This is a genomic window from Sphingomonas sp. DG1-23 (genome assembly GCF_030730875.1).
Classification (GTDB): domain Bacteria; phylum Pseudomonadota; class Alphaproteobacteria; order Sphingomonadales; family Sphingomonadaceae; genus Sphingomonas.
In genome coordinates, this window is record NZ_JAVAMA010000003.1 from 55,493 (window position 1) to 108,287 (window position 52,795).

The 52,795-nt window shown below is 67.9% G+C and carries 62 protein-coding genes (2 of these 62 cut by a window edge); 23 read left to right on the forward strand and 39 right to left on the reverse strand.

Going from position 1 to position 52,795, the window contains the following annotated elements; translation table 11 throughout:
• The 3 genes in view from Q9Q95_RS05775 to Q9Q95_RS05785 are tightly spaced (at most 41 nt apart) and all read left to right on the forward strand, a layout consistent with a single transcriptional unit that may run on beyond the window.
• Window positions 1-443 carry the final stretch of an acyl-CoA dehydrogenase C-terminal domain-containing protein gene (locus Q9Q95_RS05775; RefSeq protein WP_306094812.1) on the forward strand. The gene continues 1,360 nt to the left of window position 1, outside the view, so the window shows 443 of its 1,803 coding nt (coding positions 1,361-1,803); the start codon falls outside the window, past its left edge; its stop codon occupies window positions 441-443.
• Window positions 444-484: 41 nt separating this feature from the next.
• The gene (locus tag Q9Q95_RS05780) at window positions 485-961 is read left to right on the forward strand and encodes a PH domain-containing protein (RefSeq protein ID WP_306094815.1); all 477 of its coding nucleotides are present in this window, start codon (window positions 485-487) and stop codon (window positions 959-961) included.
• Entirely contained in the window at window positions 958-2,388 is a 1,431-nt protein-coding gene (locus tag Q9Q95_RS05785; RefSeq protein WP_306094817.1) for a PH domain-containing protein, read from the forward strand. Before Q9Q95_RS05780 ends, Q9Q95_RS05785 begins: the two co-directional genes overlap by 4 nt.
• Before the next feature lies 1 nt (window position 2,389).
• On the opposite strand, the gene Q9Q95_RS05790 is transcribed toward Q9Q95_RS05785, so the two are convergent.
• The 3 genes from Q9Q95_RS05790 to Q9Q95_RS05800 form a co-directional block, all read right to left on the reverse strand.
• Window positions 2,390-3,784: a cell wall hydrolase gene (locus Q9Q95_RS05790; RefSeq protein ID WP_306094819.1), complete on the reverse strand. Its 1,395-nt coding sequence runs from the start codon at window positions 3,782-3,784 to the stop codon at window positions 2,390-2,392.
• A gap of 182 nt (window positions 3,785-3,966) precedes the next feature.
• On the reverse strand, window positions 3,967-4,887 hold the full coding sequence (gene cysK / locus Q9Q95_RS05795; RefSeq protein WP_306094822.1) for a cysteine synthase A: 921 nt from the start codon (window positions 4,885-4,887) through the stop codon (window positions 3,967-3,969).
• Window positions 4,884-6,206 (reverse strand): MFS transporter, encoded by a 1,323-nt coding sequence (locus Q9Q95_RS05800; RefSeq protein ID WP_306094824.1) that lies wholly within the window; start codon window positions 6,204-6,206, stop codon window positions 4,884-4,886. Before Q9Q95_RS05800 ends, cysK begins: the two co-directional genes overlap by 4 nt.
• On the opposite strand from Q9Q95_RS05800, the gene Q9Q95_RS05805 reads away from it, so the two are divergent.
• Window positions 6,195-6,413, forward strand: coding sequence for a hypothetical protein (locus tag Q9Q95_RS05805; RefSeq protein ID WP_306094826.1), 219 nt, complete (start codon window positions 6,195-6,197; stop codon window positions 6,411-6,413). The two genes, Q9Q95_RS05800 and Q9Q95_RS05805, sit on opposite strands and share 12 nt — an antisense overlap.
• Before the next feature lie 4 nt (window positions 6,414-6,417).
• On the opposite strand, the gene Q9Q95_RS05810 is transcribed toward Q9Q95_RS05805, so the two are convergent.
• A complete protein-coding gene (locus Q9Q95_RS05810; RefSeq protein ID WP_306094828.1) occupies window positions 6,418-6,924 on the reverse strand; it encodes a hemerythrin domain-containing protein in 507 nt (168 codons plus the stop codon).
• A 179-nt stretch (window positions 6,925-7,103) separates the two neighbouring features.
• Between Q9Q95_RS05810 and Q9Q95_RS05815 the strand changes: the two genes are divergently transcribed.
• A complete protein-coding gene (locus Q9Q95_RS05815; RefSeq protein ID WP_306094831.1) occupies window positions 7,104-7,451 on the forward strand; it encodes a hypothetical protein in 348 nt (115 codons plus the stop codon).
• A 16-nt stretch (window positions 7,452-7,467) separates the two neighbouring features.
• Here the strand turns inward: Q9Q95_RS05815 and Q9Q95_RS05820 are convergent, their stop codons facing one another.
• From Q9Q95_RS05820 to Q9Q95_RS05855, 8 genes are all read right to left on the reverse strand, one after another.
• Window positions 7,468-8,001 (reverse strand): glycine zipper 2TM domain-containing protein, encoded by a 534-nt coding sequence (locus tag Q9Q95_RS05820; protein WP_306094832.1) that lies wholly within the window; start codon window positions 7,999-8,001, stop codon window positions 7,468-7,470.
• 143 nt (window positions 8,002-8,144) lie between these two features.
• Window positions 8,145-8,570, reverse strand: coding sequence for a hypothetical protein (locus Q9Q95_RS05825; RefSeq protein ID WP_306094835.1), 426 nt, complete (start codon window positions 8,568-8,570; stop codon window positions 8,145-8,147).
• Window positions 8,563-8,946 carry a hypothetical protein gene (locus tag Q9Q95_RS05830; protein ID WP_306094837.1) on the reverse strand — a complete coding sequence of 128 codons (384 nt, stop codon included), beginning with the start codon at window positions 8,944-8,946 and terminating at the stop codon, window positions 8,563-8,565. The genes Q9Q95_RS05825 and Q9Q95_RS05830 overlap by 8 nt, the downstream gene beginning before the upstream one ends.
• 41 nt (window positions 8,947-8,987) lie before the next feature.
• The gene (locus tag Q9Q95_RS05835; RefSeq protein WP_306094838.1) at window positions 8,988-9,440 is read right to left on the reverse strand and encodes a hypothetical protein; all 453 of its coding nucleotides are present in this window, start codon (window positions 9,438-9,440) and stop codon (window positions 8,988-8,990) included.
• 80 nt (window positions 9,441-9,520) lie between these two features.
• Complete coding sequence (locus tag Q9Q95_RS05840) at window positions 9,521-9,778, reverse strand: CcdB family protein (RefSeq protein ID WP_306094840.1); 258 nt, start codon at window positions 9,776-9,778, stop codon at window positions 9,521-9,523.
• A 47-nt stretch (window positions 9,779-9,825) separates the two neighbouring features.
• A complete protein-coding gene (locus tag Q9Q95_RS05845; protein ID WP_371876694.1) occupies window positions 9,826-9,930 on the reverse strand; it encodes a type II toxin-antitoxin system CcdA family antitoxin in 105 nt (34 codons plus the stop codon).
• Between the two features lie 18 nt (window positions 9,931-9,948).
• Entirely contained in the window at window positions 9,949-10,188 is a 240-nt protein-coding gene (locus Q9Q95_RS05850) for a DUF559 domain-containing protein (RefSeq protein ID WP_306094842.1), read from the reverse strand.
• 111 nt (window positions 10,189-10,299) lie between these two features.
• Complete coding sequence (locus tag Q9Q95_RS05855) at window positions 10,300-12,612, reverse strand: ATP-dependent helicase (protein WP_306094845.1); 2,313 nt, start codon at window positions 12,610-12,612, stop codon at window positions 10,300-10,302.
• 99 nt (window positions 12,613-12,711) lie between these two features.
• Between Q9Q95_RS05855 and Q9Q95_RS05860 the strand changes: the two genes are divergently transcribed.
• The 3 genes from Q9Q95_RS05860 to Q9Q95_RS05870 all read left to right on the forward strand — a co-directional run bounded on the left by Q9Q95_RS05860 (window position 12,712) and on the right by Q9Q95_RS05870 (window position 15,301).
• Window positions 12,712-13,389: a hypothetical protein gene (locus Q9Q95_RS05860; RefSeq protein WP_306094847.1), complete on the forward strand. Its 678-nt coding sequence runs from the start codon at window positions 12,712-12,714 to the stop codon at window positions 13,387-13,389.
• Window positions 13,390-13,418: 29 nt separating this feature from the next.
• Window positions 13,419-13,595, forward strand: coding sequence for a hypothetical protein (locus Q9Q95_RS05865; RefSeq protein WP_306094849.1), 177 nt, complete (start codon window positions 13,419-13,421; stop codon window positions 13,593-13,595).
• Window positions 13,596-13,663: 68 nt separating this feature from the next.
• Window positions 13,664-15,301, forward strand: coding sequence for an inorganic phosphate transporter (locus tag Q9Q95_RS05870; protein WP_306094851.1), 1,638 nt, complete (start codon window positions 13,664-13,666; stop codon window positions 15,299-15,301).
• Between the two features lie 71 nt (window positions 15,302-15,372).
• Here the strand turns inward: Q9Q95_RS05870 and Q9Q95_RS05875 are convergent, their stop codons facing one another.
• Window positions 15,373-15,558, reverse strand: coding sequence for a hypothetical protein (locus tag Q9Q95_RS05875; RefSeq protein ID WP_306094853.1), 186 nt, complete (start codon window positions 15,556-15,558; stop codon window positions 15,373-15,375).
• 135 nt (window positions 15,559-15,693) lie between these two features.
• Between Q9Q95_RS05875 and Q9Q95_RS05880 the strand changes: the two genes are divergently transcribed.
• Window positions 15,694-16,965 carry an MFS transporter gene (locus tag Q9Q95_RS05880; RefSeq protein WP_306094855.1) on the forward strand — a complete coding sequence of 424 codons (1,272 nt, stop codon included), beginning with the start codon at window positions 15,694-15,696 and terminating at the stop codon, window positions 16,963-16,965.
• 120 nt (window positions 16,966-17,085) lie between these two features.
• Here Q9Q95_RS05880 and rsmD read toward each other — a convergent pair whose 3' ends face one another.
• Together rsmD and Q9Q95_RS05890 are read right to left on the reverse strand one after the other, a co-directional pair.
• A complete protein-coding gene (rsmD, locus tag Q9Q95_RS05885; RefSeq protein ID WP_306094857.1) occupies window positions 17,086-17,625 on the reverse strand; it encodes a 16S rRNA (guanine(966)-N(2))-methyltransferase RsmD in 540 nt (179 codons plus the stop codon).
• The gene (locus Q9Q95_RS05890) at window positions 17,625-18,932 is read right to left on the reverse strand and encodes a pseudouridine synthase (protein ID WP_371876695.1); all 1,308 of its coding nucleotides are present in this window, start codon (window positions 18,930-18,932) and stop codon (window positions 17,625-17,627) included. The genes rsmD and Q9Q95_RS05890 overlap by 1 nt, the downstream gene beginning before the upstream one ends.
• Before the next feature lie 117 nt (window positions 18,933-19,049).
• Here Q9Q95_RS05890 and Q9Q95_RS05895 point away from each other — a divergent pair, with 117 nt between their 5' ends.
• Window positions 19,050-19,481 carry a response regulator gene (locus tag Q9Q95_RS05895; protein ID WP_306094859.1) on the forward strand — a complete coding sequence of 144 codons (432 nt, stop codon included), beginning with the start codon at window positions 19,050-19,052 and terminating at the stop codon, window positions 19,479-19,481.
• Between the two features lie 9 nt (window positions 19,482-19,490).
• Here Q9Q95_RS05895 and Q9Q95_RS05900 read toward each other — a convergent pair whose 3' ends face one another.
• The 3 genes from Q9Q95_RS05900 to Q9Q95_RS05910 all read right to left on the reverse strand — a co-directional run bounded on the left by Q9Q95_RS05900 (window position 19,491) and on the right by Q9Q95_RS05910 (window position 21,034).
• Window positions 19,491-19,628, reverse strand: coding sequence for a hypothetical protein (locus Q9Q95_RS05900; RefSeq protein WP_306094861.1), 138 nt, complete (start codon window positions 19,626-19,628; stop codon window positions 19,491-19,493).
• A gap of 70 nt (window positions 19,629-19,698) precedes the next feature.
• Window positions 19,699-19,833: a hypothetical protein gene (locus tag Q9Q95_RS05905; protein ID WP_306094863.1), complete on the reverse strand. Its 135-nt coding sequence runs from the start codon at window positions 19,831-19,833 to the stop codon at window positions 19,699-19,701.
• Between the two features lie 61 nt (window positions 19,834-19,894).
• Window positions 19,895-21,034: an aromatic ring-hydroxylating dioxygenase subunit alpha gene (locus Q9Q95_RS05910; protein ID WP_306094866.1), complete on the reverse strand. Its 1,140-nt coding sequence runs from the start codon at window positions 21,032-21,034 to the stop codon at window positions 19,895-19,897.
• Between the two features lie 57 nt (window positions 21,035-21,091).
• On the opposite strand from Q9Q95_RS05910, the gene Q9Q95_RS05915 reads away from it, so the two are divergent.
• The 4 genes from Q9Q95_RS05915 to rnk all read left to right on the forward strand — a co-directional run bounded on the left by Q9Q95_RS05915 (window position 21,092) and on the right by rnk (window position 24,483).
• Window positions 21,092-22,456 carry an MFS transporter gene (locus tag Q9Q95_RS05915; protein ID WP_306094867.1) on the forward strand — a complete coding sequence of 455 codons (1,365 nt, stop codon included), beginning with the start codon at window positions 21,092-21,094 and terminating at the stop codon, window positions 22,454-22,456.
• Window positions 22,456-23,214: a tetratricopeptide repeat protein gene (locus tag Q9Q95_RS05920; protein WP_306094870.1), complete on the forward strand. Its 759-nt coding sequence runs from the start codon at window positions 22,456-22,458 to the stop codon at window positions 23,212-23,214. Before Q9Q95_RS05915 ends, Q9Q95_RS05920 begins: the two co-directional genes overlap by 1 nt.
• Window positions 23,211-23,714: a DUF2939 domain-containing protein gene (locus Q9Q95_RS05925; protein ID WP_306094872.1), complete on the forward strand. Its 504-nt coding sequence runs from the start codon at window positions 23,211-23,213 to the stop codon at window positions 23,712-23,714. The genes Q9Q95_RS05920 and Q9Q95_RS05925 overlap by 4 nt, the downstream gene beginning before the upstream one ends.
• A gap of 364 nt (window positions 23,715-24,078) precedes the next feature.
• A complete protein-coding gene (rnk, locus tag Q9Q95_RS05930; protein WP_306094873.1) occupies window positions 24,079-24,483 on the forward strand; it encodes a nucleoside diphosphate kinase regulator in 405 nt (134 codons plus the stop codon).
• A gap of 17 nt (window positions 24,484-24,500) precedes the next feature.
• Here the strand turns inward: rnk and Q9Q95_RS05935 are convergent, their stop codons facing one another.
• The 16 genes from Q9Q95_RS05935 to purM form a co-directional block, all read right to left on the reverse strand.
• On the reverse strand, window positions 24,501-24,938 hold the full coding sequence (locus tag Q9Q95_RS05935) for a DUF6628 family protein (protein ID WP_306094875.1): 438 nt from the start codon (window positions 24,936-24,938) through the stop codon (window positions 24,501-24,503).
• 72 nt (window positions 24,939-25,010) lie between these two features.
• A complete protein-coding gene (locus tag Q9Q95_RS05940; RefSeq protein ID WP_306094877.1) occupies window positions 25,011-26,324 on the reverse strand; it encodes a folylpolyglutamate synthase/dihydrofolate synthase family protein in 1,314 nt (437 codons plus the stop codon).
• A 172-nt stretch (window positions 26,325-26,496) separates the two neighbouring features.
• Complete coding sequence (accD, locus tag Q9Q95_RS05945) at window positions 26,497-27,357, reverse strand: acetyl-CoA carboxylase, carboxyltransferase subunit beta (RefSeq protein WP_306094879.1); 861 nt, start codon at window positions 27,355-27,357, stop codon at window positions 26,497-26,499.
• Window positions 27,354-28,151: a tryptophan synthase subunit alpha gene (gene trpA / locus Q9Q95_RS05950; RefSeq protein WP_306094881.1), complete on the reverse strand. Its 798-nt coding sequence runs from the start codon at window positions 28,149-28,151 to the stop codon at window positions 27,354-27,356. The genes accD and trpA overlap by 4 nt, the downstream gene beginning before the upstream one ends.
• On the reverse strand, window positions 28,148-29,392 hold the full coding sequence (gene trpB / locus Q9Q95_RS05955) for a tryptophan synthase subunit beta (RefSeq protein WP_306094883.1): 1,245 nt from the start codon (window positions 29,390-29,392) through the stop codon (window positions 28,148-28,150). The genes trpA and trpB overlap by 4 nt, the downstream gene beginning before the upstream one ends.
• Window positions 29,393-29,480: 88 nt before the next feature.
• Complete coding sequence (locus Q9Q95_RS05960) at window positions 29,481-30,110, reverse strand: phosphoribosylanthranilate isomerase (RefSeq protein ID WP_306094885.1); 630 nt, start codon at window positions 30,108-30,110, stop codon at window positions 29,481-29,483.
• A 16-nt stretch (window positions 30,111-30,126) separates the two neighbouring features.
• The gene (locus tag Q9Q95_RS05965; RefSeq protein ID WP_306094887.1) at window positions 30,127-30,639 is read right to left on the reverse strand and encodes a GNAT family N-acetyltransferase; all 513 of its coding nucleotides are present in this window, start codon (window positions 30,637-30,639) and stop codon (window positions 30,127-30,129) included.
• Between the two features lie 42 nt (window positions 30,640-30,681).
• Window positions 30,682-31,377: a lysozyme inhibitor LprI family protein gene (locus Q9Q95_RS05970; RefSeq protein ID WP_306094889.1), complete on the reverse strand. Its 696-nt coding sequence runs from the start codon at window positions 31,375-31,377 to the stop codon at window positions 30,682-30,684.
• A gap of 10 nt (window positions 31,378-31,387) precedes the next feature.
• A complete protein-coding gene (pyrF, locus tag Q9Q95_RS05975; RefSeq protein ID WP_306094890.1) occupies window positions 31,388-32,062 on the reverse strand; it encodes an orotidine-5'-phosphate decarboxylase in 675 nt (224 codons plus the stop codon).
• Window positions 32,059-32,382: a LapA family protein gene (locus Q9Q95_RS05980; RefSeq protein ID WP_306094892.1), complete on the reverse strand. Its 324-nt coding sequence runs from the start codon at window positions 32,380-32,382 to the stop codon at window positions 32,059-32,061. Before Q9Q95_RS05980 ends, pyrF begins: the two co-directional genes overlap by 4 nt.
• A gap of 204 nt (window positions 32,383-32,586) precedes the next feature.
• Window positions 32,587-34,875 carry a patatin-like protein gene (locus tag Q9Q95_RS05985; protein WP_306094894.1) on the reverse strand — a complete coding sequence of 763 codons (2,289 nt, stop codon included), beginning with the start codon at window positions 34,873-34,875 and terminating at the stop codon, window positions 32,587-32,589.
• Window positions 34,875-35,570: an endonuclease/exonuclease/phosphatase family protein gene (locus tag Q9Q95_RS05990; protein ID WP_306094896.1), complete on the reverse strand. Its 696-nt coding sequence runs from the start codon at window positions 35,568-35,570 to the stop codon at window positions 34,875-34,877. Before Q9Q95_RS05990 ends, Q9Q95_RS05985 begins: the two co-directional genes overlap by 1 nt.
• Window positions 35,571-35,612: 42 nt before the next feature.
• Entirely contained in the window at window positions 35,613-35,804 is a 192-nt protein-coding gene (locus tag Q9Q95_RS05995) for a hypothetical protein (protein ID WP_306094897.1), read from the reverse strand.
• 79 nt (window positions 35,805-35,883) lie between these two features.
• On the reverse strand, window positions 35,884-36,261 hold the full coding sequence (locus Q9Q95_RS06000) for an MmcQ/YjbR family DNA-binding protein (RefSeq protein WP_306094899.1): 378 nt from the start codon (window positions 36,259-36,261) through the stop codon (window positions 35,884-35,886).
• Window positions 36,252-36,821, reverse strand: a complete 570-nt coding sequence (gene purN, locus Q9Q95_RS06005) for a phosphoribosylglycinamide formyltransferase (RefSeq protein ID WP_306094901.1) — start codon at window positions 36,819-36,821, stop codon at window positions 36,252-36,254. Before purN ends, Q9Q95_RS06000 begins: the two co-directional genes overlap by 10 nt.
• A gap of 93 nt (window positions 36,822-36,914) precedes the next feature.
• The gene (gene purM / locus Q9Q95_RS06010) at window positions 36,915-38,009 is read right to left on the reverse strand and encodes a phosphoribosylformylglycinamidine cyclo-ligase (protein WP_306094902.1); all 1,095 of its coding nucleotides are present in this window, start codon (window positions 38,007-38,009) and stop codon (window positions 36,915-36,917) included.
• 214 nt (window positions 38,010-38,223) lie between these two features.
• Between purM and Q9Q95_RS06015 the strand changes: the two genes are divergently transcribed.
• Genes Q9Q95_RS06015 through Q9Q95_RS06030 form a run of 4 tightly spaced genes read left to right on the forward strand, consistent with a single transcriptional unit; the run spans window position 38,224 to window position 43,798 of the window.
• On the forward strand, window positions 38,224-39,510 hold the full coding sequence (locus tag Q9Q95_RS06015; protein ID WP_306094904.1) for a heavy-metal-associated domain-containing protein: 1,287 nt from the start codon (window positions 38,224-38,226) through the stop codon (window positions 39,508-39,510).
• Window positions 39,507-40,112 carry a chromosomal replication initiator DnaA gene (locus tag Q9Q95_RS06020; RefSeq protein WP_306094906.1) on the forward strand — a complete coding sequence of 202 codons (606 nt, stop codon included), beginning with the start codon at window positions 39,507-39,509 and terminating at the stop codon, window positions 40,110-40,112. The genes Q9Q95_RS06015 and Q9Q95_RS06020 overlap by 4 nt, the downstream gene beginning before the upstream one ends.
• A 46-nt stretch (window positions 40,113-40,158) precedes the next feature.
• Window positions 40,159-42,300: an RNA degradosome polyphosphate kinase gene (locus Q9Q95_RS06025; RefSeq protein ID WP_306094908.1), complete on the forward strand. Its 2,142-nt coding sequence runs from the start codon at window positions 40,159-40,161 to the stop codon at window positions 42,298-42,300.
• A gap of 4 nt (window positions 42,301-42,304) precedes the next feature.
• Window positions 42,305-43,798 (forward strand): Ppx/GppA family phosphatase, encoded by a 1,494-nt coding sequence (locus tag Q9Q95_RS06030; RefSeq protein ID WP_306094910.1) that lies wholly within the window; start codon window positions 42,305-42,307, stop codon window positions 43,796-43,798.
• Between the two features lie 28 nt (window positions 43,799-43,826).
• On the opposite strand, the gene Q9Q95_RS06035 is transcribed toward Q9Q95_RS06030, so the two are convergent.
• On the reverse strand, window positions 43,827-44,123 hold the full coding sequence (locus Q9Q95_RS06035) for an I78 family peptidase inhibitor (protein ID WP_306094911.1): 297 nt from the start codon (window positions 44,121-44,123) through the stop codon (window positions 43,827-43,829).
• The gene (rnd, locus tag Q9Q95_RS06040; protein ID WP_306094914.1) at window positions 44,120-45,292 is read right to left on the reverse strand and encodes a ribonuclease D; all 1,173 of its coding nucleotides are present in this window, start codon (window positions 45,290-45,292) and stop codon (window positions 44,120-44,122) included. The genes Q9Q95_RS06035 and rnd overlap by 4 nt, the downstream gene beginning before the upstream one ends.
• 209 nt (window positions 45,293-45,501) lie before the next feature.
• Between rnd and aspS the strand changes: the two genes are divergently transcribed.
• Together aspS and Q9Q95_RS06050 are read left to right on the forward strand one after the other, a co-directional pair.
• Window positions 45,502-47,322, forward strand: coding sequence for an aspartate--tRNA ligase (gene aspS, locus Q9Q95_RS06045; protein WP_306094916.1), 1,821 nt, complete (start codon window positions 45,502-45,504; stop codon window positions 47,320-47,322).
• Between the two features lie 143 nt (window positions 47,323-47,465).
• Window positions 47,466-48,239, forward strand: a complete 774-nt coding sequence (locus Q9Q95_RS06050) for a polyphosphate kinase 2 family protein (protein ID WP_306094918.1) — start codon at window positions 47,466-47,468, stop codon at window positions 48,237-48,239.
• 31 nt (window positions 48,240-48,270) lie between these two features.
• On the opposite strand, the gene Q9Q95_RS06055 is transcribed toward Q9Q95_RS06050, so the two are convergent.
• A complete protein-coding gene (locus Q9Q95_RS06055; RefSeq protein ID WP_306094920.1) occupies window positions 48,271-48,900 on the reverse strand; it encodes a carbonic anhydrase in 630 nt (209 codons plus the stop codon).
• A 118-nt stretch (window positions 48,901-49,018) separates the two neighbouring features.
• Between Q9Q95_RS06055 and lipA the strand changes: the two genes are divergently transcribed.
• The gene (gene lipA, locus Q9Q95_RS06060; protein ID WP_306094922.1) at window positions 49,019-49,945 is read left to right on the forward strand and encodes a lipoyl synthase; all 927 of its coding nucleotides are present in this window, start codon (window positions 49,019-49,021) and stop codon (window positions 49,943-49,945) included.
• Window positions 49,946-50,126: 181 nt separating this feature from the next.
• Entirely contained in the window at window positions 50,127-50,621 is a 495-nt protein-coding gene (locus tag Q9Q95_RS06065; protein WP_306094923.1) for a type II toxin-antitoxin system RatA family toxin, read from the forward strand.
• Here the strand turns inward: Q9Q95_RS06065 and Q9Q95_RS06070 are convergent.
• Both Q9Q95_RS06070 and Q9Q95_RS06075 read right to left on the reverse strand, forming a co-directional pair.
• Window positions 50,549-51,082, reverse strand: a complete 534-nt coding sequence (locus tag Q9Q95_RS06070) for a CinA family protein (RefSeq protein ID WP_306094925.1) — start codon at window positions 51,080-51,082, stop codon at window positions 50,549-50,551. The genes Q9Q95_RS06065 and Q9Q95_RS06070 overlap by 73 nt on opposite strands.
• Window positions 51,083-51,120: 38 nt before the next feature.
• Window positions 51,121-52,272, reverse strand: a complete 1,152-nt coding sequence (locus tag Q9Q95_RS06075; protein ID WP_306094927.1) for a bifunctional 2-C-methyl-D-erythritol 4-phosphate cytidylyltransferase/2-C-methyl-D-erythritol 2,4-cyclodiphosphate synthase — start codon at window positions 52,270-52,272, stop codon at window positions 51,121-51,123.
• Between the two features lie 288 nt (window positions 52,273-52,560).
• On the opposite strand from Q9Q95_RS06075, the gene dusB reads away from it, so the two are divergent.
• Window positions 52,561-52,795: the start of a tRNA dihydrouridine synthase DusB gene (dusB, locus tag Q9Q95_RS06080; protein ID WP_306094929.1), read on the forward strand. 764 nt of this gene lie beyond the right edge of the window; the window shows 235 of its 999 coding nt (coding positions 1-235); the start codon lies at window positions 52,561-52,563; its stop codon lies beyond the right edge, outside the window.

A 52,795-nucleotide genomic window follows, 5' to 3' on the forward strand; every position in this document is an offset into this window, starting at 1 on the left:
GGAAACTCGCCCAGAATGGCGGCCGCGCGTTGCAGGCGTTCTTCAAGCTGGTGAGCGAGGAAATCGCCGCGGCGAAGGGCGACGAGAAGCTCAAGGGCTTTGCGGAGGCGCTGGAAAAAGCGCTCGGCCATCTCCAGGGCGCGACCATGTGGCTGGCGGCGAACGGCTTCCAGAACCCCAATCACGTCGGGGCGGGCGCCTATCCCTATATGCAGCTGACCGGCACGGTCGCGCTCGGCCTGATGTGGCTGCGCATGGCCAAAGCAGCGGCCGAGGCACTCGCTTCGGGAAGCGAGAACGCGAAGTTTCTCGAAGCGAAGCTGGTCACCGCGCGCTTCTATGCCGAGCGCTTCCTGCCCGATGCCGGCGCGCTGCGTCGCAAGGTCGAGAGCGGCAGCGACGCGGTAATGGCGCTCGACCCGGAGATGTTCCGCGCGGCGTGATCGCGCTTGAGCGGCGGCGGGGGACATAGCATGGTCGGGGCATGACCCTGACCATCGTTCCCCTGATGCCCATCGAACGCGGCCAATTGAACGTGATGTACGCGCGCGGCGCCGGGATGGCGCTGGCGCTGATCGTGCCGGCGGGTATCGCCGAATTCGCGATCGCGGACCGGCTGCCGGTGCACGGCGCGATCGCCGGGGTGGCTGTGCTCCTGGGCATCTGGCTGGCGATCATATCCCCGCCGCGGCGGTGGCGGCATTGGGGTTATGCCTTTACCGGCGGCGAGCTGCATGTCGCGCATGGCTGGTGGACGCAGGTCCACACCATCGTTCCGGTGGTGCGCGTCCAGCATATCGATGTGGCGCAAGGCCCGCTCGAACGCAGCTTCGGGGTGGCGCGGCTGATGCTCCATACTGCGGGGACCGACCAGACCGTAGTGACGCTGCCGGGCATCGCGCGCGCCACTGCCGAGGAGATCCGCGACGTCATTCGCACGCGGATAGGCAGCGCGGCGTGAACGACGAACCGACGCGCCGGGTCCATCCGGCCACGATCGCGATCGGACTGGTCAAATCGGCACCGTCGACGCTTCTCGTCCTGCCCGCATTGCTCGCATCCGGAAGCCAGTTCGGCATGGCCAAGGCGGCGCTGCTGCTTCTCGCCGGGGTCGCGGCGATGGCGCTGTTCACCTGGGCAGGGTGGTGGTTCTTCACCTATCGTCTGACCGACGACGCTTTCGTGATCGAGAGCGGGGTGCTGCATCGCAGCCGCCGGTCGATCCCGCTCGAGCGCGTGCAGGACGTGTCGATCGAGCAGAAGCCGCTCGCCCGGCTGTTCGGACTTGCCCTGGTGCGGATCGAGACCGGGGGCGGCGACAAAGACGAGGCGATGCTCGACAGCGTGTCGTTGCGCGAGGCGCATCGGCTTCGGCAAGCGCTGCGTCGGACGCCGGTGTCGACGCGCGTCGACGAGGCAATCGCGGAGGTTGCGGAAGATGCCGGGAGATCCTTGTTCGCGATGCCGCTGAAGCGGGTGCTGCTCTACGGGTTGTTCAACTTCTCGCTGGTGTGGCTGGCCGCGATCTTCGCCGCTCTCCAGACGCTCGACGGGGTGATCGAGTTCGACTGGAAGGAACTGGTCGGGATCGCCGGGCGCGAAGTGCGCAGCCATCTGACCGTGACCGCCGCGCTGACGGTGCTCGCGCTCGCCGGGGTGCTGGGGGTGGTCGCCGGGCTCGTCCGGACGCTGGCCAAGGAATATGGCTTCCGGCTGGACGAGCGGGGCGGCCGGCTACGGCGCATCCGCGGGCTGCTGACCCGCAGCGAAGTGGTCATCGTCAAGGCGCGGGTGCAGCTGGCATTGGTGCACCGTGCGCCGCTCAGCGGACGGCTCGGCTGGCTAAGCCTCGCTTTCCAGACCCTCGGCGGCAGCGACGACCCTTCGGGCCGGCAGGAGATGGCGCCCTTCGCGCGCGGCGAGGAAGTCGCGCGGGTGATCGCGGCGGCGGGACTGCCGACGTTCGAAGCCGACGCGCTGACGCCGGTTTCGCGCGGGCATGTGCTTCGCGTGGCGCTGCGCCAGGGCTTGCCGGTGCTGGCGATCTTCGCCGTCGCCGGGCTCTTCCTGCCGCCGCTGTGGATCGGACTTGCGCTGGTGCCGGTGCCCGTCGGGATCGCGCTGCTCCAGCGGCGCTTTCATCGCTACGGGCTGCGCGAGACCAGCGCGCAGGTGACGCGCGGCGTGCTGGCACAGCGCGACTGGATCGTGCCCTATGCCGCGGTGCAGACGGTTTCGGTGCGCCGGACCTGGCTCCAGCGGCGGCTCGGGCTCGCGACCGTCGCGATCGACACCGCGGGCGGGAAAGGCTGGCACCGGCCCGATATCGCCGATGTGTCCGCACCCACCGCCGCAGCGCTGGCGCGGGAACTGGTGGCACGCGTCTAAGCTAGTTGCCGGGCGTGGGCGCGGGTTTCGGCGGCGTCACCGTGAAGGTCACCGTCGGCCGCGCCGTGGCGGGGGGCGGGTCGGTCTTGCGGCGCACGCCGGAGAGCAAGGCGGGGCCCGCTGCCTTGGTCTCGGGAAGCGTCGCGGAAGCCGCGCCGGGCTGCGGCGCAGGCTGTGGCGTCAGGATCGGCGGCTGGACGCGCATGCACTGGATCGGGCTGGGCCGCTTATATTGCTGGCAGTTCCACAATGCCTTGGCATAGCCCTGCGCCTGATCGCGCAGATAGCTGAACGACAGCGCCGCGGTCTGGGCGGGCGTCGCGGGGAGTTTGGCCGGCTTCTGCTTCGGGTCGGTCCACGCCATGAACTTGCAATAGAGCCGCTCGCCGCAGGTCTTGATCGCCAGCGCCGCGAAGGCATCGGGGTTCATTTTCCTGTCGAGCACGACGAGGAAATGGTTCGCGTCGAGCCCGGCACCGACGGGATTGGGCACGGCGCTTTCGGGGATCGTCGCCGGGTCGACCAGCGAGCCGTCGCCCTGCAGCGCGGTTTCGAGCGGGTTGGTCTCGTCGCCGAGATGGACGGCCGACAGGCGCGCCATCCTGGCGATGTTGGGCTCGACGCCGGCATAGCCGCGGTTGAACGCCGGCGGGGTGCCCCACCAGCCGGCCCAGCGGAAGAACAAATGGGTGTCGACCGCAGTGATCTTTTCGAGGCTGGCGCTCCAGTAGGGGACGACCCAATTAGTGTGATAGTGGGTGGCATGGCCGACCGGGCGATAGACCGAGCCGTTGAGCGCCATGCGGGCGACGTCGCGCGCGCGTTGCCACGCCGCCGCGCTTGGCGTGTAGCGCAGCATCGCGCCGTCGCAGGTGAAGGTGAACTGGCAGCCGGTGCTGCGTTCGGATCCCTGGAAGACGACGCCGCAGATCGTCTTGGGAAAAGCGGGGTGGCGCATGCGGTTGATGATCACCTGGGCGACCGCGCGCTGGCCCTTGGCGTCGTCGCCGGCTTCGTAATAGCCCGCGGCGGCGAGGCAATCCACGGCGCGCGCCTGGCTGTCGGCCGCGCCCGTGAGGTTGAACGCACGCGCGGCGGGATTGGGAAGCGTCGAGAAGGGGATCGCCGCGTTGATCTCGCGGGCGTCGTCGGGCGCGACTTCCTGCAGTTTGATCGGATCGACCTCGGGCAGTTCCTGCTTCGGCACGACGCGCTTGGAGATCACCACGGGTGCGCGGTTGTGCACCACGACCCGCGGCGCCGTGGCGACGATCAGCACGGGAAGGGCGATCGCGGCGAGCGCAAGCACACCGAGCAGGCCGCGAAGCCAGAGCGAAACCGGAGGGCGCGGGGCCGGCGCGGGCGCAAGCGTCGCATCGTGGGATTGCATCAACATCGTGCGTGCCCGCTCAGCCCCGTTGCGCGCGGACGCGCCGGGTCGGAAGGTCGAGGCGAAGGCAAAAGGACAAAAGGCTGCTCCAGCGGGGTCGCCGCCCATAACGCAGCAAGCGCGATTTTGGAACCATTGCGCCGCCGAAACGCCGCAATGGTCCGTTCAGTCGCGTTTCCGGGAGGCGATCACCTCTCGGGAAGGAATTCGGGAACGCTGAGATAGCGCTCGCCGGTGTCGTAATTGAAGCCGAGCACGCGGGTGCCCTCGGGCAGATCGGGAAGCTTCTGAAGGATCGCGGCGAGCGTTCCGCCCGACGAGATGCCGACCAGCATGCCTTCCTCGCGCGCGGCGCGGCGAGCCATGTCCTTGGCAACGCCGGCATCGACCTTGATCACCCCGTCGATCGCGTCGCCGTGGAAATTCTTGGGGATGAAGCCCGCGCCGATGCCCTGGATCGGGTGCGGACCGGGCGTGCCGCCCGAGATCACCGGGGACAGCTCGGGCTCGACCGCGAAGACCTTGAGGTTGGGCCAGCTCTTCTTGAGCGTCTCGGCGACGCCGGTAATGTGGCCGCCGGTGCCGACGCCAGTGATGATCACGTCGATCGGGGAGTCGGCGAAGTCGTTCAGGATCTCCTGCGCGGTGGTGCGGGCATGGACCGCGACGTTCGCGGCGTTTTCGAACTGCTGCGGCATCCATGCGCCTTCGGTGCTGTCGACGATCTCCATCGCGCGCTCGATCGAGCCCTTCATGCCCTTTTCGCGCGGCGTGAGATCGAAGCTTGCGCCATAGGCCAGCATCAGGCGGCGGCGCTCGAGGCTCATGCTCTCGGGCATGACGAGGATGAGCTTGTAGCCTTTTACCGCGGCGACCATCGCGAGGCCGACGCCGGTATTGCCGCTGGTCGGCTCGACGATCGTGCCGCCGGGCTTGAGATCGCCCGAAGCCTCGGCCGCCTCGACCATCGCCAGCGCGATGCGGTCCTTGATCGAGCCGCCAGGATTGGAGCGCTCGGACTTGATCCAGACCTCGGCGTCGGGGAACAGCTTCTGCACACGGATGTGCGGCGTGTTGCCGATCGTCTCGAGGATCGTGTTCGCCTTCATGTCGTCATCTCCTTGGGAGGCACTTCGAGGTTGGCCGGAGGATCGAAGGTGCGAGCCCGCCTGAGTTCGGGGAATAGCCGCGCCCATAGCAGGGTGACAAGCACCGCGCCGAGGCCACCGCCGATCACTGCGGCGACCGGGCCGATCAACGCGGCGAGGAAACCGGACTCGGCCTCGCCGAGCTCGTTCGATCCCGAGATGAACAGAGTCGACACCGCGCCGACCCGGCCGCGCATCTGATCGGGGGTGTAGAGCTGGATCAGCGACTGGCGGACATAGACCGAGACCATGTCGGCGGCGCCGAGAACGAACAAAGCGACCAGCGAGAGCAAGACGGCGGGGGCGAAGTCGTGGCCGATCGCCGAAGGGCCGAGCAGGCCGACGAGGAACGGGGCGGAGGCGCCGAACAGGATGGTCGCCAGACCGAAAACAGCGACGGCGAGCAGCATCTTCTTGCCGACCTCGGTCTTGAGCGGGCGCCACGAGAAGAACAGGCCGACCAGCACCGCGCCCAGCGCCGGCGCGGCGCGGAGGTGGCCGAGGCCTTCGGAGCCGACCTGGAGGATGTCGCGCGCATAGACCGGCAGCATCGCCGTCGCCCCGCCGAGCAGCACCGCGAACAGATCGAGCGAGATCGCGCCGAGCACGAGCCGGTTGCGCCGGACATAATGGAGGCCGTCGACCATCTGCGCCCAGGGGCTGCCGGTCGACTTGATCGCGGTGCGCGGGACCGGCGAGATCAGCAGCAGCATGATCAAAGCGAGCGAAAACAGGCCGGCCGCGACGAAATAGGGCACCGAGGGCCCGGCGGCGTAGAGATAGCCGCCCATCGCCGGGCCGATCACGGTGCCGATCTGCCACGAGGTCGAACTCAGCGCGATCGCGGTGGGCAGGCTTTCCTTGGGGACGAGATTGGGCGCCAGCGCGCCGAGCGCGGGGCCGGCAAAGGCGCGCGCCACCCCGAGCAACGCGGCGATGCCGAACAATGCGGGGAGCGTGATGGTGTCGGTGTACGTAAGCCAGCCGAGTGCGAGGCCGCAGAGCACTTCGAGCCCGACGGCGGCGCGAGCGATCCAGCGGCGGTCGAGCCGGTCGGCGAGCCAGCCGGCGAACAGCGACAGTGCGAGCAGGGGCAGGAACTGCGCGACGCCGATCAGCCCGAGCTGGAACGCGGCCTGCTTGATCGTCATCGTCTCGCGGGCAATGTCGTAGACCTGCCAGCCGATCACGATCACCAGCGCCATCTGCCCCAAGGTCGCGGCGAAGCGGGCGATCCAGTAAGCGCGGAAATTGGCGACGGCGAAGGGATGGATCGGCATGGCCCCGCTCTTGGCGCGTCCGCCGCGGCATCGCAACGGCGGAATGCGCCGCGCGCCCGCCCTGCGGAACCGGGCTCGCGTCTCGGCGGTTCTTACGCCAGCGAAATCAACGAGTCAGGAGAAGCCGCGATGGGCAAGGGCATATTGTTGTGGCTGCTGGGCATCCCGCTTCCGATCATCATCCTGCTCCTGCTCTTCTGGCACTAGGCGTTCAGCTGTTCGGCAGCGGGACGCCGTCGAACAGCACCCCGCGAATTTCCCAGGCCTCGGCGGCATAGGTCTCGCGCGTCGGTCCGCTGCGGGGCCCGTCATGCTGGATCGGAAGCAGCGGCACGATCTCCGCGGCCTCGGCCTCGAGCCGCGTCCGGATCCGGCGCATCAGCCGGGCAATCGCACGACGATAGGTCTCCCATTGGTCGGCGGGATGCGGACCCTGCCAGCGCGCGACATGCTCGCGATATTCGGCCATCAGGGTCGCGGTCTCGACGCTCGCCAGCGCCGCGGTCTGCTGGGCATGCTCGCGGCGGTCGTTCATCATCGGGCCGTAGATCGTCGATTCCATCCTGGCGAAATGGAGCAGCAGATCGCGGGTGAAGGCCCAGCGCTTGTCGGCCATCTTGTCGGCGTGCGAGGGCGCCGCCCCCGCGGCGAATTGTTCCACCGCGTCCACATTGGCGAGGATGCGGCAATGTTGGGCAAGCAGACGATCGACGGGCATTCGCGGGGTGTTCTCCTTATTCCCCTGTGCCTCCATCTAGCTTCCCGCGGGTGAATCCGCGGCCCCGGTAAAGGCCGTATTGGGGTTGGTACGGAAGCGTTCCGCGCCGCCGATGCGCCCGAGCAATCCGTAGCCGCACTGATCTTGCTGCACTGCAATATGACCTCTATATCCCCCCGATGTCCCGTAGCGATCCCGATCCGGCGCCGACCCCGGCCGCCAATATGCCGACCCTGTTCGAAGCCATCGTCCGCACCCGCTGCGTCGAGGCGACCTATAATGGCGGCCGCGTGCTGCTGGCGCCGCATGTCGCCTTCACGCGCCACGGCGAGGTCTATGTCGGCGCCACCACGATCGAGCGCGACGGCCAGCCCCCGCGCGAGGAAAAGGTCGGGCTATTCAAGTTCGTCGGGCTGGGCGGCTTCGCGCTCACCGAACGCGAATTCCGGCCCAGCGCATTGTTCGACCCCAGGGACGAACGCTTCGCGGCCGAGACCCTGATCGCGGTGGAAATCCCCGCGACCTGAATCCCGGCCGCAAGCATCAGCGGCAGCGCACCTGCTGCTGGTTGCGATCGATCGACGCGCCCGCCGCCCCGCCGGCGATCGCGCCGAGCAACGTCCCCACTGTGCTCGAGCGGCGCCCGGCGATGATGTTGCCGAACAATCCGCCGGCCGCGGCGCCGACGATCAGCCCGGTCGTGCCGTCGCTGCGCTTGCAATAATAGCGCCCGTCATTGCCGCGATAGACCCGGTCGTCCTGCGACAGGGTGCGCTCCTGATAATTGCCCGAACGATAGTCGCGTGCCGGATCGTAATTGGGATCGTCGTCGTAGCGATTGTCGTCGTAGCGGGGGCGATCGTCATAGCTCGGGCGCGAGGCGCGGGCGCGGCGATAGCGGTCGAGCGCGGCCTGGAACTGCTCATATTCATTGTCGAAGCGGCGCTGCGCGGCATCGAAGCGCGCTTCCTCGTCCTGAGACGAGCCGGTGGCATAGCGCGTGCTGGTCTGGGCGGCGGCGGGGCTCGCGACGACGAGCGCCGCGGCGAGCGCCGCGAGGCCGGTGATGGTCTTCATGTGCAATTCTCCTCGATGCGTGCCCTGATAAGGCTGACGACGCCGAAACGTTCCGGCAATGCGGGTGAAGCGCGGCTGAATGGGGACGGGAAGCCCTTGGCCCCTCGGCTGCGCTAAGTTGACCAACTTCTCCGAAACGCGATTTATTTCGGCGCCTTCTTGCGGGGCGGCGGCGGCGGCGCGTTGATCACCGCTAGCGCGAGACGATAGTCGAATCGCTGGCGTGTGCCGATTTGCTTGCCCTTGTAGAAGCGCGGTGTGACGATGCCGTTGAGCGCGCGATCCATCGCGAGCCCGAACATGCGATCATAGCCCATCTGGAGCGCGCAATCCCACGCCGCAGCGAAGCGCTCCGCACCTGGGCGCTCGCGCAGCTTATAGGCCGATTGCTTGGTCATTCCCACGGCGCGGGCGGCGCGGAGCACCGTGCCCATCTCAGAAAGCGCCGTGATGAAGTCGCGCTGGCGGCGCGGCGTCCAGCCGTCGTGGCGGACGCGATCCAGCGCGACGGGGACGAAGGCGAGCGGGTCGGGGTCTTCGCCGGGAGGGGCGCAAGGGTCCTCAGCCATTGGCCGGACCGCGGGCGCGATGAAACAGGGCGAGCGCCAGCCGCACCTTTGTGCTCCCGTGGCAGACGGCGTCGACACGGGCCATCTGCGTGGCATCGAGACCGCGTTTGCGCAGGATGCGATCGGCGAGTGCGTCTGCCTCGGCTTCTTCCTTTGCCTCTCGCCACGCCTGCGAGAACACGCTGCGCCGGCCGAGGCCGCGTCGCAAGCGGGTGACGGCGTGCGCATTGGCGCCGACGCTGGCGGCCGCGGCGGCGACGTCACCGGTGCGGAGCAGCGCGTGGAGGAAAATGCGCTGGCGTTCGGCCGGCCAGTCTGGGCGCGGCACGAGCGTGAGCGCGGCGAACGGCGCGCGAGGGCAGGACGACTCGGGCATCGACGAGTCTATCCCAGATGAAATCCTATTTTGGAAGCCGGTCAGCCGGGGCAGTTCTGGCGCAGGAAGTCGATCGCCTGGGCGAATTGGGCCGCAGCCTCGCCGCTCGGGAAATCGAGCAGCGTCCGGACGCCGTCGGGCTTCTTCGCGACGAGCTCGAGCCGCGTCGTGTCCTCGCGGCGAACCTCGGCGATGCTGCCCCATGCGATGCGCCAGCTGCGCTCCGATTTGACGTTGGCGGCGATGGTCGCGACCGGCGTGGCGAATTCGGTCTCGCAGCGGCGGGGCGTCTTGCTGCCGGCGATCGGGCGGACGAGGAGCGAGGTCTTCTTCCGGTCGTCGCGGGCGTGGGTGACGGTGATCCCATGCGGCTGGGCGAGAACGGCGTCGATGCCTTGCTGCCAGGCTTCGACGGTGGGCGGGGGGTCGTTCTGCGCAGTGGCGGACGGCGCTGCCGCCAGGGCGGCGAGGATGAGAGGCGTGGCGCGGATCATGCTGGGGTCCCCCGGAGATTTTGCGGGGTGGTAGCACGGTGGGGCGGGGTTGCCAGTGGGTGAGAGGCTCGCAGCGTCGCTCAGATCCCGCTGATCAGCAGGTCGAGCGCGTTGAGAATCGCATAACGCTGTTCGGAGAGCGAACGGACGCACTTTCCGAATTCACGGGTTCGCACCGCGGCAGCGAATTGCGTGAACATCACGACTTCCTCGCCGGCTACGGTGAATATCGGGTTCAGGCGCTCGGCGGGCGGGGGCGCGCTACTACGCGGGAGGAGAGGAACGACGAAACGGGTGTTCAGGGTAGAGAGCAGATCGGCCTGGCAATCGAGCAGCAAGCCGGGCTGTCGCGCCGGGCATAGACGTCGAATTGCGCCATCGGGTCCTAAAAGAGCCGGGCGTCGGCGAGGGGCAGGCCGCGCCGCTCGACATGCGCTTTGGATGCCGCGAGCGCCTCGGCATTGTCCGCCTGCCAGCGCGGCATGGCCACACGCGCGATGGCTTCGAGCTAGCGGGTGCGAGTGGCGTCATAGTCCTGTTGGGTGGCGTGGGTGTCGCCGTCGACTTCGGTCGCCAGCATTGCCGTGCGGCTGGTGAAGTCGACGATGTAGCGGCCGAGGTCCGTCTGGTGGCGGAACTTGAGGGACTCGAAGCGGTGGGCGCGGAGGTGATACCAGAGGCGGGCTTCGGCGGACGTGGGGTTGGCGCGCATTTCCTTGGCGCGACGGATCAGTTCCGGGTCTCGCATGTCGTGACTTCCCCTCTCCCCCGACCCTCTCCCCTAAAAGGGGAGAGGGAGACTTTAGCCCGCTCCCTCTCCCCGTTTGCTGAAAGAGGATTGGGGAGAGGGTCGTGTCGCCTATTCCCCCACGCTCACGAAACTATCCATAACCCGCTTCCGCCCCGCCACCTCGAAGTCGATCTCGAGCTTGTTGCCTTCGATCTCGGCGATCAGGCCGTAGCCGAACTTCTGGTGGAACACGCGCAGCCCCACCGACAGATCCGCGCGGGGCTTGGCGCCGAAGCTCACCGCGGACGCATGGCTTTCCAGCACCCGCGCCGGTTCGCGCGAGAAGGTGCGTTGGGTGAAGCCGCCGCCGGGGTTCCTGGCATCGACGCCCGCGGCGCGTTGCCAGCCGGGGCCGCGGCCGGTGCCGCGGGCGACGTCGGCGAAGGGATCGGCGCGTTCGGACCAATTGGCGCGCCACAGGCTCTCGCCGCCCGACATGGTGCTTTCGCTGTCGACGTGCTCGGGCGGCAATTCGGCGACGAAGCGGCTGGGGAGGCTGCTGGTCCATTGGCCGTAGATGCGGCGATTGGCGGCGTGGAGAATCGTCGCGCGGCGGCGGGCGCGGGTGATCGCGACATAAGCGAGGCGGCGCTCCTCCTCGAGGGATGCGAGGCCGCCTTCGTCGAGCGCGCGCTGCGAGGGGAAGATGCCTTCCTCCCAGCCGGCGAGGAACACCGTGTCGAACTCGAGCCCCTTGGCGGCGTGGATCGTCATGATCGTCACCTTGGCCTCGTCGGCGCTCGCCTCATTGTCCATCACGAGGCTGACATGCTCGAGGAACGCGGTCAGGCTTTCATATTCTTCCATCGCGCGGACGAGCTCGGTGAGGTTCTCGAGCCGGCCGGCGGCTTCGGCGGTGCGATCGGCCTGCCACATCGCGGTGTAGCCGCTCTCGTCGAGGATGATCCGGGCGAGTTCGGGATGAGGGAGGGTGTCGCCCATGCCGCGCCAGCGGGCGATGTCGCCGATCAGGTTGCCGAGGGAGCGGCGGGCCTGCGGGGTGAGCTCGTCGGTGTCGAGGATGCGCGCGCCGGCGGTGGTGAGGGGGAGACCCTCAGCCCGGGCGAACTGGTGGACCTTGGCCAGCGCCTTGTCGCCGAGGCCGCGCTTGGGGACGTTGACGATGCGCTCGAAGGCGAGATCGTCGGCGGGCTGGGCGACGACGCGGAGATAAGCGAGCGCGTCGCGGATCTCCTGGCGTTCGTAGAAGCGGAAGCCGCCGATGATGCGATAGGGCAGGCCGATGCTGATGAAGCGCTCTTCGAACTCGCGGGTCTGGTGCTGCGCGCGGACGAGGATCGCAGTGTCGTCGAGGGAGAGGCCGCCGCGCTGGAGGCCCTCGATCTCCTCGCCGACGCGGCGGGCTTCCTCGGGGCCGTCCCAGATGCCGAGCACCTTGACCTTCTCGCCCTGGTCCTTCTCGGTCCACAGGGTCTTGCCGAGGCGGCCGCCATTATTGGCGATGACGCCCGAGGCGGCGGCGAGGATGTGCGGGGTGGAGCGGTAATTCTGCTCGAGCCGGATCACCCTCGCGCCGGGGAAGTCCTTCTCGAACTTGAGGATATTCTCGACCTGCGCGCCGCGCCAGCTGTAGATCGACTGGTCGTCGTCGCCGACGCAGCATATGTTCTTGCGCTCCTGCGCGAGCAGGCGGAGCCAGAGATATTGGACGCTGTTGGTGTCCTGATACTCGTCCACCATGATGTATCGGAAGCGATTCTGATATTGCGATAAAATCTCGCGATCTGTCTTCAGGATCACCAGCATGTGGAGCAGCAGGTCGCCGAAATCGCAGGCGTTGAGGGTGCGCAGACGATCCTGATAGGCGGCATAGAGCGCCTTGCCCTTGCCGTGCGCGAACGCCTCGGACTCGCCGGCGTCGATCTCGCCGGGGGTCAGGCCCTTGTTCTTCCAGCCGTCGATCAGCCCGGCGAGCTGGCGCGCCGGCCAGCGTTTCTCGTCGAGATCGGCGGCGCTGATCAGCTGTTTGAGCAGGCGGAGCTGGTCGTCGGTGTCGAGGATGGTGAAGTTGCTCTGCAGCCCGACCAGCTCGGCATGGCGGCGGAGCATCTTCGCGCCGATCGCGTGGAAGGTGCCGAGCCACGGCATGCCCTCGACCGCGTCGCCGACGAGCCGGCCGACCCGCTCGCGCATCTCGCGCGCGGCCTTGTTGGTGAAGGTGACCGAGAGGATCTCGCTGGGCCAGGCCTTCCGGGTGAACAGCAGGTGCGCGAGGCGCGCGGTGAGCGCGGCGGTCTTGCCGGTGCCGGCGCCGGCGAGGACGAGCACCGGGCCCTCGGTGGTGAGCACGGCATCGCGCTGGGGGGCGTTGAGCCCCTGCAGATAGGGGGCGTCGTCGGGGCTTGGCGCAGGGAGACTCATCGGTGAACAGGTAGGGAACGGCGGCTGCCGGGGCAAGCCGGAACCGGCGCGCACGGCACGCGTCTATAAGGTCGAGCGTCTGCGGGAGAATCATGTCAAATGCGCCACTTGCTGCTCCTGCCCCTGCTGTTCGGCGCGCTGCCCGCGCTGGCGCAGGTCGAGGAGCTCGATCAGGTCGAGCCGGGCAAGGGCGAATGGCAGGCCGAAACGCTCGGCAGCTATGGCGGAGCCGACGATCACCAGATCGAAGTGATCGCCGGGGTGACCGACCGCCTCGCGCTCGGCGTGCAGGCCGAGTTCGAGGGGCGGACGCTGGACGGGTGGGGGCCGGTGGCCTTGTACCGGTTCAGCGATCCCGAGGCGGATCTGGTCGGGCTGGGGCTGGAGACGCAGATCGAGATCGATCGCGGCGGGCGGCTGGGCGAGGCCGAGTTGCGCGGGATCGTCGACCGGCGTTCGCCGAACTGGTGGGTGCAGGCCAATCTGATGCTGCGCTACCAGCGCGACGAGGGCGCGCGCGGGACCAACGTGGCTTATGCCGGCTCGGTGCAGCATGCGCTGGGCGACAAGGCGTGGCTGGGGATCGAGGCGTCGGGGCGCGCGGTGCGGCTGGGCGGTGATCGGCAGGCGGCGGCGCAGGGCGAGCATTATGCCGGGCCGAGCCTGACGGTCGAGCTGGGCGACGACACGGTCGAACTCGGCGCGGCATGGCTGCAGCGGCTGGCGGGGAGCGGGCCGAGATCCGAGCCGCGGCTGTTCGTCCAGTTCACTTTCTGAAAGCGCGCGGCTAAGCCGCGGCGATGAATTTGAGGAACCGAAAGATCCGGCTGGCGATCGTGCTGGCGATCGCCGTTGTCGCGGCGGTCGTCGCGTGGCGGACGAGCCAGGCCGAGAAAAGCCGGCCGCCCTGCGAGCCCGGGCGGCACGAGGAGAAGGATTCCGCCGGCAAGGTGGTCAAGGTCACCCGGACGACCTGCATGTGAACCCGGTCGCAGGATTGTAACGCTGCCGTCATACGCCGGTCACGAAGCGCGGTCATTTCGCAGCCATCATGGCCACAATCGCACTGGATCAAGCCCCGACCGCCGACCCGCCGGGGCGTCCGCGATTCGATCACAAGACCCATCCCTACGCCTGGCTGCTCTTCGCCGGCCTGCTGGTCGGCGGGCTTGCCTATGCCGGGGTGAGCGTGCTCACCGATACCCGTGGCGTGGGCGAGGAACTGGCGCTGGGGGTGTTCGCCTTCCTCGTGCTCGCGCTGGTGATCGCGCTCGGCTTCGAGTTCGTGAACGGGTTCCACGACACCGCCAATGCCGTCGCGACGGTGATCTACACCAATTCGATGCCGGCGCATTTCGCGGTGGTCTGGTCGGGGGTGTTCAACTTTCTCGGGGTGATGTTCTCGAGCGGGGCGGTGGCCTATTCGATCATCACCTTGCTGCCGGTCGATCTGATCCTCAACGTGGGCAGCGCGGCCGGATTCGCGATGATCTTCGCCTTGCTGCTCGCGGCGGTGCTGTGGAACCTCGGGACCTGGTATGTCGGGCTGCCCAACAGCTCGTCGCACACGCTGATCGGATCGGTTCTCGGGGTCGGCTTCGCCAACCAGCTGATCGCGGCCGGATCGCGCGGCGGCACGGCGGGTGTCGACTGGAGCCAGGCGCAGAAAGTGCTCACCGGATTGTGGATGGCGCCGCTGATCGGCTTCGGCGCGGCGCTGCTGCTGCTCCTCGTGATGCGCGCCGTGGTGCGCCGCCCCGAATTGTACCGCGCGCCCGAAGGCGACAAGCCGCCGCCACGCGGCGTGCGCGCGCTGCTGATCTTCACCTGCACCGCAGTGTCGTTCAGCCACGGCTCGAACGACGGCCAGAAGGGCATGGGACTGATCATGCTGATCCTGATCGGCTGCGCCCCGACCGCCTATGCGCTCAACCGCACGCTGCCGACCAGCGCCACGCCCGCCTTCGTCCAGACCGCCAATGTCGCGACCGCGGCGTTCGAAGCGCGCGGCGGCGGGATCGTCCTGACCCCCGGGCAGGCGCGCGCGACGCTCACCGGGGCGCTCCAGCAGCGCAAGGTCGATGCCCGGGCCTATGCCGCGCTCGGCAGCCTCTCGACCGACCTGACGGCGCGCGTCGCCAGCTATGGCGCGCTGAGCAAGGTGCCCGCCGAGGCGACGTCGAACGTGCGCAACGACATGTATCTGGTGCTCGACACCACCAAGCTCGCGACCAAGAAGGCCGAGGGGTTCCAGCCTGCCGAGCTGAAGGCGATCAAGGACTATCAGGGCAATCTCGAGGCGGGGACGCGGTTCATCCCGCTCTGGGTGAAAGTGGTCGTCGCGATCGCGCTGGGTCTGGGCACGATGATCGGCTGGAAGCGGATCGTGATCACCGTGGGCGAGCGGATCGGCAAGCAGCACATGACCTATGGCATGGGTGCCGCCGCCGAACTGGTCGCGGCGGCGACGATCCTCAGCGCCGACCGGTTCGGTCTGCCGGTATCGACCACGCACATATTGTCCTCGGGCGTGGCCGGTGCCTCGGTGGCGAACGGGCAGGGCTTGCAGGGCCGGACGATCGCCCAGCTCGCCGCGGCGTGGCTGCTGACCCTGCCGGCGGCGATGGCGCTGTCGGGCGGCCTCTATTGGCTGATGCTCACCGTCGTGAAGGCCTATGCCCTCGGCTGAGGTGCTCGAAGCGAGAGGGTGACGCGATGCGGGCCACATGAAAGTGGCAGCGCGAACAACGGGACCCGCGACTAGACGCCCTGGCAGACCTTCTCGATCGCGCGCGCGGCGATCTCGAGGCTGAACTTGAAGCCGCCGGCATCGGCGCGCAGGTCGGCGCGGATATGGTCCACCGGATTGTAGAAATGGACCAGCACCCCCGCGGCGAGCGCGAAGAGGAATGCGAATCCAAGCCTGCGTCCTGTTGACTCGCGCATGGCCGACCTCCCTCGTTCCGGTGCTGCGATGGTGCAGGTTCGATACAGAAGCGAAACTGTCGGGCTCATGAACGGTGCGGGTTTCGATTTGCGGACGCCGCGCTTTTGGCTCTAGGTGGCCGGGAGGGAGAGACCATGGCCGCCGCACCGATCGCATCGCACCGCCGGATCCTGTTCGCGAGCCTAGTGGGCACTTCGGTCGAATTCTACGATTTCTACATCTACGCGACTGCCGCCGCGCTCGTATTCCCGGCATTGTTCTTTCCCGCCACCGATCCGGGGCTCGCGCAGCTCGCTTCCTATGCCAGCTTCAGCGTCGCCTTTTTCGCCCGGCCGCTGGGCGGGCTGGTGTTCGGACATTTCGGCGACCGGATGGGGCGCAAATCGACACTCGTCGCATCGCTGATGCTGATGGGCATCTCGACCGTGCTGATCGCCTTCCTGCCGACATACGCCATGATCGGATGGGTGGCGCCGGCCCTGCTGTGTCTGCTCCGCTTTGGACAGGGGCTCGGGCTGGGCGGCGAATGGGGCGGGGCGAGCCTGCTCGCGGTGGAGAATGCGCCGCGGGGCTGGGCCAATCGCTATGGCGCGTTCCCGCCGCTCGGCGCGCCCGTGGGGTTCATCTTCGCCAATGGCTTTTTCCTGATCCTCGGCGGGCTGCTCAGCGACGACCAGTTCCGCGAATGGGGCTGGCGATTGCCTTTCCTCGCCAGCGCCGCATTGGTCGCGCTCGGGCTTTGGGTGCGCGTCCGGCTGACCGAGACCCCGGCTTTCGTCGCGGCGCAGCATGCCGCGCCGCCGCCGCGCATTCCGGTCGGCGAATTGTTCCGCGACCATTGGCTGCCGACGCTGGCGGGGACGGTGGGCACGGTCGCCTGCTTCGCCTTGTTCTACATCTCGACGGTGTTCATCATCGGCTATGCGACCAAGGGGCTCGGCTATGACCGCGAGACCTTCCTCGCAGTCGAGCTCGTCGCGATCCTGTTCATGGCGGCGGGGATCTGGATCGCCTCGAGCTTCGCCGATCGCAGCAATGCCACCCGGGTGCTGGCGATCGGTTGCGTGGCGACGGTGGCGGCGGGGCTGACGATCGGATTGTTCGTCACCGCAGGGGCGCTGGCGAGCGTGTTCGCGTGGCTCGCGCTGGGGCTGTTCGTGATGGGCTTCGTCTACGGGCCGCTGGGCGGCTGGCTGCCGAGCCTGTTCCCCGCACGGGTGCGCTATACCGGGGTGTCGGTGACCTTCAATCTGGGCGGGATCATTGGCGGCGGCCTGACTCCGCTGATCGCCGCCGCGTTGGTCGAAAAAGGCGGGCTGGTGCTGGTTGGCTATTATCTCGCCGGGGCGGCGGTGCTGAGCCTGGTCGGGCTGGCGCTGGTGGGACGGAAAGCACACACAGCGTGACCGTCACCCCGGACTTATTCCGGGGTCCACGCATCCGCCCGCGAGAACCTCGCTCCTCCTGCTCGCCTCGCCGCCCGGTGGACCCCGGCACTTCGGCCGGGGTGACGAGGGAGGTGCAGGTCAGACCTTGCGCAGCAAGGTGATCCGGGCTTTGCCGTGGACGCGGCTGGTGTCGATTTCGAAGCCGGCAAGGTTGATTTCCTCGGCCTTCGCGGTCTCGATGCTGATCCACGTCGCGGGGCCGACCCAGCCGAGGCGGCCGAGCTTGTCGAGCGCGACCACGCCCGCGCCGGTGGCGTAAGGCGGATCCATCAGGATCAGGTCGAGCGGCTTGACCGCGGGGCCCAGCGCCAGCGCCGAGGTGGCGCGGACCTCGGCGCCCCTGGCGCCCAGCCTGGCGATGTTGGCCTTGAGCGCATCGAGCGCGGCCTGATCCTGCTCGACGAACAGGCACGAGACGGCGCCGCGCGACAGCGCCTCGATCCCCAGCGCGCCCGAGCCGGCGAACAGATCGGCGACCGCCAGCCCTTCGAAGCTGCCGAGGCGGCTGGCGAGCATCGAGAACAAGGCCTCGCGCGTGCGATCGGCAGTGGGGCGGGTGGCGTCGCCCTTCGGCGCGACCAAAGGGCGTCCGCGCCATTCGCCGGCGATGACTCGCATTACTTGCGCGTCCGTGGCGGGCGGGCGGGACGCGCGGGCTTGCCGCGACCGCCGGCCGGGCCCTTGGTGGGGCGCGGGTTGCGCGGCCGCTCGACGATGTCGCCGGGGCGGGGATCCTGCTGGTCGCGATGCGCCTTGGCACGGGCGGCACGCGCGGGCTTGCCGATCGATGTCGCCTCCTCGCGCGGCGGACGCCCGGACCGCGGCGCGGGGGTTCCACGCGGGCCGAAGCGGGCATCCTTCGCGGGCGCGCGGGTGTCGTCGCGCGCGGGACGTTCGTTGCGGCCGGGCGCTTTCGTACCGGGCTTGAACCGGGAGTCGCTGGCGGCCGGGCGACCTTCGCCGCGAACGGGGCGTTCGTTGCGGCTGGAAGGGCGATGCTCCTCGCGGGCGGGAGGCGTGGCGCGCGCGGTGAAGCGCGGACCGGCGGGTTCTACAGGCGTGGGTTTGGGCGGGGCGCGGCGAAGGCGGCGATCGGGCTCGACCACCGGCTGCGGCCTCGGCGCCGGCTCGGCGACGCGGGCGCGGACCGCGAATTGCAAATTGGACGCGGCCTTGCCGCCGCCGGGCTTCGCCAGCACGGTGCGGAAGGTGAGCAGATCGTTCTGACGGATCTCGTCGACATCACCGGGGGGCAAATCGCCGAGCCAGAACGGGCCGTAGCGGGTGCGGATCAGCCGGTTCACCTCGAGCCCGAGATATTCGAGCACGCGGCGGACCTCGCGATTCTTGCCCTCGGTCAAGGTCATCTCGATCCACACGTTCGCGCCGGTGCGGCGTTCGATATTGGCGTTGATCGGACCGTAGCGCACGCCTTCGATCTCGACCCCGAGCATCAGCGCCTCGAGCTGGGGCTGGCTGATCTGGCCATAAGCGCGGGCGCGATAGCTGCGCTCGACCCCGGTGGCGGGAAGCTCGAGCGCGCGCTTGAGCTCGCCGTCGGTGGTGAGAAGGAGGAGCCCCTCGGTGTTCAGATCGAGCCGGCCGACCGGCATCACCCGGGGCAGACCCCCGGGCAGGCGATCATAGATCGTCGGCCGGCCCGCCGGATCGTGCTCGGTGGTGAGCAGGCCGGCGGGCTTGTGATAGCGGAACAGCCGTGCCGGCGCGGGGGCGGCGACGGGATTGCCGTCGACCGTCACGCCGTGAAGCGAGGTCAGCAGGGTCGCAGGGGTATCGAGGACGATTCCGTCGAGCGCGATGCGCCCTTCGGCGATCATCCGTTCGACCTCGCGGCGCGACGCGATTCCGGCACGGGCCAGCAGCTTCGCGATGCGCTGGGTTTCGGGGGGCTTGGATGGGGACACCGCGGCGATATAGCGATTATGATCGCCTCGGCAAAAATTATTGCGGCGCCGGGAAGATTCCGGGCGTTAGGAGCGGCTTGCGGGGCATGGGGCCACGCCGCGAGAGAAAGCGGTGCGATGTTGTTCGCGAAGAAGAAGCGGCTGATCGAGCGGGTGCTGCTGGTCGAGGACGAGCCGCTGGTCGCCTTCGATACCGAGCATTTCCTCGGCAGCGAGGGGTTCGCGGTGGTGGCGACGATCGATTCGGTCGCCGATGCGCTGCAGGTGATCGCGGGCGACACGGCGATCGATCTGGTCCTGGTCGACGTGGACCTTGCCGACGGCAGCGGCGTGGAAGTGGCGCGGGGGGCGCGTGCGCGCGGCGTGCAGGTGCTGTTCGTGACCGGGAACTGCCCGGGCGAGGCGCGCAAGCTGGCGGCGGGTTGCCTCGCCAAGCCCTATCCGCAGCGCGACCTGCTGGCGGCCATCGAGGGGATCGAGGCAGTGATGCGCGGCCGCAAGCCGGGGAAACTTCCCGGCAGCTTCAGCCTGTTCCTCGACGCGGTCTGAAGCGGCCGGTCAGAAGCTCAGGACGCAGGCGGCGTAGATCGCGCCCCAGAGAAGGACCGAGCCGGCCATGGCGATCAGGATGCCGGCGGCGGGCGGCAAGCGGCGGTCATCACGGACCACGCGATCGGGGATGGGCGTGTGGAGCATGGCGAGACGAATATCCGATGCCGCGGCGGGGAGAGAGTCGGAGATTTCCCGGCGCGGGTTGTTCCGGAGGTCAATGGACGAACAACGCGACCAGGACGGTGAGCCACGACAGCAAGGACAGCGACACCGCGATGCGAGCGGCGGTATCGGCCGTGGACGGGTCGGTGTGCGGCGCGAAGGCGCGGCTGGCGGCGACTGCGGACATCTCAAATCCTGAAAGGGGCTCGGACTCATTATAGGCCGGTCGGCACCCGCGCGCGGCGCGCTCAGGAGTCTTGCGTAGGTTTCAGCCGCGTCTCGATCGCGTCGTGGAACTGGCGGATGCCGTGCTCGAGCGTGCCCAAAGTGAGCCGATCGAGCGCGCCCGAGGCAAGCCCCTGTTGACCGAGCTCGCAGGCGCGGAAGTCTTCGGCGGCAAACACGCCGCCGTCGAGCAATTCCCAGCTCTTCTCCCAATGCGCCAGCGCCTTTTCGGTCGCCGGCGCCTCGGGGATCAGCATGAAATCCTCGACCAGCACGCGATCGGGCGCCTGCGGCATCAGCACCATCAGGTTGATGTAATCGGGGCTGACCACGAGCACCGCGCCGGGGAACATCTGATAGGTGTAGGTGATCGCGCCGCGCAGCACGGCCCAGTCGCTCGACGCGAGCGCGGCGAGCGCGGCCTCGCGCCCCACGGCCGAGCGCTGGTGCGGGCCGATGGCGTCGGCGGTCGACACGCCGTCCCGAAAGAAGGGGGCAATCGTGCCGGCGTGAAGGCGCTGGATGTGATAGCCTTCGAGAAAGGCATCCATGATCAGCTTCCAATTGGCGCGAACGTCGTGGGTGCGGCGGCGAAAGAGATGCTGGTCGGCGAGATCGAACGCCTCGAAATCGCGCGCCAGCGTCCCGGCCTCGGCGAAATCGGCGGATTCGTCGAAGGCGAACCAGATCAGCCCGCCGGCCTCGAATGTCGGCAGGCGCCGGAGGCCGTGCGCCGCCTTGTCGAGACCCGGAAAGCTATCGGCGCGGGGCAGCCCGACAAGGCTGCCGTCGAGCGCGTAGCTCCATGCATGATAGGGGCAGACCAGCCGCGGCGACTGCACCGCCGCGCAGCCCTCGACCAGCCGGGTGCCGCGGTGGCGGCAGACGTTGAGGAAGACATGCGCCGCGCCGTGCCGGTCGCGGGTGATCAGCAGCGGCTTGCCGAAGCCGTCGTGCGGCACCGCCATGTTGGGCGCGGGCAGCAGTGCCGAGGGGGCGATGACCAGCGGCGCGCGGGCGAAGATACGGGCCTGCTCGGCGGCGAAGCGGTCTGCGCTGGTATAGACGTCGGCCTCGACATAGGCGATCGCGCCTTCGCCGCGTTGCCCGCCGTGGGCGAGCTGGGCCGCCAGCGCGAGCTGGCCGTGGGTCGGCGCGTTCATCCTTCCTCTCCGCAACTTTTCGGCTAGTGTCGCGCGGAAGGCGAGAGGGAGCAAGGGATGGCGGACGGGGCGACACTGGAACAGGGCACGCGCGGCGGATTCGTCGCGACCATGGCGCCCTATTTCCGCCCGCGGCCGATCGCGGCCTTGCTGCTCGGCATCTCGAGCGGGTTTCCGCTGGCGCTGCTGCTCGGCACGATGACGTTCTGGCTCGCCAAGGTGGGCATCGACAAGAAGACGATCGGCTTCGCGATCGGACTGACCACGCCCTATACGCTCAAATTTCTGTGGGCGCCCCTGGTCGACCGGCTCAAGCTGCCGTTGCTCACCGGCCTGTTCGGACAGAGACGGGCATGGCTGTTCTTCGTCCAGGCATTGCTGTTCGGATCGGTGTGGATGCTCGGCGCGAGCCGGCCCGAGCTGCATCTCGGCGTGTTCGCCTTCTGGGCGATCGCGACGGCCTTTCTCGGCGCGACGCAGGACATCATCATCGACGCTTACCGCATCGAGATATTGGCCGAGGACGAACTCGCCCACGGCACCGCCAACAACCAGTTCGGCTACCGGCTCGGCGCCTTCGCCGCGGGCGTCGGCACCATCGCGATGGCCTCTCCCGAAGGGCTCGGGCTGGGCTGGGGCCAGGCCTATGGGCTGACCGGGCTGTGCATCCTGCCGGGGCTGCTCGCGGCGCTCTGGGCAGGCCCGGGACTGCACGATCGCGTGCTCGGCGCGGAAGCCCGCCAATCGATCGGCCAATGGCTCCAGTCGACGCTGATCGGACCGTTCAGCGAGTTCCTGATGCGGCGCGGCGCAGTGCTGATCCTGCTGTTCGTGCTGGTCTACAAGCTCGGCGACGCGATGGGCCAGGCGATGCTCAATCCGATGATCGTCGAACTCGGCTTCAGCGACACCGAATTCATCGCGATCAACAAGGTGATCGGCTTCTGGGGGCTGATCCTGGGCACCGCGCTGTCGGCGCCGTTGCTCGCCTGGCTCGGAATGGGCCGCGCGCTGTTCGTATCGGGGGTGCTGATGATGGTCAGCAATCTGACCTTCGCGATCCTCGCCTCGCAGGGGCATTCGACGTTGTGGCTGACGATCGCCGTCGCCACCGAGCAAGTGACCAGCGGGCTCGGGCTGACGATCTTCGTGACCTATCTCTCGGGCCTGTCGAGCCTCGCTTACACCGCGACCCAGTTCGCCTTGCTCTCGTCGCTCGCCGGCGTCGGGCGGACATGGCTGTCGAGCCCTGCGGGGATCATCGCCGAGCAGCTCGGCTGGGTCGGCTTCTGGGTGATGACCACGGTGGTCGCGCTGCCGGGGATGCTGCTGCTGTGGATCCTGTGGCGCAAGGGCTTCGTGGTCGAAAGCGTGCGCAAGGCACGCGCCGGCGCCGAGGCTGCGGACGCGAAGCCAGTCTGATGCCGTTCCTTGTCGTGATCGGGCTGCAGGTGCTCTGCATCGTCCATCTGATGCGCACCGGCCGCAATCCGTTGTGGCTGACCGCGTTGATCTTCCTGCCGGTGGTGAGCGCGATCGCCTATCTGATCGTCGAGGTGCTGCCGGGGATGGGCAGCAACAGGCACGTGCGGACCGCGCGGGCCAAGGCGATCGACACGATCGATCCCGAACGCGCGCTGCGTGCGGCGCGCGATGCACTCGGCCTCGCCGATACCGCGGCCAACCGGCTCGGCGTCGCCGATGCGCTGGCCGCGCTCGGGCGGCACGCCGAGGCCGTCCCGCTCTACCGCGAGAGCATCGCGATGACGCCCGGCGAACCCGATATCCGCAGCCAGAACAAGCTCGCGCTGTCGCTGTTCGAGACCGGGCAGGCGGCCGAGGCGCTGATGCTGCTCGACGCGAGCCCGGCGCCGGCGGGACAGAGCGAACGCGACCGGCAGACATTGCTCCGCGCACGGGTGCTCGATCATCGCGGAAGCAAGCAGGAAGCGCTCGACCTCTATGCCGATCTGATCACGCGGATGCCCGGCGAGGAGGCGCGCTGCCGCTATGCCGCTTTGCTGATCGAACAGGGCTGGGAGCGCAAGGCGCTGGGCGTGCTCGAGGAAGTCGAGGGACGGATGAAGCGGCTGAGCCGGCATCAGCGCGCCATGGATGCCGGCATGTATCGCTGGGCGACCGAAGCGCTTGCCGGGTTGCGGGCGAAGGGAGTGGCATGATGCGGCGTTGGCCGATCGCTCTGATCGTGTTGCTGGCGCTGGCCGGCGGCCTATGGCTGTGGGGATCGCCCTATTTGACCTTGCTGCAGCTCAAAAAGGCCGCGGATGCGCGCGATCTCGCGGCGATCTCGGCGAAGATCGATTATCCGGCGATACGCGCGGACCTGAAGACGCAGTTGCAGGATCGGCTCGAGCACAAGGATGGCTCGGCGCTCGACCAACTGGGTGCGGCGCTGGCCGAACGCTTTGCCGATCCGTTGGTCGATGCGGCGATCACCCCCGAAGGCATGCGCGCGCTGTTCGCCAGCGCCGCCGTGGCCAACGCGGCCCGGCCGGGGCTGGCGAGCGCCGGGCCCGGCGAGATGCGGGTGCGGCGCGACGCGCTGGGCCGGTTCACGCTGACGTCGGCCAACGGGGGCGGCCCGGAACTGGTGTTCGAATTGCAGGGGCTGACGTGGCGGGTGACGGCGGTGCGCCTGCCCGCGCGGCGGCCGCTTTAGCCGAGATGCGACGACTGCTTTCGCCCGATTGCAGACGTGCGTTTTCTCCGGCGTCGCCCCGGCCTTGTGCGGGGTCCACCGTGCCACAAGGGCAATGCTTTCCACGCTTGCTCTTCCGACCTCCGGCTATTCGCTGCCGGGCCAATGCCGGGGCCGAGCCCGATTTGACAGGCTGGGCACAAAGGCACATCTCTTTGGCATGACGTATCGCCAATCCCTTCAGCGATACCGCGTCCACGCGGGACAACTCCTGGCGGGCAACTAGCCCCGGGCTTCCCCTGGCATGTCCCCGGAAGCCCGGGGAGCGAAAACGCGCCGATCGGCGCGTCGGCGAAAAGCCCGCATATGCCAGAGAGTCCATGCCATGAACGATATTTGCAAAGCCGCCAGTCGACCTCCGATCCATATGATCGATGTGGAGGCGGATACGCTCACCGACCTCGCGCTGAGCGTCGAGCGCCGCATGCCCGCGGTGAGCGCACTGCTTCTCCGCGAAGCGGAGCGTGCCCGGTTGCACCGCGCCGCCCATATTCCGGCCAATGTGATCACCATGGGATCGGAAGTCGCCTTTCTCGACGACAATGAAAATGGTCCACGCACGGTCACGCTCGTCTATCCCGGCGATGCGGACATATCCGCCGGGCGGATCTCGATCCTGACGCCGGTTGGCGCGGCGCTGATCGGCCTGCGTTCGGGGCAATCGATCCTGTGGCCGGATCGCTGCCTGACGGTGCTCGACGTCCGCCAGCACCCCCAGATGCGCCATTGATCCGAATCGGCGCCTGCCTAGCCCGTCACTTCATCCAGCGGCAGCGCCAGATCGGCGAAGGCGTTGGCCAGCGCATGCGCGGTGAAACCGATGCTGGTCGCGTCGCGGACGCCGAGCAGATCGGCGAGGAGCATATGCGCGCGGGCGGGATGGGTGCGGATCCCGGCGACCACTTCGAGCAGAGTTGCCTCGGGGCCGGTCATGCGGGCGCAGCACCACGGCGCGATCTGGATCGGACCGGCCGAGGCGGCGGACATCTCGGCCATCAAGGCGCGGAGCAGCACCAACGGGCGCTGAAAGCCCTTGCCGAACGCCGTGACGAAGGCGTGCGCGGTGCACGCGTCGTGGAGGCCGTGCGCACCCATTTGCCGGACCCCGAAGAGCAGCAGGCGGGCGCCGGCATCCTCGGGCTGGAGCATCGGCAAAGCAGCGGCAAGGGTCTTGGCAGCGGACATGAACGACTCCCGCGGGGTTGATGCAGGGATTGTCGTCAGTCAGCTATTGCAAGTCAATCGCAATAAACCGGGTCAGTCGGGCAGTTCGTCGTTCGCCTGGAGCGCCGTACCGGCGAGATAGAGCGATCCGAGGATCAGGACGACCGGTGCGTCCTGGCGCGGGACGGCCGAAAGCGCGGCGGGGAGGTCCGCCGCTGCGGCGCTCGCCAGCCCGGCCTGCTGCGCGCGTCTGACGAGATCGGCAGGGGAATGATGCGGGTGGCCAGGCACCGGCACCGCGGCCAGCGATGCGGCGATCGGCGCGAAGCGCGCAATCATCGCGTCGGCGTCCTTGTTCTCGAGCATGCCGAGCACGAGGTGGAGCGGGCGTTCTCCGGCGACTCGCGCCGCGGCGGCGCTGACCGCTTCGGCGGCGTTGGCATTATGGCCGCCGTCGAGCCAGAGTTCGGCGCCCGCGGGGAGCAAGGCAGTGAGGGGCCCTGGCGACAGGCGCTGCATCCGCGCCGGCCAGCGGGCAGCGCGTGCCGCGGCGGCGAAGGCGGCGTCAGGGATCCGCAGCGCGTGCTGGTGGCGCAGCGCGGCGATAGCGAGCGCGAGATTGGCGGGCTGGTGGGCGCCGGCGAGCATGGGGAGGGGGGTGATCACTTCGCCGGCGGCATCGCGATACGCCAGCGCGTCGTCGCGGACCGCATACGACCAGGCGTTGCCTTCGGCGAGGACGGGCGCGGCGACGGTCCCGGCATAGCGATCGATCACGTCGGCGATGTCGGGCGGATAGGCCATGGTGACCAGCGGCACGCCAGGCTTGGCGATGCCGGCCTTCTCCGCGGCGATCTGCGCGAGGGTGTCGCCGAGAAAGGACTGATGATCGATGCCGAGCTGGGCGATCGCCGTGACCGCGGACTGGGGGAGGACATTGGTCGCATCGAGCCGGCCGCCGAGCCCGACCTCGATCACGCAGGCGTCGGCGGGGGTGCGGGCGAAGGCGAGAAAGGCGGCCGCGGTGGTGACTTCGAAGAAGCTCGCGGCGATGTCGCCGCCCTTATCGAGCACTTCCTCGAGCAGGGGCGCAAGCGCGGCGTCGTCGATCAACGTGCCGGCGAGGCGGATGCGCTCGTTGAAGCGGACGAGATGCGGGCTCGAATAGACGTGCGCGGTGTGCCCGGCGGCCTCGATCGCGGCGCGGAGAAAGGCGCAGGTCGAACCCTTGCCGTTGGTGCCCGCGACATGGAGCACCGGCGGCAGGCGCAGATGCGGATCGCCGACGCGCGCGAGCAATCGGGTGATGCGCTCGAGCCCGAGAATGTCGGCACCGGGGGACAGCGCGGTGAGGCGGTTCAGCTGGCGCTGGACGGCGGGGTCGGCGGAGGTGGCGAAATCGGGCATCGGCAATCCAACCCCTCCCTTTCAAGGGAGGGGCAAGGGGTGGGTCAAGCGGCGGCCGGGGCTCGATGCCCCGGTCGCCGCTGTTCGGGTGCCGGAGATGAGTCTTTTTGAGCGCGCAGACGCGCGCACCCACCCCCAACCCCTCCCTTGAAAGGGAGGGGCTCAATTCATGTCATGCCGCCGCCTTCGCGTCGGTGAGCAGGCCGATCAGGCGGCCGAGCACGTCGCGTAGATCCTTGCGGTGCTCGACCCGGTCGACGAGGCCATGGTCGCGATAATATTCCGAGGTCTGGAAATCGTCGGGAAGCTTCTCGCGGATCGTGTTCTCGATCACCCGGCGGCCGGTAAAGGCCAAGGTCGCGCGCGGTTCGGCGATCTGGACGTCGCCGAGCATCGCATAGGCCGCCATCACGCCGCCCGAGGTGGGATCGGTGAGCACGACGATATAGGGCAGGCCGGCATCGTGGAGCATCTCGATCGCCACGGTGGTGCGCGGCATCTGCATCAGGCTGAGGATGCCTTCCTGCATGCGCGCGCCGCCCGAGGCAGTGAACACGATGTACGGCGCCCTCGCGGCGATCGCCGCCTCGACGCCATGGATGAACGCCTCGCCGACCGCCTGGCCCATCGATCCGCCCATGAAGGCGAAGTCCTGGACGCCGATCACCGCTTTCTGGCCGAAGATCGTGCCGCTGGCGTTCAGGAACGCATCGGGTTCGCCGGTCGCGGTGCGCGCGGCCTTGAGGCGCGCCGGATAGGGCTTCTGGTCGCGGAACTTCAGCGGGTCCTCGGCAACCCTGGGGCTGGCCAGCACGGTGTAGCTGCCCGCGTCGAACAGATATTCGAAGCGCCGCGCCGGCCCGATGCGCTCATGATGATCGCAGGTCGGGCAGACGTAGAGATTCTCCTCGAGCTCCTTGGAGAAGACCATCGTCCCGCAGCCCTTGCACTTGTGCCAGAGATTGTCGGGCGTGTCGCTCGCCTTGGTGGTGACATAAGCGAGGGCGTTGCGGACGCGGCTGATCCAGCTCATGCGACTTCCTTGGAGGCGGCGAGCGCCGCGGAGAGGGATTGGATATAGGCGCGGACCTGCGCCGGCGCATCCGCTCCGTGTTTGCCGACCAGATCGACGATCGCCGAGCCGATCACGACGCCGTCGGCGACGCGGCCGATTTGCGCCGCCTGTTCGGGGGTGCGGACGCCGAAGCCGACGACTACGGGCAAATCGGTGGTCGCCTTGAGCTTACCGACCGCCTCCTCGATCGAGGCCTGCGCGGCCTGTTGAAGCCCCGTGATCCCGGCGACCGAGACGTAATAGACGAAGCCGGAAGCGCCTTCGAGCACTGCGGGGAGGCGGGCCGCGTCGGTGGTCGGGGTGGCGAGGCGGATGACGTGAAGGCCATAATCGCCGAACGGGGCGAGCGTGTCGGCCTCTTCGGGCGGAATGTCGACGCAGATGATTCCGTCGACGCCGGCATTCTCGGCCATCGCCGCGAATTTGGCCGGATCGGGCCGGGTCATCGTATTGGCATAGCCCATCAGCACCAGCGGGACGCCGGGATGGCGGTTGCGGAATTCGCAGGCGATCGCGAGCACGTCGCTGGTGCGGGTGCCGGCGGCGAGGCTGCGCAGATTGGCGGCCTGGATCGCCGGGCCGTCGGCCATCGGATCGGTGAACGGCATGCCGAGCTCGATCACGTCGGCGCCGCCCTCGACCAAGGCGTCGAGGATATCGCCGGTCGGACCATCGCCGGCGGTGACGAAGGTCACCAGCGCGGTGCGGTCCTTGGCGAAGGCAGCGGAAAGGCGGGAGCGGACGGCGTTCACAGTTCGAACCCCAGCGCGTCGGCGACGGTGAAGATGTCCTTGTCGCCGCGGCCCGAGACGTTGACGACGATGATCTGATCCTGCCGCATTTCGCGTGCCTTGGCGGGCAGAGCTGCGAGTGCGTGCGAACTTTCCAGCGCGGGGATGATGCCTTCGAGGCGGCAGCAGAGCTGGAACGCGTCGAGCGCCTCCGCGTCGGTGATCGGCAGATATTCCACCCGGCCGCTCTCATGGAGCCAGCTATGCTCGGGGCCGATGCCGGGATAATCGAGCCCCGCCGAGATCGAATGCGCCTCGGTGATCTGGCCGTCCTCGTCCTGGAGCAGATAGGTGCGGTTGCCGTGGAGGATGCCGGGGCTGCCGCCGGTGAGGCTGGCGGCGTGCGCGCCGGTCTCGACGCCTTTGCCGGCGGCCTCGATGCCGAGCATCCTGACGTCGGGATCGTCGAGGAACGGATGGAACATCCCGATCGCGTTCGATCCGCCGCCGACCGCAGCGATCAGCAGATCGGGCAGGCGGCCTTCGCGATCGAGGATCTGGGCGCGGGTCTCGGTGCCGATCACGCTCTGGAAGTCGCGGACGAGCTCGGGATAGGGATGCGGACCCGCGGCAGTGCCGATGATGTAGAAGGTGTCCTGGACGTTGGCGACCCAATCGCGGAGCGCCTCGTTCATCGAATCCTTGAGCGATTGCGAGCCGCTCGTGACCGGCCGGACCTCGGCGCCGAGCAGCCGCATGCGGAAGACGTTGGGCTTTTGCCGCTCGATATCCTTGGCGCCCATGAAGATCGTGCAGGGCAGCCCGAAGCGCGCCGCGACGGTGGCGGTGGCGACCCCGTGCTGGCCGGCGCCGGTCTCGGCGATGATCCGGGTCTTGCCCATGCGGATCGCGAGCAGGATCTGGCCGATGCAATTGTTGATCTTGTGCGCGCCGGTGTGGTTGAGTTCCTCGCGCTTGAAATAGATTTTGGCGCCGTGGCCCGCGGGCGCGGACTCGCGCAGCGCCTCGGTCAGCCGCTCGGCATGATAAAGCGGGCTGGGGCGACCGACATAATGTTCGAGCAGATCGTCGAACTCGGCCCGGAAGTCGGGATCGGCCCTGGCGGCGCGATATTCGCGCTCGAGATCGAGGATCAGCGGCATCAGCGTCTCGGCGACGAAGCGGCCGCCGAACTGGCCGAAATGCCCGCGATCGTCGGGCTGGTTGCGCAGGGAATTGGGCAAGGTTGCGGTGTCGGTCATGTCACTCTCACGGGTCGGGATGGCGGTCGCTGGCTTGGGACGAGCGATCAGCGCCATCGAAATCCGATGCGGACAGGGGAGGACGGCCTCAACATTGCGCCACCGCTTGGAGGAATGCGCCGATCTTGTCCACATCCTTGACGCCCGGTGCCGTCTCGACTCCCGAGGAGACGTCGACCAGGCGTGCGCCGGTGACGCGGATCGCCTCGCGGACATTGGCGGGGTCGAGCCCGCCCGAGAGCGCCCAGGGCAGCGGCTGGGGAATGTTTTCGAGCAGCTTCCAGTCGAAGCGCAACCCCATGCCTCCCGGAAGTGCCGCGTCGTCCGGGGTCTTGGCATCGTAGAGGATGCGATCGGCGGCGCCTTCATAGGCTGCGGCCTGCGCGATGTCGGCGCGGGTCTTGACCGCCACTGCGGCCCATACCGACACGCGCGAGCGAATGGCGGCGGCGCGTTCGGGCCGGGTCTTGTGGAGTTGCGCGACGCGGATCCCGCTCGCCAGCGCTTCGGAAAGCAGCGCCTCGTCGGGGTCGACGAACACCCCGACCGGCACGACGTGCGACGGCAGGCGCGCGACTAGGCTGCGCGCCCGATCGAACCCGACATTGCGGGGCGAAGCGGAGAAGAACACGAAGCCGACATGACTCGCGCCGCCGGCGATCGCGGCGTCGAGCGTCTCGGGGGTGCTGAGCCCGCAAATCTTGGCTGTTACCGGCATGCCGCGCGCATAGCGCTCAGGCGAGCGATTTGACCAGCACCGTCATGAACAATGGCGGTTCGACCGGAAAGACGAAGTCGCGCCGCTCGCCGGTCTGGACATAGCCGCGGCGCTCATACCAGGCGATCAGCCGGTGCCGCACGTCGATGACGGTCATCTCGATGCGGTCGGCATGGAGCTCGTCGCGCGCCCAAGCCTCGGCGGCAGCGAGCAATTGCCGGCCCGCGCCAGCTGCCTGCAGCGCCGGATCGATGCAGAGCAGTCCGAGATAGGCGAGCCCATCGCCTTTGTCGGCGAGGTTGACGCAGCCGATGGTGGCGCCGTCCTGCTCGGCGATCAGCAGGCGTTGCGCCGGATCGGCGACGATCGCCTCCAGCGTCGCGAGATCGGTGCGCTGGCCCTGGATGAGATCGGCCTCGTGAGTCCAGCCCTGCCGCGCGCTCTCGCCGCGATAGGCGCGCTCGATCACGGGATGGAGGCGCGGCAGATCGGCGGACGTAGCGGTGCGAACAGTCACGATGTCGGGCATGATGCTCTGTCGAACGCACGGACCGCTTTGGCAAGAGGCCGGCTATTGGTTGCCCGCGACCCAGTTGTTGGCGGGGAGGAAATTGTCGCTCAACCCGTAATTGCCCCGGCAATAGCGTTTGCAGCCGGCCGAGGCGTTGGTGTCGAGCCGGGTGACATGGCCGGTTCTGTCGCGCGTGAAGCTGAAGTCGATCCGGCACGCGCCGGCGCTCCAGCTCGCTTTGGCGGGCGAGGCGCGCGTCGCGACGGCGCCCGCTTCACCGTCGTTCGCCGGCAATCTGCACAACGTCTCGCCGTCCCGGTCGCGGACCAGCGCGAAATCGAACGCATTGCCGTCGATATGGGTGATCGTGAGCGTGGCGACGTCGGCGGTCTTGTAGCTCGCTTCCCACGTCTCCCTGTCGAAGGCGTCGAGCAAGTCGCGTTGCTGCCGATAGTCGGTCTCGACGGCGCTTGCGTCACAGGACTTCGCGCAGCGGGCGCGCAGGATCTGCTGCCAGTCGCGCTGCTGGCTACGGAAACTCGCTTTGTCGAAGAGCTGCGCCAGCCGTGCCTTGTAGAGCGCGGCGACCTCGCCATCGAGTGCGGAGAGCTTCGGGCTCGCGCAGATCGTCTTTTCGAGCGGATGGCGTGCGCTGGCGCAATCGAAGCTGGCGGACTGGAGCGGCGTCGCGGCAGGGAGCCCGAACCATGCGAGCAACGAAGCAAGAAGTCCGAGACCCGCAATCCGCACCATCATCGTCCTCCCGCTATAGGGTCGCCTCTATCGCGCGCGCCGCCAGATCCGGATCCTCGGCCTGGGTGATCGGGCGCCCGACCACGAGGATCGATGCACCGGCATCGAGCGCGGCGCGCGGAGTCACCACGCGCTTCTGATCGCCGATCACGCCATTTGCGGGACGCACTCCCGGCACGACGAAGAAGCCGTGCGGCCATGCTTTTTTGGCCGCGGCGACCTCCTCGCCCGAGCAGACGATGCCGTCGACCCCTGCCGATCTGGCCAGTTCGGCGAGACGCACCACCTGTTCGTGCGGATCGGGGCCGAGACCGATCGAGCGCAGATCGGTGGCGTCGAGGCTGGTGAGCATCGTCACCGCGACCACCTTGGTGCCGGTGGGCGCGGCGGCCTTGGCGTCCTCGAGCATCGCGCGGCCGCCGGCGGCGTGGACGGTGAGGATCGCCGGCTCGAGCGGGCGCAGCGCCTGGATCGCCTTGGCAACGGTGTTGGGGATGTCGTGGAACTTGAGGTCGAGGAAGATCGGCAACCCGATCTCGGCCATCTCGCGCACGCCCTGGCGACCATTGGCCATGAAGAATTCGAGGCCGAGCTTGATCCCGCCGACATGGTTGCGGACCCGCTGCGCGATCGTCCGCGCGCGCTCGATGTCCGGGGTGTCGAGCGCGACGTAGAGCGGCGCGCTCATGGCTGCGGATCCGCCGTCAGCGGCAGGCCGGAAGTGGCGGCGATGCCGGGGACAGGTTCGGGCGCCACCGCGCGCAAATCGGCGATCGCGCGTTCGAGCCCGGCGAGCCGCTGCCGGGAGCGCCAGCGCAGGGTCTGATAGGCGACGAGCGCCGGCAGCAGCCCAAGCAGGAAGGTGATGATCAGCAGCAGCGGCAGGCTGAAATCGGCGACGAGACCGCCCCACAGGCGAATGTCGACGCGCTCGTCGCCATTATAGATCACAAAGGCCGCGACGAGGCCGCCCAGCAACAGCCAGAACAGCACCTTCAGAAACCGCATGCCTTTCCTTTCCTCGTGGCGACCGGGAAGACCTTAGGCCGGGTGCCCCCTGTTGCCAACTCTCCCTCTCCCATCGGGAGAGGGAGAGAGCCGATGAAATCGGCGGAAGGGTGAGGGGGCATGTGTCTTGATCAACGTCCCCCTCATCCTTCCCACACCTTCGGCGCGGGCCCCTTTCTTCTCCCACAAGGCGAGAAGGAGGTTTCAGCCGATCTCGTTGCGCAGCTCCGCGAACAGCCCGGGTATCGCCTGCAGCCGTTCCTCCTCCTCGTCGAGGATGGCGTGGAAGGCGTTGCGCTTGATCTCGGTGACGCGTTGTTCGGGCAGGCGATCCTCGAACGGCAGGGCCGACAGGACGATGTCGATCAGCCGGTCGGCGCCGTGGAGGCGGCCCCACAAATAGTCGTTCTCGCGATAGGCCCGGCTGAAGAATGCCCCGAAGCTGTTGAACTGGATGCCCTTGAGCGTCGCCGCGGCACCGCCGGTGCGAATCGCGATGGCGTCGTCCGGCGAGATGCGGTCGACGCGGATCGGATCGAACTCGTCCATGCCCTCGCCCTGGAGCAGCGGCAAGGTGGCGATGTCGAAGAACGGGAAGCCGAGATGCGCGAGCAGCATCGGCCGGCGCAATTCCTTCGAGAGCGCGCTGAATCCGTCGGAAAGCCGCGCGTCGGTCGCAGTGTCGAGCGCCTTCAACTGCATCCGCTCGGCGAGCAGATCGAGCACCGGTCCGGCATCGTCGGTCATGTCGCGGACCGCGCCGCGCAGATCGGCGAAGGTGTCCGAGCGCTTGAGCTCGAGATAGGCGGCGAGCGATTCGTAGATCGCCTCGCGCATCGGCAGCAATTCGACGTGCGAGCTGGGCAGGTCGATTTCGGTCAGCCGTCGCGCGAGCAGCCGGAGCCGTCGGATGCGGAAGCCGAGATCGTGCGCGCGCAGGAACTCGAGCGTCTGCGGGCTGGCGCCGTTGGAGAGCGTGGCGCCGAAGCGGTCGCCGCCGCGCGCCTGCACCGCGTGCGCGACGGCTTCGCGGATCTCGCGCAGCCGCTCCGGCTCGTGACGATCGCCGATCGTGTGGAGCAGCCGCGCAGTGCGGTCGATCGCGCCCTGGACCTTGAGCAGGCCATAAGCGGTATGGCCGTATCCGGCCTTGGCCGCGGCGGCGACCTGCGCGCGGCGGCGCCATGCCGAGAGCCGCTTGGGCGTCGGATAATCGAGCCACAAGGTATAGCCGAACAGCGCCTCGACCTGCATTTCGACTTCGGTGCGGATCTCGCCGATGATCGAGAGCATCCGCTCGATCTTGTCCGAACGCTCGGCGATGGCCTCCAGATTGTCGCGGATGGGCTGCTCGCGCGGCAGCTCGGACAGCGAGCCGATGATCGTCTGGAAGAAGCCCGGGGCCTCCTGCGACTCACCGTAAAAGTCGAAGCGGAAATTGGGATGGGGGTCGATATAGACGAAGCGCCGATCGACCTGGCGGCGTGCGGGGCGTTCGCGAAGCGCGTCGATCGCGGGGCGGAACGGCGCATTGGCGAGCACCGAGCCGTCGATCAGCACCGCCTTTTTCGCGCGGTTATCGGCCCATTGCTCGGGCATGACATGTTCGAGGAAGCGGTCGCGGCCGGACCAGTCGGTGCCGCGCTCCTCGATCAGCGTGTCCATTTCGGCGACCGTGAAGGGCGGAAAGGCGCCGGGAAAGCTGGAGGTCGCGCGGGCGGCGAAGGCGAGTTCGGGCACTTGCGCGAACGGCGCGTCCGAATCGCCGTGATCGGTGAACGAGAAGACGAGGCGATGTTCGGTCTCGACCACGCGCGGCGGCGAATTGAGCCGAAGTTCCTCGGCATGGCCGCGAAAATCGGTGACGGTGACGAACAGGTCGAGCGGCTGGCCCTGCGGCAACAGGCGGCGATAGGCCGGGCCCTTCGCCATCGCGTCGAACGCGTTCATCAGCGTGTTGAGCAGCCTTTTGCCGCCGAAAGGAGGTTCGAACCAGCGCGAGCGGACGAAGCTCTCGAGCTTGAGGCGGACTTCGTCGCGCGCGCCGGCCTCGACCGTTTCGTCGATCGTCTTGCTGCGATTGGCGACGAGCCACGCGATCGGGATCGCCCAGATCTTGGCGAAGCGATGCGACGGTGCCTGGCGCGGCTCGATCAGCGCCTCGACATCGGCATGGTCCATCCACATGTCGGTGAGCGGATCGAGCGACTGGCCGGTGGCGATCGCCTGGGCGAGGAACACCGCGTTGATCCCGCCGGCGCTGGCGCCCGACAATATGTCGACGAGCACGCGCAGATTGATTCCCGAGACCTCGCGGATCTCGTCGATCAGCTGGCGATAGACCCCGTTGCCTTCCTCGCCCTCGCGCGCGGCGCAGCTCGCTCTGGCGAGCCGCCAGACCTCCTTGGTGATGCCGTGCATGTAGACGGCGAGGCTGATCCCGCCATAGCAGACGAGCGCGAGCCGCAGCTCCTTGTCGCGGGTTGCGGTCATCAGGCGGTCCGGATCTCGGCCCAGATCGGCAGATGATCCGATGCGGTACGCGAATTCAGGCTTTCGTGCACCCCGGCGGCCTCGATCGTCAGATCGCGGCTGACCATGATCCGGTCGAGCCGGGCCATCGGGCGGCGGGCATGGAAGCTCTTGCCGGTCGCGGCGAACTGGAAATGCTGGGCGAAATCGCGCAGGCAGCCGCTCTGCGGAGTCCATTCGTTGAGATCGCCCATCAGCACCGTCGGATAGCGTTCGGCGCTCGATTCGACATGCGCGATGATCGCGTGCGCCTGGCGGCGGCGCCACAGCCCCGACAGATCGAGATGCATGCCGACCACGCGCAGGACCTGTCCGCGCACCCGGACTTCGGCCATCACCGCACCGCGCGGCTCGAGCGCGGGCAGATGGATCGCTTCGCAGCCGAGGATCTGCGCGTCCTTGCGCACCAGCAGCGCGTTGCCGTGCCAGCCCATCGAGCGCGCGCGCATCCCGAAGGTGATCGCCTTCCAGTCGCCATGCTCGGCGAGCAGGTGGCTGGTCAGCACCGCCTCGCGGGTGCCGAAGCGGCGATCGGCTTCCTGCAGCGCGATCACGTCGGCATTCACTTCGCAAAGGACCTGGAGCGTCCGCTCGGGCCGGCGCCGCCGATCGGTGCCGATCGACTTGCGCATATTGTAGCTGGCGACCTTGATCATGTGCGCCCCTTATCGCGGGGCCGATGGGGGATGGGCAAGGGCCTAGCTCGGATGCGCCTCGCTGCCTCGCTGTCCCGCGGCTTCCTCGGCGGCTGCGATCAGGCTGCGGCCGGTGGCGTCGGCAGCTTCGGGAGTCATCGCGACTGCAATACCGTCGGGACCGTCGAGCAGGACGAGACCTTGCTCGGCCGCGGCGACGCCGGGCTTGCTCTCGGGTTCTTGCGGTGAAGTCATTTTGCACTCTCCCTTTTCACGCTGTGCTGCGCTTGTTGCGGCCGTGGGGAGAAAACTCGGCGGCGCGACGGGCGTTCCTTTAGCGGCCGCCCGCCTCGAGCAGGCGGCGCGGCGCGGCGAGTTCCCAGCTGCGTGCGATGCGATCGCCGACATGCGCCCAGTCGGTATCGGCGGCATGGATCGCGAGGCCAACCCATTCGGCGCGGAAATAGGCGACGCGCGAATAACTTTCAGGCGCCGCCTCGATCAGCATCCGCGCCTCCTCGGCGTCGGCGGTCTTGACCGCGACCACGGTGCGGCCGTCGCCGTGATGATCGTGACGGAACTGGGCGTACATCTTCCCCGCGACGAAGAAGGTCGGCTGGCCGTGGCTGGGCCGTTCCTCGCTCTCCGGGAGATCGAGGGCGAGCGCGCGGACCTGGTGCAGCGCGGGATCGGGATCGGGGCTCAGCGGCATAGGAACTCGGCTATTACCCTCGCGTAGAGCCGATGTTCCGCCGCGAGCACCCGTTCGGCAAGCGTTTCGGGCGTGTCGCCGGGCAGGATCGCCACTTCGACCTGGCCGAGCACTTCGCCGCCGTCGAGCTCTTCGGTGACGATATGGACCGAGACCCCGCCATGGCTGTCGCCCGCCGCAATCGCGCGGGCATGGGTGTCGAGACCCTTATATTTCGGCAGCAGCGAGGGGTGGATGTTGACGATCCGGCCGCGCCAGCGCGCGACGAAATCGTCCGAGAGCAGGCGCATGTAACCGGCAAGCGCGATCAGCTCGACGCCGGCGTCGCGCATCGCGGCGTCGATCTTCGCCTCGTACTCGGGCTTGGGCATGCCTTTGGGCGATTGCGCGAAGGTCGGCACGCACTGCGCCTGCGCCCAGGCGAGGCCGGCGGCCTCGGGCCTGTCGCTGGCGACGAGGACGACTTCATAGGGGCAGCCCTCGGCGCGCGACGCCTCGACCAGCGCTGCCATGTTCGAACCGCGGCCGGAGATCAGGATGCCGAGCTTTTTGCGGGTCATTTCGCAGTGCTCCTGCGAAAGCAGGAGCCCGGGTGTCGCAGAGAATACCGCTTGTAACTCTGGGCTCCTGCCTTCGCAGGAGCACGGAGGCGCTCAGTCATTGTGCGTCGCGCTCCAGTCGGCCCGCGCGCTCCAGGTTTCGGCGGGACCGAATACGGTGCAGCCGCGCGGACCTTCCTCGACCATACCGATCCGGAATACGGTTTCGCCCGCGGCGGCCAGTTCGGCGGCCACCGTCCCGGCATCCTCCGCGGCGACCGCTGCGACCATGCCGATCCCGCAATTGAAGGTGCGCGCCATTTCCTCGGGCTCGATATTCCCCTGCGCCTGCAGGAACGCCATCAGCCGCGGCAGCGGCCAGGCGGCGGCGTCGATGCGGGCGTGGCAATTCCCGGGGAGCACGCGCGGGACATTTTCGAGCAGCCCGCCGCCGGTGATGTGGGCGAGCCCGCGGATCGTGCCCTTGCGCAGCTGCGGCAACAGGCTCGCGACATAGATCCGCGTCGGCGCCATCAGCGCGTCGAGCAGGATCACGTCCTGGTCGAACACCGCGGGGCGATCGAGCTTCCAGCCCTTGTCGGCGGCGAGTCGGCGGACGAGCGAGAAGCCGTTGGAATGGATGCCCGTAGAGGCGAGGCCGAGCAGCACGTCGCCGGGGCCGATCGCGCTGCCGTCGAGCAACTGATCGCGCTCGACCGCGCCGACGCAGAAGCCGGCAAGGTCGTAATCGCCCTCGGCATACATGCCCGGCATCTCGGCGGTCTCGCCGCCGATCAGCGCGCAGCCGGCTTGGCGGCAGCCCTCGGCGATCGACGCGACGACTCGCTCGGCGGTCTCGGGAACCAGCTTGCCGCTGGCATAATAATCGAGGAAGAACAGAGGCTCGGCGCCCTGGACGATCAGATCGTTGGCGCACATCGCGACGAGATCGACGCCGACCCCGTCATGCGCGTCATGCTCGATCGCGAGCTTCAATTTGGTGCCGACGCCGTCGTTCGCGGCGACGAGCAGCGGATCGGTGAACCCCGCCGCCTTGAGGTCGAACACCCCGCCAAAGCCGCCCAACGCGGCATCCGCGCCGGGGCGACGGGTGGATTTGGCCAGCGGGCCGATGGCGCGGACCAGCGCATTGCCGGCCGCGATCGAGACGCCCGCCTGGGCGTAGGTATAGGCTTTGGGTTCGCTCATGCGGCAAGCGCTTAGCGGGGAGTTGGCTTTCCGTCACCCCAGAGCGATCACCCTCACCCTTCCGGCGCCTTCGGCGCCTCCCTCCCTCTCCCGACGGGAGAGGGAAGGGGCCCGCCGCCGAAGGCGGTGGGAAGGGTGAGGGTGAGTGTAATGGAAGCGCATTCGCCAGAAGTCCCTTGGATTTCCGCGCCCGCTTCGCCAAAAGGGCGCCCGCATGCAATTGTCCCGCATTTCGCTCACCATCGGTATCGCCGGCGCGCTCGCTCTTGCGGGGGCGGGGGTCGTGAAGGCGCAAGGCGAGGCCGGCGGCGCCAGCGCAGTGCCGATCGACGCGTCGGGAAGCTTCGAGGTCGCCGGCGTCCAGGTGGACGTCAAGGGCAAGGATGCCGATACGGCGCGGCAAGGCGGTTGGCGGATCGCCCAGCGCAAGGGCTGGGAGATGCTGTCCGAACGGCTGACCGGCAAGAAATCCACCCTCGGCGATTCGGCGCTCGACGCTCTGGTCACCGGAATCGTCGTCGAGCGCGAGCAGATCGGGCCGTCGCGCTACGTCGCCCGATTGGGCGTATTGTTCGATCGCGGCAAGGCGGGCGCGATTCTCGGCGTGTCGACGGCGGTGTCGCGTTCGGCGCCGATGCTGCTGGTGCCGCTCGAATTCTCCGGCGGAGTCGGGCGCGTGTTCGAGCGCGAGACGGCATGGTCGCGCGCGTGGAATCGCTTCCGCAGCGGCGGCAGCACGGTCGACTATGTCCGGCTGCGCGGCTCGGGCCCCGATGCGATGCTGATCAACGCCGGGCAGACGCTGCGGCGCGGGCGCAACTGGTGGCGCACGGTGCTCGACCAATATGGCGCGTCCGACGTGCTGGTCGCCGAAGTGCAGCTGCGCCGCGAATATCCGGGCGGGCCGATCGTCGGAATCTTCGCCGCCAATCACGGTCCCGACCGTCGCCCGATCACCAGTTTCGCGCTGCGCGTCGACAATGGCGATTCGCTCGACGCCTTGCTCGACGCAGGCATCCAGCGGCTCGACCAGGCCTATCAAAAAGCGCTCGCCTCTGGCCTACTGCGCCCCGACGCGCTGCTGGCGGTACGTCCGCCGCGGGTCAAGACTGCCGAGGAGCTTGCGGCCGAGGCTGCAGCGGCGGCGGCAGCCGCCGAAGCGACGCCGACCCCGACTCCCGGCGCGAGCAGCGCCGCGACCGCAACCTTCACCGTGCAGGTCGATACGCCGAGCGCGGCGGCGCTCACTGCATCCGAATCGGCAGTGCGCGGCGTGCCCGGCGTACGTTCGGCGGCGACCACCAGCCTCGCGCTCGGCGGGATTTCGGTGATGCGGGTCGGCTATGACGGCTCGATCGGCAATTTGCGCGCCGCGCTCGAGGCGCGCGGCTGGCAGGTGCAGGAGGGGCCGGGCGTGCTCCTCATCCGCCGCGGCGGCGGAGCCCGGACGCCCGCCGCCTCGCCTTCGCCCACGGCGTCGAGCACGCCTGCGACCAAATGAGCCAGATGCGCCTGCCGCTCGGACTTCCCGAGGCGCGCGAGACGGAATTCCTTGTCGGCGAATCGAATAGTCGCGCGGTCCACCAGCTCGAACATTGGGCGACCTGGCCGGTGATGTCGGCGCTGCTGGTCGGTCCGCGCAAATCGGGGCGCAGCCTGCTCGCGCGCATCTTCGCGGCGAAAAGCGGCGGGCGAATCTTCGACGATGCCGATCGGGCCAGCGAGGCCGAGGTCTTCCACGCGTGGAACGCGGCGCAGCAGGAGCGACGCCCGCTGCTGATCGTCGCCGAGGCCCCGCCGCCGATCTGGCAGGTCAAGCTGCCCGATCTGCGCTCGCGGCTTGCCGCCTCGCCGTTGCTCGAACTCGGCCCGCCTGACGATTTGCTCGTGCCGCAGCTGATCGAGCGCGCCTTCGAACGACATCTGCTCCATGCGAAGCCCGATCTGATCGCGTGGTTGTCGAAACGGATCGAGCGCAGCCACGTCGCGATCCTGCGCGTTGCCGATGCACTGGAGAGCGAATCGGACAATCGGCTGTCGATCCCCGCCGTACGCGCCGCGCTCGCGCAAAACGGTCTCATAACCGAAACGGACGAACCCTAGTGCGATGACCAAGGCAGCAAACAAGCAGGCCGCAGGGGGCGTTTCGATGACCGATCAACCGGCCGAGCCGGGCAAGCGTTACTTCAACCGCGAGCTGAGCTGGCTCGCTTTCAATCGCCGGGTGATGGAGGAAGCGTGCAATCCCGCGCATCCGCTGCTCGAGCGGCTGCGCTTCCTGTCGATCTCGGGCTCGAACTTCGACGAATTCTTCATGGTCCGCGTCGCCGGGCTGATGGGACAGCAGCTCCAGCGGGTCGAGGCGCGTTCGGCCGACGGGATGACTCCCGGACAGCAGCTCGCGGCGATCTCGGCCGAGGCCGAGATCCTTGCCGACAGCCAGCAGAGCGTGTGGCACGACATCCGCACCCAGCTCGCCGAAGTCGGCATCCATGTGCTCGAGCCCGAGGAGATCGAGGGCGAGACCGAGGAATGGCTGCAAAACCATTTCCGCGAGCAGATCTTCCCGATCCTGACGCCGCAGGCGCTCGATCCGGCGCATCCGTTCCCGTTCATCCCCAATCAGGGATCGAGCGTGATCTTCGATCTTGTCCGGCGTTCGGATCAGGAGCCGATCCGCGAACTGGTGCTGCTGCCCACCACGATGCCGCGTTTCGCGCGGTTGCCCGGCGAGCCGGCACGCTACGTCGCGGTCGAGGTCTTGCTCAAGCGCTTCACCCATCTGCTCTTCCCCGGTTACGACGTGCTCGGATCGGCGGCGTTCCGGGTGCTGCGCGACAGCGATATCGAGATCGAGGAAGAGGCCGAAGACCTCGTCATGACCTTCCGCTCGGCGATCAAGCGCCGGCGACGGGGCAGGGTGATCCGTCTCGAAATGGAAGACGGCATCGCCCCCGGGCTCGAGGCGGTGCTCAAGGAGGAACTCGGCGGCAGCGAGGCCTTGCTCACCGAGACCGGCGGCTTCATCGGCATCGGCGACCTGTCGATGCTGGTCGACGAGGACCGGCCCGACCTCAAATTCACGCCCTATTCGGCGCGCTTCCCCGAGCGGGTGCGCGAATATGGCGGCGATTGCTTCGCCGCGATCCGGGCGAAGGACATCGTCGTCCATCACCCTTATGAGACTTTCGACGTCGTGCTGTCGTTTCTCGGACAGGCGGCGAGCGACCCTGACGTGGTGGCGATCAAGCAGACGCTGTACCGCGCCGGCAAGCAGCCGGCGGTGATCAACGCGCTGATCGCGGCGGCCGAAGCGGGCAAGTCGGTCACCGCGGTGGTCGAACTGAAAGCGCGGTTCGACGAGGAGCAGAATCTCTATTGGGCGACCGCGCTCGAACGCGCCGGCGTCCAGGTGGTCTATGGCTTCATCGACTGGAAGACCCATGCCAAGGTCTCGATGGTGGTGCGGCGCGAGGGCGGGCAATTCCGCACCTATTGCCACTTCGGCACCGGCAATTATCACCCGATCACCGCGCGCATCTATACCGATCTGAGCTTCTTCACCGCCGATCCGAAGGTCGGCCGCGATGCCGCGCAATTGTTCAACTACGTCACCGGCTATGTCGAGCCCGAGTCGCTCGAGCTGCTCAGCCTGAGCCCGCGCGATCTGCGCAACCAATTGGTCGCATTGATCGACGCCGAGATCGGCCATGCCCGTGCCGGCCGGCCGGGGGCGATCTGGGCGAAGATGAATTCGGTGGTCGATCCGGCGGTGATCGAGAAGCTCTACGAAGCGAGCGCGGCGGGGGTCGAGGTGGATCTGATCATCCGCGGCATCTGCTGCCTGCGCCCCGGCGTGCCCGGGCTTTCCGAGAACATCCGGGTCAAGTCGATCGTCGGACGCTTTCTCGAGCATAGCCGGATCTGGGCGTTCGGCAACGGCAAGGGGCTGCCAGGGGACGCCGCCAAATTGTACATCTCCTCGGCCGACTGGATGCCGCGCAACTTCGATCGCCGCGTCGAGTTCATGCTCCCGATCCTCAACAAGACGGTGCACGATCAGGTGATGGACCAGGTCATGGTCGCCAATCTGCTCGACGACGAGCAGAGCTGGCAGCTCCAGCCCGACGGTCGCTATGTCCGCGCCGAGCCGGGTGCCGAGCCGTTCAACCTGCACCGCTATTTCATGACCAATCCCTCGCTGTCGGGACGCGGCGCCGCGCTCGAGAAGCGCAAGCCCGTGCCCAAATTGTCGCTGAAGCGACGGCGCGCGGCCAAAAAGGAAGTTTGACGCCATGGCGACGCTCCTCCGCAAGCCGGAGCAACGGGTTGCGCCTGCCAAGGCTCGCACCGGCATCATCGATATCGGCTCGAACTCGGTCCGCCTCGTCGTCTATGAAGGCGCGGCGCGGCTGCCGGCGGTGTTGTTCAACGAAAAGGTGATGGCCGGACTCGGCCGGGCGCTGAGCGACACCGGGGCGATCGATGCGGACGGGCTGAAGCGCGCGCAATCCGCGCTGGCGCGATTCGCCGCGCTGGCCCGCGAGATGCAGGTCGGCGAATTACGCACCGTCGCGACCGCAGCGGTGCGCGACGCTTCCAACGGCGGCGAGCTGATCCGCGCGGCCGAGGCGCTCGGGCTCGAGGTCGAATTGCTGTCGGGCGTCGAGGAAGCCATGGCCTCGGGGATGGGCGTGCTGTCCGGCATCCCCGACGCCGACGGCGTGGTGGGCGATCTCGGCGGCGGCAGCCTCGAGCTGGTGCGGGTGGTCGCGGGCACGGTCACCGATCGCGTCTCCTTCCCGCTCGGGGTGCTGCGGCTCGGCGTGATTCGCGCCGAAGGGAAAGGCGCACTCGATCGCCGCGTGGCGACGCTGATCGCCGAGGCGGGCTGGACCGGACGCGGCAAGGGGCTGCCTTTCTATCTGGTCGGCGGATCGTGGCGCGCGCTCGCCCGGCTCGACATGCATCGGACCGATTACCGGCTGCCGGTGGTCCATCAATATCCGATCGGTCTCGATCGCGTCGGCGAGCTCCAGCAGATCCTCGCCGAGATCCCCAAGGCCGAACTCAAGGCAATTCCCGACATTTCGGGCGCGCGCATCCCGACGCTGGGCGACGCGACGGCACTGCTGCTCAGCGTGCTCAGGCATCTCGGCAGCAGCGGCAGCGTGGTTTCGGCCTATGGGCTGCGCGAAGGGCTGCTCTATCAGCGGCTCAGCCCTGCCCAGCGGCTCGAGGATCCGCTGATCGCCGCGGCGCGCGACGAAGGCGACCGTTCGGGGCGGTTTCCCGAGCATGGTGACCTGCTGGATGCATGGATCGCGCCTTTGTTCGACGATTCGCCCGAGCTCGGCCGAATCCGCCACGCCGCGTGCCTGCTCGCCGATGTCGGCTGGCGCGCCAATCCCGAGTTCCGCGCCGAGCGCGGCATGGAGATCGCGCTCCACGGCAATTGGGTGGCGATCGACTCGGCGGGGCGCGCGGTGCTCGCCCAGGCGCTTTACACGGCTCTGGGCGGCGGGCTCGGTTGCCCCGAACCGCTCGATCGGCTCGCCGACGAAGAGTCGCTCGCGCATGCGCGGCTCTGGGGCCTCGCGATCCGGCTCGGCCAGCGGCTGAGCGGGGGCGTCGCGGCGCCGCTCAGGCGCTCGCATGTCGCGCTGGAGGACGGCACCCTGGCGCTCAGCCTCGAGCATGACGACGAAGCGCTGTACGGCGAAGCAGTCGAGAAGCGCCACAAGGCGCTGGCGGCGGCGTTCGCGCGCGAGCCGGTGCTGGAAGTCTAGGGCTCCTGCTTTCGCAGGAGCACGCGGGTCAACCGCAATGCGCGCGAATGATCTTTCCCTGCTCGTCGGTGTTCAGGTTCAGCCGGTCCTCGCGATAATCCATCGTCACGGCCATTCCCGGCGCGATCCAGCGGATCGTCTTCGCGCCCGACAGGCGCAGCGCCTCTTTCGCGACGGCCTCGCTCTGCTTCTTGCCGTTCAGGCCGGCGAGCCCGTCGGCGACGCATTTGCCGGCGAGCGCGGGCGGCGCTTCGGCTTGCGGGCGCTCGCCATAGGTGCAGGCGCCGGCGGCCAGCGCGATGAGCGGGAAGGCAAGGCGGATCATGACGGCTCCTCGGTACGGGTCATCTTGAGCTTTCCGTTGCGGACGGTGAACCCGAGCTGACCCTCTACCAGTTCGAGCGCGTCGCGGCCGAATTGCTCGAAGCGCCAGCCCTGGAGGATCGACAGATCCTCGCGCACGCCGGCCGCGAGCGCCTCAAGATCGTCCGAGCGCGCGAGCAGCCTCGCCGCGACGTTGATCTCCTTGGCGCGGATCTTGAGCAGCAATTTGAGCAGATCGGCGACGAGCGCGCCGTCCTTGCCCAATGCGGGCTTGCGATCGTCGCGCGCCGGCAATTCGTCGCCCGACATCGGCCGCGCGCTCTCCAGCGCCGCCATCAGCCGGCCGCCGATATCGTTGCCGCCCCATGCCGGGGAGAGCCCGCGGACCTTGGCGAGATCGCCCTGCTTGCGCGGCGGGGTACCGGCGAGATCGGCGAGGGTCTCGTCCTTGATGATGCGGCCGCGCGGCAGATCCTTGCCCTGCGCCTCGATCTCGCGCCAGCGGGCGAGCGCCTTCAGCCGGCCGAGCACTTCGGGCTTGCGGCTCGAGACGCGGACGCGCTGCCACGCCTGATCGGGGTCGTTGCGGTAATTTTCGGGGTCGGCGAGCCGCTCCATCTCCTGATCGAGCCACGCGCCGCGGCCGGTTTTCCGAAGCTTCTCGAGCATCCTCGGGAAGATTTCGGAGAGATAGGTGACGTCGCAGATCGCATAGTCGATCTGGCGCTTGTCGAGCGGGCGGCGGCTCCAGTCGGTGAAGCGCGCGCCCTTGTCGACGGTGATGCCGAGATAGGTGTCGACGAGGTTCGAATAGCCGATCTGCTCGCCCTGGCCGAGCGCCATCGCCGCGACCTGGGTGTCGAACAGCGGGTGCGGGGTCTTGCCAGTGAGATTGTAGACGATCTCGATGTCCTGCCCGCCGGCATGGAAGACCTTGAGCACGTCCTCGTTGTTGACCAGCAGATCGAGCAAGGGCTGCATGTCGATCCCGCCCATCGGATCGATCGCGGCCGCCTCTTCGTCATCGGCGATCTGGATCAGGCAGAGCTCGGGCCAATAGCTGTTTTCGCGCATGAACTCGGTGTCCACGCAGATATACGGCTTGGCGGCGAAACGGGTACAGAGATTGGCGAGGGCGGCGCTGTCCTCGATCAGACCATGAATATGCATCGGGGGCCCATATACTGGTCTTCGGGTTGACAAAAGAGGGTGGGAGGGGAAAGCGCGCAGCATGTCATTCCGTCCAAGTCCCCCTCCCGCTTGCGGGAGGGGCTAGGGGAGGGGAGTATCGCGGGCCAACCGGCATGTGGTCAGTCCCTCCCCCGACTCCTCCCGCAAGCGGGAGGGGAGATGTCGGGCAAAGCCAAGAGAAGAGAACGATGCACGCCTATCGCACGCATACCTGCGCCCAGCTCCGCGCCGCCGATGTCGGGCAGGAAGTCCGGCTTTCGGGCTGGGTTCATCGCACGCGCGAGCACGCCAACGTGCTGTTCGTCGATCTGCGCGACCATTATGGCGTCACCCAGATCGTCGTCGAGACGGGCTCCGATCTCTATCCGATCGTCGATGGCTGCGGCGCCGAATCGGTGCTGACCTTCACCGGCAAGGTCGCGGCGCGCGCGCCCGAGACGCTCAACCCGAAGCTCGCGACCGGCGAGATCGAAATCTATCCGAGCGACGTGAAGGTCCAGTCGGCCGCAGAGCGGCTGCCGCTGCCGGTGTTCGGCGATGCCGAATATCCCGAGGAGATCCGCCTCAAGAACCGCTTCCTCGATCTGCGCCGCGAACGGCTTCACAAGAACATCATGCTGCGCTCGAACGTGATCTCGTCGCTGCGCCAGCGGATGATCGGCCAGGGCTTCACCGAGTTCCAGACGCCGATCCTGACCGCGTCGTCGCCCGAAGGCGCGCGCGACTATCTCGTCCCGTCGCGCGTCCATCCGGGCAAGTTCTACGCGCTGCCGCAGGCGCCGCAGATGTTCAAGCAGCTGCTGATGGTGGCCGGCTTCGACCGCTATTTCCAGATCGCGCCGTGCTTCCGCGACGAGGACGCCCGCGCCGATCGCTCGCCCGGCGAATTCTACCAGCTCGATTTCGAAATGAGCTTCGTCACCCAGGACGATGTTTTCGCGGCGATCGAGCCGGTCCTGCACGGCGTGTTCGAGGAATTCGCCGATTTCGACGGCAAGGGCCGTAGCGTCAGCCCGCTGCCGTTCAAGCGCATCCCCTATCGCGAATCCATGCTCAAATATGGCAGCGACAAGCCCGATCTGCGCAACCCGCTGCTCGTCCACGACGTCGGCGACTTCTTCGAGGGATCGGGTTTCGGCCGCTTCGCCACGATGGTCGAGGCAGGCGACGTCGTCCGCGCCATCGCCGCGCCGAACACCCATGAGAAGAGCCGCAAATTCTTCGACGAGATGAACAGCTGGGCGCAGTCCGAAGGCTTCCCCGGCCTCGGCTATGCCACGCAGAAGGACGGCGTGTTCGGCGGTCCGATCGCCAACAATCATGGCCAGGAAGGCATGCAGGCGATCGCCGACGCGATGGGCCTCGGCCCCAATGACGGCATCTTCTTCGCCGCGGGCAAGGAAGCGCAGGCCGCGAAGCTCGCCGGGCTCGCGCGCACCCGCGTCGGCGAGCAGCTCGAGCTGATCGACAAGTCGCGCTTCGAGTTCTGCTGGATCGTCGATTTTCCGATGTTCGAGGCCGACGAGGAGACCGGCAAGATCGATTTCAGCCACAACCCGTTCAGCATGCCGCAGGGCGAGCTCGAGGCGCTTGAGACCAAGGACCCGCTCGACATCCTCGCCTTCCAGTACGACATCGTCTGCAACGGGGTGGAATTGAGCTCGGGCGCGATCCGGAACCACCGTCCGGACATCATGTACAAGGCGTTCGAGATCGCCGGCTACAGCCAGGCCGAGGTCGACACCAATTTCGCGGGGATGATCAACGCCTTCAAGTTCGGCGCGCCCCCGCATGGCGGTTCGGCCCCGGGGGTCGACCGCATCGTGATGCTGCTCGCCGACGAGCCCAATATCCGCGAGGTGATCGTCTTCCCGATGACCCAGAAGGCCGAGGATCTGATGATGCAGGCCCCGGCGTTCGTCAGCGAGAAGCAGCTCAAGGAACTCGGCATCCGCCTGTCGCCGCAGGTGGCGGCGGACCTGGCGAAGAAGGGCACCGACGGCAGCTGAAGCCCTCTCCCATCGGGAGAGGGAAGGGCCCCGCTTGCGCAGCAAGGGGGAAGGGTGAGGGCGACCAACCGCTCACCCTCACCCTTGCGCGCCTTTGGCGCTCCCTCTCCCAAAGGGAGGGGGATTGGGGTACGCCTTGAGATATGACCATCGATCTCGGCGACTACGAAGCTGGCCACCCCTTTGACGGGCACTACAAAAAGGCGCTGAAGAAGCTCCAGAAGCGGCTCAGCCACATCCATTACGCGCATATCGTCCACAAAAGCCGCGCGATCATCGTGTTCGAGGGCTGGGACGCGGCGGGGAAGGGCGGGATCATCCAGCGGCTCACCGCCGAATGGGACCCGCGCTATTTCGAGGTCTGGCCGATCTCGGCGCCGACTCCCGAGGAACGGGCGCACCATTTCCTGTGGCGCTTCTGGCGGCGATTGCCCGCCCAGCACAATATCGCGATCTTCGACCGCAGTTGGTACGGTCGCGTGCTGGTCGAACGAGTCGAGGGCTTCGCCAGCGAAGCCGAGTGGCAGCGCGGCTATGACGAGATCAACGATTTCGAAGCGCAGCAGGTCGAGACCGGCGCGACCCTCGTCAAGGTGTTCGTCCATGTGACGCAGAAGACCCAGGACCGGCGCCTGCGCGACCGGTTCGAGCATCCGTGGAAGCGCTGGAAGACCGGTCTCGACGATTATCGCAACCGCGCGAGGCGGGCGGATTATCTCGAGGCGATGGCCGAGATGTTCGAACGCACCGACACGAAGCACGCCCGCTGGATCCTGGTCGACGGCAACGACAAGAAGGCGGCGCGGATCGCCGCGCTGACCGCGATCGCCGATGCGCTGGAGGCCAAGGTGCCGATGGAACCGCCCGCGCTCGATCCCGAGGTGGAGAAGGTCGCGCGCAAGGCGCTTGGGCTCTAGCCGTCATCGCGGCGAAAGCCGGGATGACGGTCTATGCCGGCGCGAAATTTCCGTCCTCGCCCATCACGTGCAGCACGCCCTCCGCAATCGCGAAATAGGTGCCGTGGAGCGCGAGCGTCCCCGCCGCGACACGATCGGCGACGAAGGGGAAGGTCATCAAATTGACCAGCGACACCCGCACCGTCTCGAGCTCGAGCGCGTGCACTGCCTCAGGGCCGTTGCCGTGCCGTGCCACTACCCGGTCGCGTGCCTCGTCGAGCATGTCGACCCAATGCGCGATGAACCCGCCCTCGCCATTGGGCGCGCCCTTGAACCGCTGCGACAGCGAGGCGGATACCCCGCCGCACGCGCCATGTCCCATCACCACGATCTCGGGAACTTCGAGCTGCGTCACTGCGAACTCGAGCGCCGCCGACACGCCGTGGCGGCTCGCATCGTCCTCGAACGGGGGCACGAGGTTGGCGACGTTGCGCACCACGAAGATCTCGCCGGGAACGGTATCGAAGATCTGCGCCGGGTCGACCCGGCTGTCGGAGCAGGCGATCACCATCACGCGCGGGCTCTGCCCCTCGCGCAGTTCCTCCCAGCGTTCGCGGTGACGGCGATATTCGCTGGTGCGGAAGCGCTGATAGCCGTCGAGCAGGTCGGTAAAGTCGGTCATGGCCGCCTCTTTAGCGAAACCCTCGCGGTTGCGAAGCCGCTATGACAGTCGGAAACTGCAATCAGATGTGCAAGCACGGTTGTTGTGCCTGCAAGCGCGCATCGCTATCTGGCCTTCCATGAACGAAATGTCCCCGCTGCCGCGTCCCGAGCGCGTGCGGAAGCCCGACTGGATCCGCGTCAAGGCGCCGACTTCGGAAGGCTTCGCCGCGACTCGCGCGCTGATGCGCTCGAAGAGCCTCACCACGGTGTGCGAGGAGGCCGCCTGTCCGAACATCGGCGAGTGCTGGTCGAAGAAGCACGCGACGGTGATGATCCTCGGCGACACCTGCACGCGCGCCTGCGCCTTTTGCAACGTCAAGACCGGCATGCCGCGCGCCGTCGATCCGATGGAGCCCGAGAATGTCGCCGATGCCGCGGCCCAGATGGGGCTCGAGCATATCGTCGTGACCTCGGTCGATCGCGACGATCTTCCCGATGGCGGCGCGAAGCAGTTCGTCAAGGTGATCGAGGCGATCCGCCGGTCGAACCCGAAGACGACGATCGAGATCCTCACCCCCGATTTCCGCAACAAGCACGAGCAGGCCGTCGAGATGATCGTCGCGGCACGGCCCGACGTCTACAACCACAATCTCGAAACCGTCCCGCGGCTCTATCCGACGATCCGCCCGGGCGCGCGCTATTACGCTTCGCTGCGGCTGCTCGAGATGGTCAAGCGGCTCGATCCGTCGATCTTCACCAAATCGGGCGTGATGCTCGGGCTCGGCGAGGAACGGCTCGAAATCCATCAGGTGATGGACGACATGCGCAGCGCCGACGTGGATTTCCTGACGATGGGCCAATATCTCCAGCCGACGCCGCGCCATGCCAAGGTGCAGGAGTTCGTCACGCCGCAGGCGTTCGGCTCGTACGGCGCGATCGCCCGCGCCAAGGGCTTCCTGCTGGTCGCCTCGTCGCCGCTGACCCGGTCGAGCTATCACGCCGGCGACGATTTCGCGAAGATGCGCGATGCGCGGGCGGCGAAGCTTGCCAAGGTGAGCGCATGAAATTCCTCCCCGAGCTTGCTCGGGGAGGGGAACCGCGCCCGCAGGGCGTGGTGGAGGGGCGCCGCGCAGCGGCATCGTTCCTCGGTCTGCCCGAATCACCGCGCCTGCAGCGCGGCCCCTCCACCATGCTTCGCATGGTCCCCCTCCCCAAGCGGAGCTCGGGGAGGATCTAAGAGCGAATATGCCCAAGCATTCCGAAACCCGCGCGCTGCCCTATTCCCCCGAGCAGATGTTCGATCTGGTCGCCGATGTCGGGCGCTATGGCGAATTCCTCCCCTGGGTTTCGGCGGTGCGGGTGCGGTCGAACAGCGACACCCAGATGGTCGCGGATCTGATCGTCGGGTTCAAGGGGCTGCGCGAGAGCTTCACGTCGCGGGTCGAGAAGCAGCGGCCCGGCCATATCCGGGTCGATTATCTCGAAGGCCCGCTCAAGCATCTCAACAATGACTGGAAGTTCCGCAGCGACGGCAAAGGCGGCTGCCTCGTCGATTTCTGCGTCGATTTCGCGTTCAAGAACCGCGTGTTCGAGATGCTGGCGGGGCAGGTGTTCGATCGCGCGCTGCGCAAGATGATCAACGCGTTCGAGGAACGCGCGGCGCGGCTCTACGGCGACTCGACGGGCTCGGGGGCGGCCGCGTCGGGCATCAGCAGTTCGAGCGCGCAAAGCGCCGCCTGAAGCCGGACCCCGGCGCGGCCGTTATTCTCGAAATGCCGGGCATCGGCGACGATGTGCTGCGGATCGGCGCCGCGCTCGGCCTGGGCGAACACCACGGTGCCCACCGGCTTCTTCTCGCTGCCGCCATCGGGGCCGGCGATCCCGGTGATCGCCACGGCGACATCGGCGGTGCTGCGCTTGAGCGCGCCCTGCGCCATGCTCCACGCCACTGCGATCGACACCGAGCCGAAGGTTTCGAGCACGTCGCCGCTGACCTTGAGCACTTCGGTCTTGGCCTCGTTGGAATAAGTGACGAAGCCGGCGTCGAACACGTCCGACGAGCCCGGAATTTCGGTGAGCGCGGCGCTGACGAGGCCGCCGGTGCAGCTTTCCGCCACGGCGATGCGGCGACCCGCGGCGCGGTTCGCCTCGAGGACTTTGCGCGCGGCCTCGACCAGCTGGGCAGGGAGAATCGTATCCATGGAGAGGCCCTGTGCCACCGGGATGTTTCGATAGCGAGTCAGGCGTTGCCCGCAGGTACTCGGACGGTCGCAATCGCCTGTGCGGCCATGCCCTCGCCGCGTCCGGTGAAGCCGAGCCGCTCGGTGGTCGTCGCCTTCACGCTGACGCACGACTCGGGCAAAGCGAGGATCGCGGCGATGCTGGCGCGGATTGCTTCGCGATGCGGTCCGATCTTGGGCGCCTCGCAGACGATCGTCACGTCGACGAAATCCACGACCCCGCCCTGCGCGACGATCAGCCCGGCGGCATGTTCGAGGAACCGTGCCGAGGCGGCGCCACGCCACTTCGGGTCGCTCGGCGGGAAATGCATGCCGATATCGCCGGCGCCGATCGCCCCGAGCAAGGCATCGGTGATCGCGTGGAGCACGACGTCGGCGTCGCTGTGACCCGACAGGCCCTTGTCATGGGCTATGCGGATGCCGCCGAGCCAGAGTTCCTCGCCCTCGGCGAAGCGGTGGACGTCATAGCCCGTCGCGGTACGGACGCGCATCGCCGCGGCATGGCGCGCCTCGGCGGCGGCGAAGTCGGCGGGGTGGGTGATCTTTTCCAGCGTCATGTCTCCGGGAACCAACGCGACTGCGTGGCCTAGCGCGCGAACCATCTGCGCGTCGTCGGTCGCGTCGCGGCCTTCGGGCCAGGCCTGGTGCGCGGCACGGATCGTGGCGGTGCGGAAGGCCTGCGGGGTCTGGACGCGGACCACGCCGTCGCGGGGGACGGTCTCGCCCAGCTTCTCGCCCCCCTGCGCAAGCGTATCGGCGACGGGCAAGGCGGGAAGGGCGCCTTCATGGCTGTCGAGCGCCGCTAGCAGCGCGTCGATCACCGCGTGCGACAGAAAGGGCCGCGCGGCATCGTGGATCAGCACGCGGTCGGCGGCGATCGCCGCGAGGCCGTTTGCCGCCGACTCGCGCCGCGTCGCGCCGCCGATGAGATATCTCACCGGCATGCCCAGCGCCGCATGCAGCGCCGCTTCCTGGCCCGCGCCGATCACCACCAGCACTTCGTCGACCGCCGGATGCGACGTCAGCGCGGCATAGGCATGCGCAATCAGCGGCTTGCCGGCCAGCGGTACGAATTGCTTGGGCACGCTCCCGCCGATGCGGGTCCCCTGGCCCGCGGCAACGAGGATGGCGGCTGTCGAGACGTGCTTCATCGTCGCGGGCCTAGAACAAGTTCAGGCAAGGTTGAACCGCAATCGGGGCGCGGTGCCGGTTGCAAAATAGGATTTCGTCTGCTTGCCTGAAGGCCGCACCGATGCTCCGCTCTTTGATTTCGTCGATCGACCACACTTTCCTTCGTTTCCTGCGCAAGAAAGTTGCGCATTGCATCGCGTTTCCGGCAGTTTAGTCAATTTAGCCGCGAAACCTTCCGGCGTCGGCGGCCCGTCTTGCCAATCCGGGCTTGTGCGGCTAGGCGTCGCTGCCTATTTTTCAGGCAGATCATGCGCGAACTCGCTCCCATCCAGATCGGCCCCGTCCGGGTCGAAGCCCCGGTGCTGCTCGCGCCGATGACCGGCGTGACCGATTTGCCGTTCCGCCGCGTCGTGCGCCGTTATGGCTCTGGGCTCAACGTCACCGAAATGGTCGCCAGCCAGGCTGCGATCCGCGAGACCCGCCAGTCGCTCCAGAAATTCGCCTGGGATCCGATCGAGGATCCGGTGTCGATGCAATTGGTCG

Bases quoted from the DNA above. Each gene is read 5' to 3' on its own strand.
- Q9Q95_RS05780 (WP_306094815.1), top strand. From the start codon at position 485: ATGACCCTGACCATCGTTCCCCTGATGCCCATCGAACGCGGCCAATTG.
- Q9Q95_RS05790 (WP_306094819.1), bottom strand. From the start codon at position 3,784: ATGTTGATGCAATCCCACGATGCGACGCTTGCGCCCGCGCCGGCCCCG.
- cysK (WP_306094822.1), bottom strand. From the start codon at position 4,887: ATGAAGGCGAACACGATCCTCGAGACGATCGGCAACACGCCGCACATC.
- Q9Q95_RS05805 (WP_306094826.1), top strand. From the start codon at position 6,195: ATGGATCGGCATGGCCCCGCTCTTGGCGCGTCCGCCGCGGCATCGCAA.
- Q9Q95_RS05800 (WP_306094824.1), bottom strand. From the start codon at position 6,206: ATGCCGATCCATCCCTTCGCCGTCGCCAATTTCCGCGCTTACTGGATC.
- Q9Q95_RS05810 (WP_306094828.1), bottom strand. From the start codon at position 6,924: ATGCCCGTCGATCGTCTGCTTGCCCAACATTGCCGCATCCTCGCCAAT.
- Q9Q95_RS05815 (WP_306094831.1), top strand. From the start codon at position 7,104: ATGTCCCGTAGCGATCCCGATCCGGCGCCGACCCCGGCCGCCAATATG.
- Q9Q95_RS05820 (WP_306094832.1), bottom strand. From the start codon at position 8,001: ATGAAGACCATCACCGGCCTCGCGGCGCTCGCCGCGGCGCTCGTCGTC.
- Q9Q95_RS05825 (WP_306094835.1), bottom strand. From the start codon at position 8,570: ATGGCTGAGGACCCTTGCGCCCCTCCCGGCGAAGACCCCGACCCGCTC.
- Q9Q95_RS05830 (WP_306094837.1), bottom strand. From the start codon at position 8,946: ATGCCCGAGTCGTCCTGCCCTCGCGCGCCGTTCGCCGCGCTCACGCTC.
- Q9Q95_RS05835 (WP_306094838.1), bottom strand. From the start codon at position 9,440: ATGATCCGCGCCACGCCTCTCATCCTCGCCGCCCTGGCGGCAGCGCCG.
- Q9Q95_RS05850 (WP_306094842.1), bottom strand. From the start codon at position 10,188: ATGCGAGACCCGGAACTGATCCGTCGCGCCAAGGAAATGCGCGCCAAC.
- Q9Q95_RS05855 (WP_306094845.1), bottom strand. From the start codon at position 12,612: ATGAGTCTCCCTGCGCCAAGCCCCGACGACGCCCCCTATCTGCAGGGG.
- Q9Q95_RS05860 (WP_306094847.1), top strand. From the start codon at position 12,712: ATGCGCCACTTGCTGCTCCTGCCCCTGCTGTTCGGCGCGCTGCCCGCG.
- Q9Q95_RS05870 (WP_306094851.1), top strand. From the start codon at position 13,664: ATGGCCACAATCGCACTGGATCAAGCCCCGACCGCCGACCCGCCGGGG.
- Q9Q95_RS05875 (WP_306094853.1), bottom strand. From the start codon at position 15,558: ATGCGCGAGTCAACAGGACGCAGGCTTGGATTCGCATTCCTCTTCGCG.
- Q9Q95_RS05880 (WP_306094855.1), top strand. From the start codon at position 15,694: ATGGCCGCCGCACCGATCGCATCGCACCGCCGGATCCTGTTCGCGAGC.
- rsmD (WP_306094857.1), bottom strand. From the start codon at position 17,625: ATGCGAGTCATCGCCGGCGAATGGCGCGGACGCCCTTTGGTCGCGCCG.
- Q9Q95_RS05895 (WP_306094859.1), top strand. From the start codon at position 19,050: ATGTTGTTCGCGAAGAAGAAGCGGCTGATCGAGCGGGTGCTGCTGGTC.
- Q9Q95_RS05900 (WP_306094861.1), bottom strand. From the start codon at position 19,628: ATGCTCCACACGCCCATCCCCGATCGCGTGGTCCGTGATGACCGCCGC.
- Q9Q95_RS05905 (WP_306094863.1), bottom strand. From the start codon at position 19,833: ATGTCCGCAGTCGCCGCCAGCCGCGCCTTCGCGCCGCACACCGACCCG.
- Q9Q95_RS05910 (WP_306094866.1), bottom strand. From the start codon at position 21,034: ATGAACGCGCCGACCCACGGCCAGCTCGCGCTGGCGGCCCAGCTCGCC.
- Q9Q95_RS05915 (WP_306094867.1), top strand. From the start codon at position 21,092: ATGGCGGACGGGGCGACACTGGAACAGGGCACGCGCGGCGGATTCGTC.
- Q9Q95_RS05920 (WP_306094870.1), top strand. From the start codon at position 22,456: ATGCCGTTCCTTGTCGTGATCGGGCTGCAGGTGCTCTGCATCGTCCAT.
- Q9Q95_RS05925 (WP_306094872.1), top strand. From the start codon at position 23,211: ATGATGCGGCGTTGGCCGATCGCTCTGATCGTGTTGCTGGCGCTGGCC.
- rnk (WP_306094873.1), top strand. From the start codon at position 24,079: ATGAACGATATTTGCAAAGCCGCCAGTCGACCTCCGATCCATATGATC.
- Q9Q95_RS05935 (WP_306094875.1), bottom strand. From the start codon at position 24,938: ATGTCCGCTGCCAAGACCCTTGCCGCTGCTTTGCCGATGCTCCAGCCC.
- Q9Q95_RS05940 (WP_306094877.1), bottom strand. From the start codon at position 26,324: ATGCCCGATTTCGCCACCTCCGCCGACCCCGCCGTCCAGCGCCAGCTG.
- accD (WP_306094879.1), bottom strand. From the start codon at position 27,357: ATGAGCTGGATCAGCCGCGTCCGCAACGCCCTCGCTTATGTCACCACC.
- trpB (WP_306094883.1), bottom strand. From the start codon at position 29,392: ATGACCGACACCGCAACCTTGCCCAATTCCCTGCGCAACCAGCCCGAC.
- Q9Q95_RS05960 (WP_306094885.1), bottom strand. From the start codon at position 30,110: ATGCCGGTAACAGCCAAGATTTGCGGGCTCAGCACCCCCGAGACGCTC.
- Q9Q95_RS05965 (WP_306094887.1), bottom strand. From the start codon at position 30,639: ATGCCCGACATCGTGACTGTTCGCACCGCTACGTCCGCCGATCTGCCG.
- Q9Q95_RS05970 (WP_306094889.1), bottom strand. From the start codon at position 31,377: ATGATGGTGCGGATTGCGGGTCTCGGACTTCTTGCTTCGTTGCTCGCA.
- pyrF (WP_306094890.1), bottom strand. From the start codon at position 32,062: ATGAGCGCGCCGCTCTACGTCGCGCTCGACACCCCGGACATCGAGCGC.
- Q9Q95_RS05980 (WP_306094892.1), bottom strand. From the start codon at position 32,382: ATGCGGTTTCTGAAGGTGCTGTTCTGGCTGTTGCTGGGCGGCCTCGTC.
- Q9Q95_RS05985 (WP_306094894.1), bottom strand. From the start codon at position 34,875: ATGACCGCAACCCGCGACAAGGAGCTGCGGCTCGCGCTCGTCTGCTAT.
- Q9Q95_RS05990 (WP_306094896.1), bottom strand. From the start codon at position 35,570: ATGATCAAGGTCGCCAGCTACAATATGCGCAAGTCGATCGGCACCGAT.
- Q9Q95_RS05995 (WP_306094897.1), bottom strand. From the start codon at position 35,804: ATGACTTCACCGCAAGAACCCGAGAGCAAGCCCGGCGTCGCCGCGGCC.
- Q9Q95_RS06000 (WP_306094899.1), bottom strand. From the start codon at position 36,261: ATGCCGCTGAGCCCCGATCCCGATCCCGCGCTGCACCAGGTCCGCGCG.
- purN (WP_306094901.1), bottom strand. From the start codon at position 36,821: ATGACCCGCAAAAAGCTCGGCATCCTGATCTCCGGCCGCGGTTCGAAC.
- purM (WP_306094902.1), bottom strand. From the start codon at position 38,009: ATGAGCGAACCCAAAGCCTATACCTACGCCCAGGCGGGCGTCTCGATC.
- Q9Q95_RS06015 (WP_306094904.1), top strand. From the start codon at position 38,224: ATGCAATTGTCCCGCATTTCGCTCACCATCGGTATCGCCGGCGCGCTC.
- Q9Q95_RS06020 (WP_306094906.1), top strand. From the start codon at position 39,507: ATGAGCCAGATGCGCCTGCCGCTCGGACTTCCCGAGGCGCGCGAGACG.
- Q9Q95_RS06025 (WP_306094908.1), top strand. From the start codon at position 40,159: ATGACCGATCAACCGGCCGAGCCGGGCAAGCGTTACTTCAACCGCGAG.
- Q9Q95_RS06030 (WP_306094910.1), top strand. From the start codon at position 42,305: ATGGCGACGCTCCTCCGCAAGCCGGAGCAACGGGTTGCGCCTGCCAAG.
- Q9Q95_RS06035 (WP_306094911.1), bottom strand. From the start codon at position 44,123: ATGATCCGCCTTGCCTTCCCGCTCATCGCGCTGGCCGCCGGCGCCTGC.
- rnd (WP_306094914.1), bottom strand. From the start codon at position 45,292: ATGCATATTCATGGTCTGATCGAGGACAGCGCCGCCCTCGCCAATCTC.
- aspS (WP_306094916.1), top strand. From the start codon at position 45,502: ATGCACGCCTATCGCACGCATACCTGCGCCCAGCTCCGCGCCGCCGAT.
- Q9Q95_RS06050 (WP_306094918.1), top strand. From the start codon at position 47,466: ATGACCATCGATCTCGGCGACTACGAAGCTGGCCACCCCTTTGACGGG.
- Q9Q95_RS06055 (WP_306094920.1), bottom strand. From the start codon at position 48,900: ATGACCGACTTTACCGACCTGCTCGACGGCTATCAGCGCTTCCGCACC.
- lipA (WP_306094922.1), top strand. From the start codon at position 49,019: ATGAACGAAATGTCCCCGCTGCCGCGTCCCGAGCGCGTGCGGAAGCCC.
- Q9Q95_RS06065 (WP_306094923.1), top strand. From the start codon at position 50,127: ATGCCCAAGCATTCCGAAACCCGCGCGCTGCCCTATTCCCCCGAGCAG.
- Q9Q95_RS06070 (WP_306094925.1), bottom strand. From the start codon at position 51,082: ATGGATACGATTCTCCCTGCCCAGCTGGTCGAGGCCGCGCGCAAAGTC.
- Q9Q95_RS06075 (WP_306094927.1), bottom strand. From the start codon at position 52,272: ATGAAGCACGTCTCGACAGCCGCCATCCTCGTTGCCGCGGGCCAGGGG.